General features: G+C 55.1%; 44 protein-coding genes, 2 tRNA genes and 1 pseudogene (1 of these 47 running past the window's edge). 21 read left to right on the forward strand and 26 right to left on the reverse strand.

All coding sequences use genetic code 11. The features are described 5' to 3' along the window. The coding region (locus B3075_RS08335; RefSeq protein ID WP_290492072.1) for a hypothetical protein at positions 1-193 on the reverse strand (193 nt) is incomplete at its 3' end. Positions 194-263: 70 nt separating this feature from the next. Between B3075_RS08335 and B3075_RS08340 the strand changes: the two genes are divergently transcribed. The 3 genes from B3075_RS08340 (at position 264) to B3075_RS08350 (ending at position 3,345) form a co-directional block, all read left to right on the forward strand. After that, the gene (locus tag B3075_RS08340) at positions 264-1,091 is read left to right on the forward strand and encodes a Cof-type HAD-IIB family hydrolase (RefSeq protein ID WP_290489293.1); all 828 of its coding nucleotides are present in this window, start codon (positions 264-266) and stop codon (positions 1,089-1,091) included. 489 nt (positions 1,092-1,580) lie between these two features. Continuing rightward, a complete protein-coding gene (locus B3075_RS08345; protein WP_012420587.1) occupies positions 1,581-1,961 on the forward strand; it encodes an NADH-quinone oxidoreductase subunit A in 381 nt (126 codons plus the stop codon). Positions 1,962-2,184: 223 nt separating this feature from the next. Continuing rightward, positions 2,185-3,345 carry an MFS transporter gene (locus B3075_RS08350; protein WP_290489295.1) on the forward strand — a complete coding sequence of 387 codons (1,161 nt, stop codon included), beginning with the start codon at positions 2,185-2,187 and terminating at the stop codon, positions 3,343-3,345. Here B3075_RS08350 and B3075_RS10400 read toward each other — a convergent pair. The 4 genes and pseudogenes from B3075_RS10400 to B3075_RS08375 all read right to left on the reverse strand — a co-directional run bounded on the left by B3075_RS10400 (position 3,329) and on the right by B3075_RS08375 (position 9,121). After that, positions 3,329-4,841 (reverse strand): annotated as a pseudogene (locus B3075_RS10400) (recombinase family protein). The gene B3075_RS08350 and the pseudogene B3075_RS10400 sit on opposite strands and share 17 nt — an antisense overlap. Then, positions 4,838-5,197, reverse strand: coding sequence for a helix-turn-helix domain-containing protein (locus B3075_RS08365; protein ID WP_290489299.1), 360 nt, complete (start codon positions 5,195-5,197; stop codon positions 4,838-4,840). The pseudogene B3075_RS10400 and the gene B3075_RS08365 overlap by 4 nt, the downstream one beginning before the upstream one ends. A 406-nt stretch (positions 5,198-5,603) precedes the next feature. Continuing rightward, positions 5,604-7,103: a hypothetical protein gene (locus B3075_RS08370; protein ID WP_290489300.1), complete on the reverse strand. Its 1,500-nt coding sequence runs from the start codon at positions 7,101-7,103 to the stop codon at positions 5,604-5,606. Then, positions 7,073-9,121, reverse strand: coding sequence for an N-6 DNA methylase (locus B3075_RS08375; protein WP_290489302.1), 2,049 nt, complete (start codon positions 9,119-9,121; stop codon positions 7,073-7,075). Before B3075_RS08375 ends, B3075_RS08370 begins: the two co-directional genes overlap by 31 nt. A gap of 815 nt (positions 9,122-9,936) precedes the next feature. Between B3075_RS08375 and B3075_RS08380 the strand changes: the two genes are divergently transcribed. After that, on the forward strand, positions 9,937-10,131 hold the full coding sequence (locus tag B3075_RS08380; protein WP_290489304.1) for a hypothetical protein: 195 nt from the start codon (positions 9,937-9,939) through the stop codon (positions 10,129-10,131). 91 nt (positions 10,132-10,222) lie between these two features. Here the strand turns inward: B3075_RS08380 and B3075_RS08385 are convergent, their stop codons facing one another. The 3 genes from B3075_RS08385 to B3075_RS08395 all read right to left on the reverse strand — a co-directional run bounded on the left by B3075_RS08385 (position 10,223) and on the right by B3075_RS08395 (position 11,584). After that, positions 10,223-10,471 (reverse strand): DUF6061 family protein, encoded by a 249-nt coding sequence (locus tag B3075_RS08385; protein ID WP_290489305.1) that lies wholly within the window; start codon positions 10,469-10,471, stop codon positions 10,223-10,225. 169 nt (positions 10,472-10,640) lie between these two features. Further along, positions 10,641-10,725: transfer RNA gene (locus B3075_RS08390), tRNA-Leu, on the reverse strand. Positions 10,726-11,203: 478 nt separating this feature from the next. After that, positions 11,204-11,584: a hypothetical protein gene (locus B3075_RS08395; RefSeq protein WP_290489307.1), complete on the reverse strand. Its 381-nt coding sequence runs from the start codon at positions 11,582-11,584 to the stop codon at positions 11,204-11,206. 86 nt (positions 11,585-11,670) lie between these two features. On the opposite strand from B3075_RS08395, the gene B3075_RS08400 reads away from it, so the two are divergent. The 7 genes from B3075_RS08400 (at position 11,671) to B3075_RS08430 (ending at position 20,669) form a co-directional block, all read left to right on the forward strand. Then, positions 11,671-13,812 (forward strand): excinuclease ABC subunit UvrB, encoded by a 2,142-nt coding sequence (locus B3075_RS08400; RefSeq protein WP_290489309.1) that lies wholly within the window; start codon positions 11,671-11,673, stop codon positions 13,810-13,812. A 353-nt stretch (positions 13,813-14,165) separates the two neighbouring features. After that, a complete protein-coding gene (locus B3075_RS08405) occupies positions 14,166-15,731 on the forward strand; it encodes a hypothetical protein (protein WP_290489311.1) in 1,566 nt (521 codons plus the stop codon). Between the two features lie 68 nt (positions 15,732-15,799). After that, positions 15,800-16,009, forward strand: a complete 210-nt coding sequence (rpmI, locus tag B3075_RS08410) for a 50S ribosomal protein L35 (protein ID WP_012420592.1) — start codon at positions 15,800-15,802, stop codon at positions 16,007-16,009. A gap of 149 nt (positions 16,010-16,158) precedes the next feature. Then, positions 16,159-16,542, forward strand: a complete 384-nt coding sequence (gene rplT / locus B3075_RS08415; protein ID WP_022198715.1) for a 50S ribosomal protein L20 — start codon at positions 16,159-16,161, stop codon at positions 16,540-16,542. Positions 16,543-16,754: 212 nt separating this feature from the next. Next, positions 16,755-18,200, forward strand: coding sequence for an RIP metalloprotease RseP (gene rseP / locus B3075_RS08420; protein WP_290489313.1), 1,446 nt, complete (start codon positions 16,755-16,757; stop codon positions 18,198-18,200). A gap of 32 nt (positions 18,201-18,232) precedes the next feature. Continuing rightward, positions 18,233-19,618, forward strand: a complete 1,386-nt coding sequence (locus tag B3075_RS08425; RefSeq protein WP_290489314.1) for a DUF6056 family protein — start codon at positions 18,233-18,235, stop codon at positions 19,616-19,618. A gap of 304 nt (positions 19,619-19,922) precedes the next feature. Continuing rightward, positions 19,923-20,669, forward strand: coding sequence for a PEP-CTERM sorting domain-containing protein (locus tag B3075_RS08430; RefSeq protein ID WP_290488119.1), 747 nt, complete (start codon positions 19,923-19,925; stop codon positions 20,667-20,669). Positions 20,670-20,883: 214 nt separating this feature from the next. Here the strand turns inward: B3075_RS08430 and B3075_RS08435 are convergent, their stop codons facing one another. The 4 genes from B3075_RS08435 to B3075_RS08450 all read right to left on the reverse strand — a co-directional run bounded on the left by B3075_RS08435 (position 20,884) and on the right by B3075_RS08450 (position 29,340). Beyond that, positions 20,884-24,030, reverse strand: a complete 3,147-nt coding sequence (locus B3075_RS08435; RefSeq protein ID WP_290488118.1) for a UvrD-helicase domain-containing protein — start codon at positions 24,028-24,030, stop codon at positions 20,884-20,886. 19 nt (positions 24,031-24,049) lie between these two features. Then, complete coding sequence (locus B3075_RS08440) at positions 24,050-26,923, reverse strand: PD-(D/E)XK nuclease family protein (RefSeq protein WP_290488117.1); 2,874 nt, start codon at positions 26,921-26,923, stop codon at positions 24,050-24,052. A gap of 222 nt (positions 26,924-27,145) precedes the next feature. Continuing rightward, a complete protein-coding gene (locus tag B3075_RS08445; protein WP_290488116.1) occupies positions 27,146-28,063 on the reverse strand; it encodes a DMT family transporter in 918 nt (305 codons plus the stop codon). Between the two features lie 173 nt (positions 28,064-28,236). Next, positions 28,237-29,340 carry a tyrosine-type recombinase/integrase gene (locus B3075_RS08450; protein ID WP_290488115.1) on the reverse strand — a complete coding sequence of 368 codons (1,104 nt, stop codon included), beginning with the start codon at positions 29,338-29,340 and terminating at the stop codon, positions 28,237-28,239. Positions 29,341-29,525: 185 nt separating this feature from the next. On the opposite strand from B3075_RS08450, the gene B3075_RS08455 reads away from it, so the two are divergent. The 3 genes from B3075_RS08455 to B3075_RS08465 are packed head-to-tail and all read left to right on the forward strand — an operon-like array spanning position 29,526 to position 35,396. Next, the gene (locus tag B3075_RS08455) at positions 29,526-32,258 is read left to right on the forward strand and encodes a class I SAM-dependent DNA methyltransferase (protein WP_290488114.1); all 2,733 of its coding nucleotides are present in this window, start codon (positions 29,526-29,528) and stop codon (positions 32,256-32,258) included. 5 nt (positions 32,259-32,263) lie between these two features. Then, a complete protein-coding gene (locus tag B3075_RS08460) occupies positions 32,264-34,210 on the forward strand; it encodes a DEAD/DEAH box helicase (protein ID WP_290488113.1) in 1,947 nt (648 codons plus the stop codon). Next, complete coding sequence (locus tag B3075_RS08465; RefSeq protein WP_290488112.1) at positions 34,203-35,396, forward strand: GIY-YIG nuclease family protein; 1,194 nt, start codon at positions 34,203-34,205, stop codon at positions 35,394-35,396. Before B3075_RS08460 ends, B3075_RS08465 begins: the two co-directional genes overlap by 8 nt. 107 nt (positions 35,397-35,503) lie before the next feature. Here the strand turns inward: B3075_RS08465 and B3075_RS08470 are convergent, their stop codons facing one another. Beyond that, entirely contained in the window at positions 35,504-41,854 is a 6,351-nt protein-coding gene (locus B3075_RS08470) for an alpha-2-macroglobulin family protein (protein WP_290488111.1), read from the reverse strand. Between the two features lie 140 nt (positions 41,855-41,994). Further along, positions 41,995-43,182 (reverse strand): iron-containing alcohol dehydrogenase, encoded by a 1,188-nt coding sequence (locus B3075_RS08475; protein ID WP_290488110.1) that lies wholly within the window; start codon positions 43,180-43,182, stop codon positions 41,995-41,997. Between the two features lie 485 nt (positions 43,183-43,667). Here B3075_RS08475 and B3075_RS08480 point away from each other — a divergent pair. Together B3075_RS08480 and B3075_RS08485 are read left to right on the forward strand one after the other, a co-directional pair. Further along, positions 43,668-43,742: transfer RNA gene (locus tag B3075_RS08480), tRNA-Arg, on the forward strand. A 357-nt stretch (positions 43,743-44,099) separates the two neighbouring features. Beyond that, on the forward strand, positions 44,100-44,627 hold the full coding sequence (locus tag B3075_RS08485; RefSeq protein WP_343125185.1) for a methylated-DNA--[protein]-cysteine S-methyltransferase: 528 nt from the start codon (positions 44,100-44,102) through the stop codon (positions 44,625-44,627). A gap of 40 nt (positions 44,628-44,667) precedes the next feature. Here B3075_RS08485 and B3075_RS08490 read toward each other — a convergent pair whose 3' ends face one another. From B3075_RS08490 to B3075_RS08500, 3 genes are all read right to left on the reverse strand, one after another. Then, positions 44,668-45,111 carry a hypothetical protein gene (locus B3075_RS08490; protein WP_290488108.1) on the reverse strand — a complete coding sequence of 148 codons (444 nt, stop codon included), beginning with the start codon at positions 45,109-45,111 and terminating at the stop codon, positions 44,668-44,670. Positions 45,112-45,231: 120 nt separating this feature from the next. Then, entirely contained in the window at positions 45,232-45,753 is a 522-nt protein-coding gene (locus B3075_RS08495; RefSeq protein ID WP_290488107.1) for a hypothetical protein, read from the reverse strand. An 80-nt stretch (positions 45,754-45,833) separates the two neighbouring features. Beyond that, complete coding sequence (locus tag B3075_RS08500; protein ID WP_143246913.1) at positions 45,834-46,742, reverse strand: hypothetical protein; 909 nt, start codon at positions 46,740-46,742, stop codon at positions 45,834-45,836. 124 nt (positions 46,743-46,866) lie between these two features. On the opposite strand from B3075_RS08500, the gene tsaB reads away from it, so the two are divergent. After that, complete coding sequence (tsaB, locus tag B3075_RS08505) at positions 46,867-47,535, forward strand: tRNA (adenosine(37)-N6)-threonylcarbamoyltransferase complex dimerization subunit type 1 TsaB (RefSeq protein WP_290488106.1); 669 nt, start codon at positions 46,867-46,869, stop codon at positions 47,533-47,535. Positions 47,536-47,607: 72 nt separating this feature from the next. Further along, positions 47,608-48,750, forward strand: a complete 1,143-nt coding sequence (locus tag B3075_RS08510) for a citrate/2-methylcitrate synthase (protein WP_094135857.1) — start codon at positions 47,608-47,610, stop codon at positions 48,748-48,750. 455 nt (positions 48,751-49,205) lie between these two features. On the opposite strand, the gene B3075_RS08515 is transcribed toward B3075_RS08510, so the two are convergent. Then, on the reverse strand, positions 49,206-49,670 hold the full coding sequence (locus B3075_RS08515; RefSeq protein ID WP_290488105.1) for a tRNA (cytidine(34)-2'-O)-methyltransferase: 465 nt from the start codon (positions 49,668-49,670) through the stop codon (positions 49,206-49,208). A gap of 80 nt (positions 49,671-49,750) precedes the next feature. Here B3075_RS08515 and B3075_RS08520 point away from each other — a divergent pair, with 80 nt between their 5' ends. After that, positions 49,751-50,314, forward strand: coding sequence for a ribonuclease H-like domain-containing protein (locus B3075_RS08520; RefSeq protein ID WP_022198735.1), 564 nt, complete (start codon positions 49,751-49,753; stop codon positions 50,312-50,314). A 182-nt stretch (positions 50,315-50,496) separates the two neighbouring features. On the opposite strand, the gene smpB is transcribed toward B3075_RS08520, so the two are convergent. The 3 genes from smpB to B3075_RS08535 form a co-directional block, all read right to left on the reverse strand. Beyond that, a complete protein-coding gene (smpB, locus tag B3075_RS08525) occupies positions 50,497-50,955 on the reverse strand; it encodes an SsrA-binding protein SmpB (RefSeq protein WP_012420611.1) in 459 nt (152 codons plus the stop codon). 114 nt (positions 50,956-51,069) lie between these two features. Next, complete coding sequence (locus tag B3075_RS08530) at positions 51,070-51,291, reverse strand: DNA-directed RNA polymerase subunit omega (RefSeq protein WP_094135859.1); 222 nt, start codon at positions 51,289-51,291, stop codon at positions 51,070-51,072. Positions 51,292-51,365: 74 nt separating this feature from the next. Further along, complete coding sequence (locus B3075_RS08535; RefSeq protein WP_179218332.1) at positions 51,366-51,932, reverse strand: pseudouridine synthase; 567 nt, start codon at positions 51,930-51,932, stop codon at positions 51,366-51,368. A 93-nt stretch (positions 51,933-52,025) separates the two neighbouring features. Between B3075_RS08535 and B3075_RS08540 the strand changes: the two genes are divergently transcribed. Together B3075_RS08540 and B3075_RS08545 are read left to right on the forward strand one after the other, a co-directional pair. Continuing rightward, on the forward strand, positions 52,026-52,814 hold the full coding sequence (locus tag B3075_RS08540; protein WP_256943524.1) for a hypothetical protein: 789 nt from the start codon (positions 52,026-52,028) through the stop codon (positions 52,812-52,814). 103 nt (positions 52,815-52,917) lie between these two features. Beyond that, positions 52,918-53,373 (forward strand): nucleoside-diphosphate kinase, encoded by a 456-nt coding sequence (locus tag B3075_RS08545; RefSeq protein WP_094135860.1) that lies wholly within the window; start codon positions 52,918-52,920, stop codon positions 53,371-53,373. 146 nt (positions 53,374-53,519) lie between these two features. Here B3075_RS08545 and B3075_RS08550 read toward each other — a convergent pair whose 3' ends face one another. The 5 genes from B3075_RS08550 to B3075_RS08570 all read right to left on the reverse strand — a co-directional run. Then, a complete protein-coding gene (locus tag B3075_RS08550) occupies positions 53,520-54,341 on the reverse strand; it encodes a glycosyltransferase family 2 protein (RefSeq protein ID WP_143245539.1) in 822 nt (273 codons plus the stop codon). An 8-nt stretch (positions 54,342-54,349) separates the two neighbouring features. Continuing rightward, positions 54,350-55,294 carry a glycosyltransferase family 2 protein gene (locus tag B3075_RS08555; RefSeq protein WP_094135862.1) on the reverse strand — a complete coding sequence of 315 codons (945 nt, stop codon included), beginning with the start codon at positions 55,292-55,294 and terminating at the stop codon, positions 54,350-54,352. 136 nt (positions 55,295-55,430) lie between these two features. Beyond that, entirely contained in the window at positions 55,431-56,099 is a 669-nt protein-coding gene (locus tag B3075_RS08560) for a prepilin-type N-terminal cleavage/methylation domain-containing protein (protein ID WP_094135863.1), read from the reverse strand. Positions 56,100-56,118: 19 nt separating this feature from the next. After that, a complete protein-coding gene (locus tag B3075_RS08565; protein ID WP_094135864.1) occupies positions 56,119-57,387 on the reverse strand; it encodes a type II secretion system F family protein in 1,269 nt (422 codons plus the stop codon). 70 nt (positions 57,388-57,457) lie between these two features. Then, positions 57,458-57,671: the final stretch of a GspE/PulE family protein gene (locus B3075_RS08570; RefSeq protein WP_094135865.1), read on the reverse strand. Its footprint extends 1,445 nt past the window's final position; only the last 214 of its 1,659 coding nucleotides appear in the window; the start codon falls outside the window, past its right edge — the gene reads right to left on this strand; the stop codon is at positions 57,458-57,460.

Genomic DNA, 57,671 nt, shown 5'->3' on the forward strand with positions numbered 1-57,671 from the left:
TCCGGATTTGCAATCCGGTATAATATGTTAGATATTGCAGATGTGCGGTTGATTTCAAATTATTTGCATTTGTCGTTGTTGCAATCACGGTAAAATAAAGGAAACGGAGGTTGATGGAAGAAATAGAAAGTTTCCCGTAAGACGAAGGGGAAAACTCTATCTCCGCTGTTGGCCCGCTGCTTTCTCCTTTCATAGTCCGGTCCGTGCTGTCTGAAGCCGCTCTTGCCTTGGAAGAGAGGACAAACGATGATTCTGGCAACGTTATGGATTCCGTCAAACTTATTGCGTCCGATATGGATGGGACGCTGCTTAATGGAAAGGGAGAGCTGGACCCTGCGTTTTTTTCCTTGTTTAAGGAGCTTGAGCTTCGCGGCATTCGTTTTGCGGCGGCAAGCGGACGCCAGTATGACGGGTTGCTACGAACCTTTGCCCCTGTGGCGGACCGGATGCTGTTCATTGCCGAGAATGGCGCCTATGCGGCGGAGGGGAGAGAAGAGTGGCTGCTTCTGGATATGGATCATGAAACGGTAGCCGGTTTGATTGCCGGGATCAGGCGCATTGAAGGGACCTGCATCGTCCTCGCAGGGCGGGATTCCGCATATATTGAGGACAAACAGCCGGAATTCGTCCGGGAGGCCCGCAAATATTACACACGCTGTCAAGAAGTGGGGAATCTGCTGGATGTGCAGGGGGACAGATTTCTGAAAATAGCAGTGTATGATTTTCTGGGCGCCGGGGAAAACAGTTATCCCCGGCTGAAGCATCTGGAACATGGTTTCCAGGTGGCGGTGTCCGGAGAGAAATGGATGGATATCAGCCGGAAAGAGGCCAATAAGGGGGCCGCCCTGGAATTGATTCAGCGGAAACTGGGAGTTTCTCCGGAGGAGACGATGGTGTTCGGGGATCAGATGAATGACGCCCCGATGATGCGGCAGGCGCGCTTCAGCTATGCCGTGCCGGAAATCCGTTCCATGGCTGCCCTCGAGGCGCCGTCCAATGAAGAAAACGGAGTGATGCAGATACTTGAAAAGATGTTGGAAGCCTGTTCTCCGCAGGAAAGGGCCGGGGATTGCAGAAGACCCCGTTCCTAATTGCCAGGGAGGAATGAAATCAGGGTTATGCTGATGTTCTTGTCAGATTGTTTTGAGATGCTGGTGATGGCCGTGTTCGCTTGCATAGGCGGTGTTTTTCTGGGAATGGGCTTTCTGCTGCTCAAGTTGGCGGGAATTTTTTTGGGAATATTGGCGGGGTGCATTATTTTGATGGAAGCGGCCGGGAGGTGGATGTTCCATTTGATGGGAGCATAATCCTGTTATTCGCGGCAATGAAGGGGGCGCTTCCCGTTGTCGGCTGGTGCCGCTCCGCGTTTTCACCGGAAAATGCCCGGTTTGCCTTCTGCGCGCAGGGGAAAATCTTCCCTCAGGATTCCGTTGGCGCCTCCATGAAACGGACTTGTTGCCTTTGTACTGTCTGGCAGGGCGGGAGACGGAATTTCCCCGTCTCTCCCGTCAGCATGAAAGCTGTTGCCCTTTTTAGTTTTGCTTTTCCGGAATGTCTGTGGTACATCCGTGCCAGACGTCATGAATCAGGAATTTTTTTCAGTGCTCGTGCAGGTGGCGGCCGCCTTGGGGCTGGCCGGCATGATCTTGTTGCTCAGTATCTTGATGGGCAAACGTTCTTCCGTGCGCAAACCTGCGGACATCCCCTATGAATGCGGGATGATTCCCATGGGGGAAGGTGCCCCCATGTTCTCCGTAAAATTCTATATGGTGGCCATGCTCTTTGTCATTTTTGACTTGGAAGTAGTATTCCTCTATCCCTGGGCCGTCAATTTCCGGGACTATATTATGATGAATCCGGAATCGTTCACGGCCATGTGCATTTTTATCGGCATTTTGCTGGTGGCCTACCTGTATGCGCTGGGCAAGGGCGCTCTGAACTGGCACCACGATCCCCGTTGACCGTTTTTGTTCCTTCTCCCTGACGCCGTGTTCCATGAGGAATACGGCGTTTTTTATGTGAAAGAAAAATTGCTTTGGAAAAATGGCGGGGGGTGAAATATCCGTAAATCCTGTCCTTTTCCCGGATGACTTTTTTGCATGTAACATCTTATTGTATAAAAGATGATTTCTCTTGCCAGGAAAAGGGAATAGGGGTAGCGTTTGCGCAGTCAGGAAATGCAGCATGAATGTGCCTCTTCCCAAAACCACGCAAGGTGTTTACCGACTGTCGGTCAGCGCCTTTTATTTTCTTCAGGGTTTGGTATTCGCCAGTTGGGCCTCCCGCATCCCGGATATTAAAAGCGCATTGGGGATGAACGATGCCGACCTGGGCTCCGTGCTCTTTGCCGTTCCGGTGGGGCAGATGTCCGCCATGGCGCTGTCCGGTTACCTGGTTGGCCGCTGCGGCAGCCGGAAAATACTGATGGCGGCATCCGTCTTTTATCCTGCCGTGCTTGTATGCCTGGGGATGGCGGGGTCTTTCTGGGAACTGGCGGCCGGGTTGTTTTTCTTTGGGGTAGCCGCCAATCTGACGAATATATCCGTCAATACGCAGGGAGTGGGAGTGGAACGGCTGTACCAGTGCAGCATCATGGCCCGGTTCCACGGTTTATGGAGCCTGGCGGGTTTTTTCGGAGCTTTGCTGGGAGCAGCCATGGTGGACTGGCATATTTCTGCGGAGACGCATTTCATCACCATTTTCCTGATATGCATGATTATTCTGGCCGTTTTTTCCCCCTCTCTTCTGCCGAGGGATGCCCGGCGTTCCTCCTCCCAGGGAGGCGGCATGTTCCGGAGCATGGATTCTTATGAACTGGTCATCGGACTGATCGCCTTCGGAAGCATGGTGAGCGAAGGAACCATGTTTGACTGGAGCGGCGTATACTTTGAAAGTGTGGTAAAACCTGGCCCGGGGCTGGTGCAGATGGGATACGTGGCATTCATGAGCACCATGGCCCTGGGGCGTTTTACGGCAGACCGCCTGGTGATGCGCTTCGGGCCTGTGCGGGTTCTGCGCGCCAGCGGCATCCTCATTTCCTCCGGGTTGCTGGTCTCCGTCTTGTTCCCGATGTTGTGGTCAGCCACGCTGGGCTTCCTGCTGGTGGGTTTTGGCACCTCTTCCATTGTCCCGCTCTGCTACAGCATGGCCGGGAAATCCCGGAAAATGATTCCCAGCATGGCGCTGGCTTCCGTCTCTACCATCGGCTTTCTGGGATTCCTGCTGGGGCCTCCGGTCATCGGACATATCGCCCATGCTTCTTCCCTCCGGTGGTCTTTCTCCCTGATTGCCCTGATTGGACTGGGGACGGCATTCATTGCCCCTTTCCTCAAGAAATATAGGTAATCACTGTTAATGATATGTTTATATTGTGAAATGGTGCAACAAGGCAATCCAAATCCGAACCGTTTTTGTTGCTGATAGCTTCCTGCAATTCCGCGAAGGTGATGGTTTTCGTGCCCTCCTTGTAGTTGAAGGTGATCACCATTTTATCATCGTACAGGAAAATCGCGTTGATGAAGGTGTCGATGAGCATCTTGCGGTGGCTCTGTTGCCGCACGTCCAGCTTGCGGAAGCGGTGGAGCCAGAAGGTCATAAACTCCGCGCTGACCTTGTGCTTCGCCAGCTTTTCGCAGGCAAGCCTGTTCTCAAGCTCGTCGCGGCGGTTTTCCAGCTCCTCCAGCCGCTCCTTTGTGGAGCGCGTCAGGATGCCCTGCTGGATGGCGTTGAGAAGATTGCTGATGGCAGTATCCGCCTCACGGAGCTGTTGCTCATACAGCGGCACGTTCACATTGTCCCTGTCCTGCAAGTCCATGAGCATGGACACGATGGCCTCGATTGCTTTGTCGTCCATGACCATTTTCATGGTTTCACCGACCACCAAATCCTCGATCCATTCTTTCCTGACGGGCCTCTTGTGGCACTCGGTGCGCTTCTTTTTGACGGAAACGCACTTGTAATAGTGATGCACCTTTCCCGTGCGGCTTGTGCCGCTCTCGCCGCAGAGATAGGCCCCGCAGTAGCCGCAGAACAGTTTGGTGGTCAGCAGATAATCGTCCTCGGCCTTGTGACGCGCCGGGGCCTTTTTGTTCTTCGCCAGCTTCTCCTGCACCCGGTCAAAGAGGTCTTGCGGTACGATGGCGGGGGATCACATCGCGGTATCGGAACTCCCCGATATAGCGCCGGTTGTGGAGTGTATGCCCCACGCTATTGAATGTCATTTTCTGCCCCCGCGTGTTGGTAAGCCCCTGCTCGTTCAGCCAATTCATAATGGAGGAAATGGTTTCTCCGCCGTCATATCGCTTGAAGGCTTCCAGCACGAACGGCGCGGTCAGCGGGTCGATCTGGAAGTGCTGCTCCGCGTCGATCACATAACCTATGGGCATCATGCCGCCGTTGAATTTGCACTTGAGGGCGTTATCCGTCATGCCGCGAATGACCTTTTCGGAGAGGTCAGCGGAGTAGTATTCCGCATAGCCTTCGAGGACGGATTCGAGAATGATGCCCTCCGCGCCCTCTGAAATAATCTCAGTGGCGGATACGACCTTCACGCCGTTCTTTTTGAGCGTGGCCTTGTACCGGGCGCTGTCATAGCGGTTTCGTGCGAACCTGTCCAGCTTCCAGACGATCACTATATCAAACAGCCGCTTGCCGCTGTCCTTGATCATGCTCTGGAACTCCGGGCGGTTATCGGTCTTTGCAGAATACGCGCGGTCGATGTAATGCCGCAATACCGTGATGCCGTTTTTCTCGGCAAAGGCGGCACATTCCCGAAGCTGTCCTTCGATGCTTTCCTCTCGCTGGCTGTCGGAGGAATAGCGGGCGTAGATGACGGCTTTCATTTCTTTTCCACCTCCGAGAGCATCTGCACAAGCGTTGCCTTCAATCGTTCGTTCATAGCCGTGCCGGGGTCGAAGCACATTTCCACGAACCGCGCCATTTCGGGATTGTTCAGGCCGAACTTCACGCAGTTGTTGTAGATCATGCCGTGGGGGTCGTCCGCCCTGCCGAAAATGTAGTCCAGCGATACGTCAAAGTAGTCGGCGTATTTCAGAAAAACCTCTGGGGAGGGCGTGGAATCGTCGATTTCATACCGGGCGAGAGAGGATTGGGAAACGTCAAATTCCTTTGCCAGCTTTGCCTGCGAGAGCCTGACGCTTTCACGCAAACCTCGCAGCCGTTCACCGATGATTTTCAAGGCTGCGTCACCTCCTTTTCTGTTTCAAGAAAACCCGGAAACAGAGAACATGTCAATGACACATTCACATAACGCCGCGATTCTCTGACGCGCCGCAGGCGAAGAAAGCTCCGCAGGAGCGCAGCCGATTTTGCAAAAATCGTTCAAAGGGGCTTGGGGACAAATTTCCCCAACAAGCGAAAAGTGGCTCCAAGCCACCTTGCTTGCCAAGTGTGAAGCCAACAGGGTTCGCACGGCGGCAAGAGCAGCAAAGAGGGCCCTCTTTGCCCTGCTTGCCACATTAGTTCACCATGTTAGATTTCGTTCGCGGGAGCAGAGAAAGGCAATCCGGCGGTGTTCCTTATAGAAACCGTTGGACTGCCTTTTGCAACGCTAAATGGAGTTAAAATCAGCTTAGCAACCGCAGTCACTTCTTTGCATAGATAACATCCCTGTCCATGATTTGCAATGCTTCCTGCTCCAGAAGATAGGCTTGATATCGCTTCTCATTTGCCTCCAGTGCAAGATCATTTATCTTTTTCTGAACCGTGTGGTTTTTGAGCAAAGGAATCGCTATCTGACGAACATGATTGTCGTCAATTTCGTCAACAACCGAGCCGTATGTAAACCGGGTAATAAGCACTTTCCCGTAATCCGATGCAAGAAAGATATTCAAATAGCCGGCTATATCCTTGTTTGCAGGAATGACGCGGATGATATGGTCAGATGGAATATAGTGCTCCCAGTGTTTAGGGACAATCGCAATTTTTCCTATCGTACCACTTCTTGTAATCAGTGTCGTGCCTTCGTGTACTTCCGACTTCTTCAACATCTTATCGTGCTTTGCGGTGGAGAGGTACTTTTTTGAAGAAGGGTCAAGTTCGCTTAATTGTTTGCCCCCAATTAGCACCCGTCCATACCCCTCGTCAACATATACGCGCTTGAAGCGGCCCGGCAGGATAACCTCTCGGCTGATGCGGGAATCGCCGACCGTTGTCACTTCCTCGGCATGCTGCCTCAGATGTTCAACGATGGCGTTAACAATCGGCACATGGTAGGAAGCGTCAAGTCGTCCGGACATCTTGCTCAGCTTTACGCTGAAGGTGTCCACCGGGGCGGCTTTTTTGTAGAGGCCAACATCAAAAGCGTCGATATCAGGCAGCTTCAGCTCGCCGATTAACAATGCGGTGGCTTGGTCGATCAGATCGTTGGATTCATCACGCAGCTCATAAGAACGCACAATCAGATCGTGGATTTTCTTTTTGAGCATCGTCGGCGCATCGGGAATAGGAACTGTGGCAAGATGCTCCGGCTCAATGTGAGTGATTACGGCTCCATAACTATTGGTAAGCAGTATCTTGTTGCCTATTTTACTTTTAAGGAAGGCGTATATATAACCAGCCTCATCCGGCTTTCTGCAATCAATTCTCAACAGATCGTGACTAAAAATCTTGCTTGCGAGCGTCCGTGACACAAAGGAGACTTTTCCGATTGTTCCAGAACATGTCATCAGAATTTGATTTTCTTTTACACGCAGATTGCCGATATTCGTTTTCGTTTTCGCCGAAATGTATCCATCGGGAGTTGGCTTAATATCGACAATACTGGATGGCTGATAAATGGGCATATCGGATTTTTCTACCCATATACGCTTAAACCGCCCACAAACATACGACGATACCATTCCATCTGTGCCGCCGATGAAGCTCTGAGGGTATTTCCCTTTTGAGATCAACATTCGTGCCTGTTTTGCCTCAACATCAAATACACTCGCTTCAAGTCTTTTCCCGCGGGCAACAACGTCCGAAAGCGCAACTGCACACCACTTGACCGGGCTCTCGTTGACAACGACTTCCGGCTCAATGCTGTTTTTCTCTTTGAAAGCGAGATTTGAAGTTACCATCCCAATCCCTCCTGCTTTTTCCACTCAGCGAATATCGCCGGGAGATCGGGAGTCTGATCATCCTCAACTTTTACCTTTTGCTCATGTGACACAGTGCGTTGCCCGTCTCCCGTTTCTCCAAGCACAAGCACACTGTTTGTATCCGGCACAAGGATTTCGTTGCCCTCCTTGTCACGCTTGAATAGGGGATTGCCTCGCTTGTCATGCCCGACCTTTTCGATCATCGCCATAAAGATGTTGTAGTCAGCCATTTTGCCGCTCTTTTCTTCCGCATCTCTCTGCTCCTGCGTTTTCTTTTGCAGGATCAGAACGGAGGTCTGCGTCCCGTTGCGAGGCTGGAATGTATCAGCGTTCAAGTCGATGCTGGCAACGATTCTGTGATTTTGTATCATCCATTCGCGGATATAGCCCAAGCCGGGAGAACCGAGAATCGAATCAGGCAGCACGATACCCATACGCCCGCCCGGTGCGAGAAATTGAGTGCAGCGCTCAATGAACAAAATTTCCGGCGGCACGGAGGATTGCAGGCGCGAGGTTTTCTTCCAAACGCCCGTTTCTTTGTCGCAATCCCAAATATGCGCAAGCTCAAATTGCTCAAGGATGTTCTTGTCCTTGATCGGTATTTTGCTCCCAAAGGGTGGGTTGGTGACGATTACATTGAAGTAGCCAATCGAACTATGGTTACGGAGCGTATTTTTATTTATACCAAGGGCTTCGGCAAGGCGTGAGCGGAAGTCATCAGACCACTCGTGCGGAGGAAGCAGGGAATTTGTTTGCAGGATATTCCCGCTGCCATCGTTATTCATGACCATATTCATCTTTGTGGCCTTTACCAGGTCGGGATTGATGTCAAAGCCGAAATAGTTAGAGGATGCCATCTCGGAGATCCTGTCCTGAAAAGCCCGGAGAGTATCCGAATCCCAGTTTTCCCGCTTGATGCCGAGAGAAGTTGAAAACTGCTGCTCAAGCTGGTCAATTACATGTGTCATTGCCATGACGAGGAAACCGCCCGTACCGCAGGAACTGTCCAATACATGCTCGTCAACTTGTGGATTTACCATCTCAACCACCATTTTCATAACATTGCGAGGCGTGAAAAACTCACCGCGATCACCGCGGAGATTAGCCCCTACGATTTCCTCGTAGGCTTTGCCCTTGATGTCAATTTTGGTATTGAGCAGGCTGTATCGCTGCAACTCGCTGACGATATATGCGAGGCTCCTCGGGCTGAGTTTAATTTCGTCATTGGCATCGAAAATTTTTCCATGACGTTTCTTAACTCGCTGAAAGATTTTTCCGATTCTCTTTTGAACGGTCAACTGTCCGTCGGGGTTAGAACGCTCCTCCGATGTCGTATAAAACTCAAGCGGATTCGGAATATTACGCTCATCCTCAATTTTGCAGAAAATCACCTTGAGCAGTTCAAAGAACGCAGGTTGCTTTTGCATGCCATCATTCACATAAATGTGATTATGGCAAGTCTTGAAAACGAATAAAAGATTGTCGTCATAAGCGTTTTTTAAGCTCGTTCTGCTGGGACGGTTGACCTCATCCAAATTACCGTCTGCGGCGGGAATATCGTTGTACTCCATGAATGTAATATTTCCGGCGGCATCAACAGCTTTGCGGAAAACATACTTTTGGACACTGTTGGTCCACATGCCCCACTCACAGTTTGGGCAAACAGACATATATGATTTTAGCTGCGCAATGCCGTCCTTGGCATTACGAGCGTCAACCGTCTCTTTTTTGCATTCGATTATCAACTTGATTGTACCCTGCGTTTGGTCTGCACCTTTTTCCCAGATTACAATGTCTGCGCGAGGTTTGTTTGAACCAACCTGCAAGGTATATTCGATTCTAATTTGCTCCGGCAGATACTTATGCTCGTTCACGAGTCGTTTCTCGATAGTTTGCCGAACATACTCTTCCGGGGTATCGTTACGGAATTTGTCGTCAATATAGTCACATATTTTTCCGTCCGGGATTACGATGATCTTCTGTTCACTTGGCATCGTTACTTCTCCTTTGCTTATTGGCATGATGCCAATTTCATTTTTTCCCGAATGCTTTTGAGCGCATCCGGATTTTCATCAATGTACCTTGCTATATCTGCCGGCAACTCATTTCTGCCTTTTGCCGCCAAGTCAAAAAATCTCTCTCTGGTTTAATTGCTTGCTTGCAGTATTTCCATTGCCTTTAACTGAAGCGGATATGGTGGTGGGTTAGTTCTCCCGGCGAGAATATCATAAAAGTATGGCTTCCGGATACCCAGTTCTGTGTAGAATTTATGCTGCGTTATCCCGGAGTCTTTTATCAGCTGGCGAAGATACTCTCCAAAGCTCTGCTCGTTTTCAACCATTCTTTTTGCCTCCCAATAGGTATGCTTGTATACATACTAACATACTTTTTTGCATCGGTCAACAAGATATTGCAAAGACCATAGCTCGCGCCGAGGGATTTATTATATTTTGGGGGCGGGCAGGCATAAGCTGTGCTTGCCCGCCTTGTCTGCCAAAAAGCGCGGCTGCCGGCTGCTGCGCTACCGCCCTTGCCAATTTGCAAGCCACAGAATAATTTCGGTAGCCGCTGCCCAAATTACGCTGTCAGCCGCTCCATTCCCGTGGTATTGACGTGCAGCCCCATCGCTGCTATAATAAAAGCACAATTGCAGACACAGGACACCATGCAGACGCAGACGGGCCGAAAGGCTTGACAGGCGGCTGCGTTTTCATTTTCAGATAGGAAAGGGGAAGGATGCGAAGGGAAAAAGCACAGACGGCAAAAGACGCTCAAGACGCCATTCCTCCGCCGCACAGGAGAAAGCTGCGGCAAAATACTTTTTCGGAGGTGCAACTTGAGCAGGCGGAAAAAGCTCACCAACAACAGCGGCATCCCGCAGCATGAGATCGAGAACATCGCCCGAATTCTGCTGCCGGATATCCTCGCCTTTTACGAGAGTGAGGAAGGGCAGCGGGAATTTGCCGAATGGAAGGCGGCACGGGACGGGGCAAAAACGGACAAGGACAGCGACGGCGAGAACGTCGCCTAACGATAGATATAAGACAAATCCAAGGGATATATACTCCTAAAACAGCATGGCAAAGGGGATGGCGGACCGTCATTCCCTTTTGTGCGTTTATTCAGTTTTCGTAGGGCTTATACTCCGTGACGGCGTTCAGATACGCCTCAACGTCGCCGTCCAGAATAAGGTCTGCATAAGCCAGCGGGTCGTTGTAGATGAGGTAGTCCAGCTCCGACCGCTCATAAAGATTATCCGCCACTTCGTTTTCCACGGCGGTGCAGTCGATGGAGATCATGCTGCCGTCCTGAAACCGCAGCTCCACACAGCCAGTGTCCATGTTGAATTCACAGCTTTTAATGGTTTTCATAATTGTCCTCCTTATCCTTTACCAGCTTTGGTTTTCTCGGCCCTCTGGGTTTGGATTCGGGACGCTTTACCACGCCGTTTCTGAAATGCGTATCCTCGAATTTCTCGAAGAAAACAAATAATCCGAACCCATCTCCGATTAAGAAGATTTGGTTCGGATTATATTGGTTTGGTGCGCCTGGCAGGACTCGAACCTGTACGCCTTTCGGCACCAGATCCTAAGTCTGGCGCGTCTACCAATTTCGCCACAGGCGCAACGAACGGGCGGACGCACTCTGCCATACCAGGCTCTGGCGTTCAAGATTAAACAGGAGTTTTTACCTTTGATGCGCTTGTGGAAAGCACCTGTGGTGAGAACCCATAGGAAAATTAGCTGCCCTGTTGGGTATCTGCTTTCTGGCGGCATTTTCCATTCATGGGTGGATGTCTGGTTCCCCAAAGGCACATTTACTCCGGATTAGAAGGAGAAGGTATTGAGTACGTCCTGGTTTGTCTGCCGGTAAAGGATGGAAAATCCTTGGTAGCTGATTCTGTGAAGGAAGTTCTGGAGAAAGGAAAGTTTTATCCCAAGCTGGTGTTGGCCGCCGGTGATGGTTCCGGGGCGCAGTGTTTCGCGTACGAGGAGTGCGATACTGATGCCAAACAACGAGGCGTGAAATTAAGAAGATTCTTGAGCCAGCTAAAGCAGTCCTGAACCGGTTTTTGTCCTGTCCGGATGTTTTCCCGGGCAGGTTTATCCCATGATTTGTGCCGGAAAAGGAAATAGTTTCACGAACAGAAAGTCCAGCATCCCCAGGCACAGGGCGATGCAGACGGCTTTTTTAGGGGACAGGAGAGGCGTTATTTTCAGCCAGGCGACGATGCCGGCGTGAACCGCCAGGGAGATGCCCACAGACCACCAGAAGAACGGAATGCCCGTCATGGCGAAGAGGGCCGCCAGCGGGTAGGTGAACGCCAGAAAGAGTTTCATGACAGCTTCCCATTCATGCCCGCGCACCATCATCAGCTGCTTGGACAGAAGGGAGACATACAGGCAGGAAGGGACCACGACGCACAGGATGAGGGAAACAAGCCCTTTTTTTGCATACCGTTCTTCCTGTGTGGGAATGTACATGCCGCATATACTGGGTCAGGAGGGGGAAATTGTCAAACATTGTCCTAGCCCGGCGGGATGGGGGCATTATACTGACGGCATCGCGTATGTCGTCTTTTGAGTTGAATTCCTCCTTCAAGCCTTCCGGGGATCAGGAGCAGGCCATCGGCAAGCTGCTCAAGTCTCTGGAGGCGGGAAACAAGCACCAGGGGCTCCTGGGAGTGACCGGAAGCGGCAAAACATTCACCATGGCGAATTTGATTGCCCGGATGAACAGGCCCACGCTGGTGATTTCCCATAACAAGACGCTTGCCGCGCAGCTTCATTCGGAGCTGAAGAGCTTCTTTCCGAATAACGCGGTGGATTACTACGTTTCCTATTTCGATTATTACCAGCCGGAGGCGTATATCGCCAGCTCCGACACCTATATTGAGAAGGATTCCGCCATTAATGATGAGTTGGACCGCCTGAGCCTGAATGCCATGAATTCCCTGATGACGCGGCGGGACGTGATTGTGGTGGCGTCCGTTTCCTGCATTTACGGCCTGTCCACTCCGGAGGATTACAGGAACCTGACACTGCGCATGCGCGAGGGGGACGTCATGGACCGGGACGTATTTCTGAAGCATCTGGTGGAACGCCTGTTCGAGCGGCAGGATTTTGATTTTACCCGCGGCACGTTCCGCGTGCGCGGAGAGGTGGTGGAGGTGTTTCCCGCCTATTCGGAAGGTGAGGCAATCCGCGTGGAGTTTTTCGGCGACGAGGTGGAGCGGGTTTCTTTGATTGACTCCGCCACCGGGCGCGTGAGGGAGCGGCTGGGGAGCTACACGTTTTTTCCGGCCAAACAGTATGTGGCCGCTCCGGAGAAACGGGCGGCGGCGTTGAAGGCTATCCGGGAGGAGCTGGAGGACCGCATAGGCTGGTTTGAGAAGCATGGGCGCCTTCTGGAAGCGCAGCGGTTGAAATTGCGCACGGATTATGATTTGGAGCTGATAGAAGAGTTGGGCTTCTGCAAGGGGATTGAGAATTATTCCCGCCATTTGTCCGGCCGCCTGCCCGGAAGTGCGCCGTCCACCCTGCTGGATTTCTTTCCCAAGGATTCATTGACCCTGATTGATGAAAGTCATGTGGCGGTGCCGCAGCTGGGCGGCATGTACGAGGGGGACCGGAGCCGCAAAAATATTCTGGTGGAGCATGGTTTCCGTCTGCCCAGCGCCCTGGATAACAGGCCCTTGAAATTCCATGAGTTTATGGAAAGGCAGAACCAGATAGTGTATGCTTCCGCTACGCCGGGGCCGTTTGAACTGGTGAATTGCCGTGCGGATAATAAGACGTATATTCCCGTGCGCCGTGCCGCCAGATCCGGAGAGAAGGCTCCGGAAGGGTTCAAAGGAATCCTGTTTACCTCCCCCAAAGACATTCGCGTCACTCCCAGCCCATCCACGGAACCGGTGGAAAAATTTGACCCTACCAGGCGTTCCACTCCTCTGATTGTAGAGCAGATTATCCGGCCTACCGGGCTGCTGGAGCCGAAGATTACCATCCGCCCGTTGAAAGGGCAGATTGACGAGACGATTGCCATGTGCAATGAACGCGTCGCCAAAAATGAACGCGTGCTGGTTACGACGCTGACCAAGAAGACGGCGGAAGATTTGACGGAGTACCTGAGAGGGGTAGGGTTGAAGGTGTCCTATATTCACGCGGATGTGGATGCGATTGAGCGCGTGGAAATTTTGCGTGCTTTGAGAGCCAGGAAGATAGATGTTCTGGTAGGCATTAACCTGCTCAGGGAAGGGCTGGATTTGCCGGAAGTTTCCCTGGTGTGCATTCTGGATGCGGACAAGGAGGGGTTTTTGCGCAATGAGACGTCCCTGGTGCAGACGGCGGGCCGCGCCGCGCGGCATTTGAATGGAGAGTGCGTCTTGTTTGCGGATGTGATGACGGATTCCATCAAACGGCTGGTTGAGCTGACGGATTACCGCCGGGGCATTCAGGAGAGATACAACCGGGAACACGGCATTGTTCCCCAGACGGTGAGCCGTTCCGAACAGGGGCAGTTGAAGTTGTATGCCGAGGATGATGAAGAGTCTTTCCGCGTAGCGGAGGATGAAGCCGGGTATGGGCTGGAAGAACGCATCGCCAGGCTGGAGGCGGAAATGAAGGAGGCTGCTTCCCATTTGGAATTTGAACGCGCCGCCTTGATTCGGGATGAAATCAGAAGAATGCGCGGTGACGGCAAAAAAGCATGAAGGAGGAGTGTTTGTCTGAATTCAATTTCCGGCAATACGACTGTTCCATGCTTCTTTCCTGCTCTTCGCATCCCTGTTTTTTGGGGACGATGTGATGTTCGAGTGATCGCTTAATTGCTGAAAGAGATGTGAGGGTGTGACGCTAACGCAGATTAGAAATCCGTTGTCAAGGTAAAATGTTCTAAAAGGGCCATTTACGCATATTCAAGCGTGCATGAAAATGTTGCTGCTTATCCCTGGATCAGAAGTATTTTTCTCATTATAAACGCTTTTAGCATATGAACAGGCGTTGCGGATAACAACGGATTTCTAATCCGTTAGCAAATAGACGGCATTTTGCCCCCCTGTTTGCCATGTTCTCCGTTTCGTTTGCCCTGATCATCATCTGCTCTCTGTTTGTTTTATGGAAAATGCCCGTAAAAGAACACGCCGTCCCTTGGCGATGGATTGTTCTTTTTGCCGTTCCTGGCGCCCTGGTTCTTTTCCCTTTATCTTATGTGTTCAGCGTGGAAGGATTCTGCTTTAACGACGCGAGGGCAATTTTAAGGAATGCGGGTGTATTCTGTCTTATGTTTGCGGCGCTGTGTCTGTCTCTTCAAGCTTTGAACAGCATTTTGTGGTATGGCGCAGAGCATCAGTCAAACTGGAATCAACGACAGAAGTGGGGCGTTGCGGGGCTGATTGCGCTCGTACTGGCGCTCGTCTGGATGCGCACAGGGACAGCAACTTGCTGGGACTTTGAACATTGTCAATATCCGCAGATCCTCAGCGGACATTATGGCGTCACCCACACGTTGACCCACACATTGTTTTGCGAAGGAATTTTAGGAATCTGGCATCATATTCATGCAATCGTTCTAGTCCAGTTATTGCTCTTTCTGTTTGTTTTGCTGATGATGCTTTCCTGGGGGATCCGTGAAAAAATTCCCGCATGCATCGTGTTTGCTGCGATTCTGTTCAGCATTTACCAATTCAATCTGGTGACGACCGTCATTAAGGATACGCCCTATGCCATTTCCGTGATGACTTTGACTCTTGGCCTTTGCATGGAGATGCTGGAGACGGGAAAATCGTCCCTGTGGATGATTGCTCTGGGTCTGGCGGGAATGGGGTGTTTTCGCTACGACGGAAGCGTTCCGTTTTTCCTTACCATTGCTGTGCTTGCGTGCTGCATGCTGCGTCAGAAAGAGGTGCGTTGTCGCCTGTGGATTCCTTTATCGGCTGCTCTGGCATGCTGGCTGTTTGCCTCCGCCGTACTTCCTGAAGCGTTGCATGCGGATCAACAGAGAACAGGCACAAGGTATGCCAAAATGGCGCATGTCATTTGCGATGTCGTTGCGGAAGGGGGGCATGTGAGCGAGCAGGATATGGGACTTATTGAACGGGAAATCATGCCCAGGGAAATGATTCTGGAACGTTATCATCATTTTCATGATTCCCTGCACCCTGTTGTGTCGACTGCGCGCGGCGAGAAATATCTTTGGAGCGGTCTGTTCCCTTCCTTGGAAATTGGGGCCAGATATTCGTTCAATACAACCCTGACGGATAAAGGGGAAATGATCACCCGCTTGTTTTTCTCCGTCGCTGTCGATAACCCTCTGAAAGCGGCAAAGATCCTCCTTTTGAACAGCCAGATGGTATGGAACATGTCTCCCAATGCCTGCGTGAGACGGTCTCCCCAGCTGTGTCTGTATTATGGCTGTTTCATCACTTTGCTTCTTGTCTGCATGTTCCGGCGCTGGAAATATCTGATCCCTTTCGTCCCTTTTTATGGGACCGTTCTTGTGATTGGAGCGGTTGCCACCACTTACGAGATCCGCTACCTGTTGCCTGTCATCATGACGCTCCCCATTTTGTTTCTTTATGCAATCGCCTGCATCAGAAGGCGACGGACAATATGCGACGCAGATACCGTCTGATGTAGTCTGACGGAAAAAATCATAAAAATACTTGCGTATTTGGAAAAAGCCTGTAATCTCCTTCCACCATGACCCGCAAAGGTGGTATCAATAAAACCCGCAAGGCAGTCGCCAAGCGTTTCAAGGTTACCGGCACGGGCAAGGTACTGCGCCGTAAACAGGGCAAGCGCCACATCCTCCAGAAGAAGTCCAGCAAGCGCAAGCGCCAGCTTGGCAAGGTGGCTCTGGTGGACGAGACGCAAGTCTGGGCAGTCAAGCAGAACCTGCCTTTCGCCTAAACCGCGGAAACGCTCGACTAATGCCGAGCTTTCCCCCCGCTGAACGGGGGGCCTTCATGCAGCCTTCTTCCGATGAGAAGATAAGAACAGGCGAGACTGCAGGGAGGTGAGGAAGAACAGTCTGTTCAAGATAGAAATAGAAATAAGCTATGCCACGTGCCACTAATGGACCGGCCTCTCGCAAGCGCCGTAAGCGCATTCTCTTGCGCGCCAAGGGTTTCCGCGGTTTCCGCAGCAAACTCTTCCGCTACGCCAAGGATGCTGTTTACAAGGCTTGGCAGTATGAATACCGTGACCGCAAGCGTCGGAAGGGACAATTCCGCCGTCTTTGGATTGCCCGTATTTCCGCTGCCGTCCGCGACCGCGGTCTGACCTATTCCCGCTTTATGGAAGGCTTGAAAGCCGCCAATATTGATTTGGACCGCAAGGTTCTTGCCGATTTGGCCGTCTCTGACGAAAAGGCTTTTGACGCCATCTTTGCTCAAGCGAAGAAAGCCATTGAAGCCAAGGATGGCGCCGCTCTCCGCGCCTGAATGTGCGGGAGCATCCATCTGTTCAGTAAACGTTAACCGACAGCCTCCGGAAATAATTTTCCGGAGGCTGTTTTCATGTCCGGACATAACGGTGCCGGTCGCCGGCATCTTTTGAAATCCGTTCGGAATATCAGCATTCACTTTGTCATTAGGACATCTTTGAAGCTTGTTCACAGGAGCGTTCTGTGGCAACCTGAACAGCAAAAACTACCATGGACAGCATTCTTTCCGTTCTTACCACCATCGCCATTATTTTCGGCGTGGTGATGTTGTTTAACTTCATGATTTTTATTCATGAGCTTGGTCATTTTTTCGCTGCCCGCTGGCGCGGTCTGTATGTGGACAGGTTTCAAATCTGGTTTGGCCGTCCCATCTGGAAAAAAACGGTGAACGGTGTACAGTGGGGGCTGGGCTGGATTCCGGCCGGCGGCTTTGTTTCCCTGCCACAGATGGCTCCTATGGAAGCCATTGAAGGGCATGCGGAGCTTCCCAGGAATTTGAAGCCGGTCACTCCCCTGGACAAGATTATCGTGGCCGCCGCCGGGCCTGCCGCTTCTTTTCTGCTGGCTGTGTTGTTTGCCGTGGCCGTCTGGATGGTGGGCAAGCCGGATGTGGAGATGGGCGTGACTACGGTCGGTTTCGTTGCGCCGGACAGTCCTGCGGCGCAGGCCGGCATTCTGCCCGGGGACAAGATTGTGAAGGTGGATGGCCATCCTGTGGACAAGTGGGCGGGCAATATGGAAGGCGTGCGGGAATTGATCATGCTGGGCGAGCATGACCGTGTGGTTTTTACGGTGCAGAGGCCCGGACATGAAGGAGAAATGGAAATTTCCTGCGGATTCCGGATTCCGGAAACGTCCTGGTGGCAGCGCTCCGGCATGCGCCAGGTGGGATTGATGCAGGCCATGCCCTGCGTGATTGGGGAAGTGCTTCCCAATTCTCCTGCCGCTCTGGCCGGATTGAACCCGGGCGATAAGATTACGGCCGCCAACGGAGAACGCCTCTGGAACCCTGCCGCGCTGGACGCTCTGCTGAAGAAGAATGAACCGCTCCTGCTGGATGTGACGGACAGGGATGGGGGGACAAGGCAGGTGAATATCCAGGGGAAGCTACCTGAGAATTGGCACAATAGTGCGGACGGCTCTCTGCTCAGGGGAGCGCAGCCTATTCTGGGCGTGAGCTGGGACCTGAGCTCCGTGGGACGTGACGTCACCGTCCATCCTTCTCCGTGGGCGCAGATCAAGCAAAGTTTGAAATGGATGGGGGATACCCTGGCGAAGGTGGTGGCCCCCGGCAGCAGCGTGGGCGTGGAGCACCTTTCCGGACCAGTGGGAATTGCCAATCAGTTTTACAAGATGTTCTCCCTGGATGAAGGGTGGAAGCTGGCCCTGTGGTTTTCCGTGGTGTTGAACGTGAACCTGGCGATTCTGAATATTCTGCCTCTTCCGGTGGTGGATGGCGGCCATGTGGTCATGAATGCCGTTGAATTGATTTTTCGGCGCCCCCTGAATGCAAAAGTCTTGGAATTCGTCCAGTTCGGCTTTGTGTTCCTGCTGATGGGGTTCTTCCTGTTCGTGACATTCAAGGACGTGGGGGATTTCTTTGGCAAGAAGCCGGACAAGCTGCCCACTCCGGTATTCAAGGCCGTTGCGGATTAGTTGCGGACGGCATTTTTATTCCGGCTTGTTCCATGAAGCAGTCACTGGCGGCGCGTTTCCTGTTCCGGGTGGTGGTGCTGGCGTTTCTTGTGTATGCCATGCTGCTTACCTGGTGGACTCCTTTCACCGGGGACAGCTTGATGCATTCCGTGTTCGGGGCGGACCACCGCCTTGCCTTTCTGCCTGTGCTGGAGCGGTGCTGGTGGTCATACATGCACTGGAATCCCCGGCTGGGGGAATTCCTTGCTATTTTTACGGCTACGGCGGGAAAATGGCTTTTTCTGGCCGTCAATCCTTTCATGCTTCTTTCCCTGGCGTTGATGATGTTTTTCCTGGCGCAGGGAAGAAGGGTAAATTCCGGAAACTGGCGGGATGTGCTGCTGTTTGCCGCAGGGGCGCTTCTTTTGCTTACGTCTTCATCCAGGCCGGGCATCACGATGTTCTGGCTGTCCGGAGGGACCAATTACGCATGGTCGGCCGCCATCTGGCTGGGTTTCCTGTGCCTGTACCGCTCCTTATGGGCAGGAACTTCCCGGATTCGGGACACTCCTTTTTCCTGGTTCTGGATAGGCGTCACGGCATTTGCCGCCGGCATGACGAATGAGAACCAGATTCCCGCTTCCCTGGGAATGCTGTTCGTGTACTGGTTTTACGCTCGCAGCCGGGGAATGGTGCTCCCCCGCTGGTTCTTCATTGGCTGGGGATTCCATGCGTTGGGAGGGGCCTTTCTTCTGCTGGCTCCAGGAAATGCCGCCCGACTTCATTCGGAAACGGCGGGCGGCGCTGCCGTCCTTCATTCCTGGGGAGAGCGTTTCGGCGCTATTCCGGAACTGGTAAACGCCTTTTATGAATTCATGCTGATTCCTAAAATGTTGCTGGCCGTTGCCGCCGCCGCTCTGATCCTGCTGACTGTGAAAGCGGGGATGAAAATCTGGCGGGGGGAGGCCGGGCGGCGCATGTGCGCCTCCCTGCTGTTTATTCTGGTGGCTCATGCCATGGCAATCAGCTTTTTTGTACGTGTGATTCCGGCATGGCACGCCATGTTTTCCGCTACGGTGTTGATGATGACGGGCATTCTGGGGTTGTACGGAGTATGGATGGAGGCTGTGCAAAGGCGCTGGATTCCATTCTGCGTACTGCTGGCGGCGGCTGGCGCGGCCCTGTGGATATGCTCCGGATATCTGAAGGCTTTTCCCCGTATCCACCGCCAGTGCGAGGAACGGAACATGTTCATCCGCCGTGAATTGGAACAAGGCAAGAAAAACATTACGGTTCCTCCTTATGATTCCGTGCCGTTGGCTCCTTATGTTTCCGTGATGTGGCGCATGAGCAGCGAGAATCCGGATGAATTTATCAATCGTTCCATGGCTCGGTATTTGGGGATTGAAAGCATCCGGGTGGCTGTTCCAGAACCTTGACGGCTTATTTTTTTGCCGTTTTACTGATCCATTTCCGGGCGGCCTTTTTTATTTAGCTGCCGGCTAATGTCCGCGGATCAACAATCCGGTGAGTGCCGGGTTGTCTCAATAAAAATCCATTTTATTCTCATTAAACATGTTATATATTTCTATCATCTTGATGGAAGATGACTGATGCCATAAAAAATAAATGTAGTATATGATTAAGTTTTCATGATTTCCATTGACACCGGATTGTTGAACCGGTTTACTCTCTTTTGTCATGAAGAAATCCTTATTTTCTTTAGCTTTGATCGCGGGTACCATGCTTGCAGTACAGGCGGCGACGGTACAGATTGATTTCGGACGCAGTGACGCCACGACGGAAGGCGCTCTCAATATGAATTATGATAACGCCACCGCCTCTTTGGGCAGCATGCCGGGAAGCGTTTCTTTGGCGTGGAGCACGGCCGGAGGATATGTATCGGAAAACGGTTATACCACCACCAAGACGGCTGAGGAAGAAGCCGATTGGAAAAATCCTTTCAACGGCAGCATGCCTTTCAGTCTGGGGGACTCCTTTCGTGACGGTCTTTTAACGCAAACGGCCGATGGTTCCGGTTATTTCACCGTAACGTTCAGTGGTCTTGCCGCCGGGGAATATGCCTTGTCCATCTTTGGAGGTTTCACAGGCAAGGACGTGTTTGCCGGTCAGACCTGGACGATTGGAAACGCCGATGCTTCCAATGCCGTGTGGACAAGCTTCGGTACAGACGCCAGCGGGAACTGGGCCGAAATTTCTTCCGTGACGGGAGATAATTCCGGCGTTCTGACTCCGGGAAATGCTGGAACTTCCAGCGCTACCGCCAATAAAGGGCTTTATTCCTCGGTGGAGAACATTGTCGTGGGGGAAGATGGAACGCTTACCCTTACGATTCAGGGGAATGGTTCCAGCTCTTACGGCCGGACGGCCCTCAATTATCTTGCCCTGACGCAGGTTCCGGAACCCGCTACGGCAGCATTGAGCCTGCTGGGCGCTGCTGCTCTGTTCCTGCGCCGCCGCAGGGCCTGACCCGGAAAGCAACAAAGCCTTGTTATCAACGCCGCTCCGTAATTCACACGGAGCGGTTTTTTATTTGGCGTTTTTCCTCTTCCTGTCTGTGCGGCAGGGCATTTCTATTCCAGCCTGTTTTCCGGGTGCCCCTTTTTCCCATACCGGAGATGAGCCGGAATTGGAATGAAGCGCGGGAAAATACAGGGAAACGGATTTGTCCGGAAAGAAAGGCTTATTGGATGGGAACGGTTTCCTTTAAGCAAGTGGAAACAATGATGCGCGTTATGCGTTCCAGCGGTATTCCGGTGATTCTGGACACAATGCGGGCATAAGCATTCAATTGGTTTGAGTGGCGCTCGCGCAGTTGTTCCGGGGATTCGGCATGATCCGTCTTGAAGTCCACGATGACGGCGGCTTTGTCATCAAGAATCAGCCTGTCAATGATGCCGGAAATCCAGTTGTTCCCGTCAATGGCTTCAATACGCTGTTCCTTCATGATGCGCGCTGTTTCCGGAGGCGTGAAAAGTTCCCGGATGGATGGGATGCCCATGCACTCCGTTACGATGCGTTCCGCCTCCGTAGCAGGGTGGAGAGCCCACTCCGGCTTGTTTTCATCATCCCAGCGGGTAATCCGTTCAAACACGGCGTGGACGGCGGAACCAAGCGCGGCGGCCTTCCCTGCGCCCGCGTGTTTTTCTCCCTGGAGCGGGGAGGCTTCCTCCGACAGGCCGGAAGGGGATATCCGTTCTCTGGCCAACGGTTTTTGCGCCGGCCATTTCAGCGCGCTTTCCTCCGCGCGTTTGTGTATGATTTCCGGGAATTCCGCGTACCACCCTTCAAGACCGCGGGAGTACAGGCATGACGCTCCGGATTCCGGAAGTATGTTTTCCGTTCCCCGGTTGAGGGACCGGATAGAGGAACGGACCACTTTCCACATGGAATCTGCCGTCTCTTCTCCCTTGTCTTCCCGGTACGGGAGGATAACGTAGGTAGCCCGCTTGGCCCGGGTAAGCGCCACATACAGCTTGCAGAATCCGTCAAATTGCTGCCGGGCGCGCCATTCCCGGTAAAGTTCCTGGAATTGCGGAATTTCTTGATAGATTTCTTTGGGCGGTTTGATGATGATTCCTTCTATTCCACCATCCCTGTTTTTTTTGACGAAGTGAGTCAAATGCGTGGCGTTTGCGAAAGGAGTATCCCTGCCGATCTGGGGCAGGATGACGATGTCAAATCCCAGCCCTTTGGATTTGTGGATGGTCATGATGCGGACAATTCCCGCGGCGGGATCTTCCCGCCGGGTCAGGTCCTCCATGCGCCTGATCCATTCATCCAGGGAAACTCCCTGTTCGTCCACCTGTTCCGCCTCATTCTGCCAGACGGCCAGTCGGTCGCGGTGGAAGTCCGTCAGTTCCGTCCCTCCCCGGAGCAGGCGCCGTTCCAGTTCCTCCATGACGGCGGCGTAGCCCTCCCGTTCCAGCAGGAGGCGCCATTCTTTCCACTCCATGCTTTCCGGGCATCCCGGCGTGATGAGGGGGCGGAGCGGGGAATGAGTAAGCAGGCCGACGACAAAGGGATCTCCCGGCATCAGCAGCCAGCGGAAGAAGTACAGCAGGTTTTTCCCCAGCGGAGAGTCCACGCCTACCGGAACGTCGTCACACACTTCTGCGGGGATGCCGTGATCCGTCAGCCATTCCTTGATGACAAGAGCCTGGTTCTTCGTACTGACCAGTATCGCTGTTTCCAGGCCGCGGCGCAGGGCCCCTGTACGCTCCAGAATATCAGCCGCTGCCTGGCATACCAGGTCATTGGCGGAGACGTTTTCCGCCTTGGGCGCCTGCCAGATTTGGGAGGCGCCGGGGCGGCCTTCCAGATGGGGGGCACACCGGTGCTCCGGATATTCCCCCCATTGTTCCAGGGCGGCGGGTTCGCACCCGGGCGCTGTCCGGGCATAGTCGCAAATATCGTTGACCAGATCCAGCACAGGCTGGACGGAGCGGTAGGAAGTGGACATGCCGCGTTGTTCCAGTTGAAGCTGTGAAGAAACGGAGCGGAACAGCTCCGGGTCTCCGCCGCGCCACTGGTACACGCTCTGCTTGATATCCCCCACCACGAAAATGCTGCCTTCATTTCCGGCCTTGGATTCCGCCAGGTCATCCAGGAAAGGCTTGATGACGCGCCATTGGGGCTGGGACGTATCCTGAAATTCATCCAGCATCCAATGGTCGTAACGGCAGTACATGCGGTATTGCAGGTCCCGTTTGAGTTCCGGCGTAATGGTGCCCCCTCCCAGCATGCGCGTAACGTCGTGGAACAGGAACCTCCCCTTGTTGCGGACCAGGGAGGAGTATTTGTCCTCAAACAGGAGCATCAGTCCGTGCGTGGCGCGGGTGCGGCGCAGTACCTGCAGCGTCTCCATGCGTAGCCAGCTCTGGATGAGTTTTTCCAATAGCGGAGACCAGTATTCAGCAAATTTGGCACGAGCCTTTTCCGGGGAGATGTCCGTCTTGGAACCGCTCTTTCCTCGGAACCAGACTTTACCCAGAAACGTGTAGGTGTTGAAACTTTTCAGATAACTGATGAAGTCTTCCCGCGTATTCGCTTCTCTTTTTTTCTCCGGTATGGGGGTGGCTTTGGCCTGTTCCAACAGGTCGTGCAGGACGGAGTCAAATTGTTCCAGGGGGACGAGAGGCGCCAGCTCCTCCTGCGTGAAGCCCAGCGTGACGGGGTTTCCCCACATCCCGGCATCCGGCACATCCAGAAAAAGTTCGTGATAGGTGTCCAGGCGGCGCATCATGGAATTCTCCGCGTCCGCGGCTTCCGCGTCAGAATCCGCCCCGGAAAGGAAAGCGTCCTCAAAGTCCTTCCTTCGCTCCCTGTTTACGGAGCATTCCCGGTACAGGGAGAGCAGGGCTTCACGGCGCGCCAGTTTCTCCGCCGTGGGGTCAATCATGCTGAAGCCGCTGACTCCCAGTTCAAAGGCGCTGGCGGAGGCAATCTGGGCAAACAGGCTGTCAATGGTGCAGAGGTTGAGCCGCGCCAAATTCTGCACCAGAATGTGCAGTAAATGGAGGAAGCGTTCCCGATGCAGGTTTTCCTCCTTCCATGCCTCCGGAGCGCCGGGCCAGAGGCCGGGCTCCCCATCCGTTCCCTTAATGACCGCCCAGAGCCGTTCTTTCAGCCGCGCCGCGCCTGCTTCGTCCGCGGCCCCCGCGGCCAGGTCTGTCAGAATGCGGTCCTTGAACTCTCCCGCCGCTTTGCGGGTGAATGTAATGGCGATGAGGCGTTCGGGGTGGTTGCCGCCGTTCAGCGCCAGCAATCCCAGGAAACGCAGGGAGAGCTGGTAGGTTTTTCCCGTTCCGGCGGAAGCGGAGATCAACATGTTGGTCAGGAGCGGCATCTTAGAAAGGCAGGTGGGGGGTGAGGCGGAGGCCCAGCAGATCCTGCAGGCTTTCCCTCCGGGAAGTCATCAGGTCCTTGAATACGTCATAAGAGGGCGGTGTCCAGCCCAGTTCCTCCGCGGTGATGAGCCCGCGGCCTTCATGAAGAAGCTTCATCAGCTCCACCGTCCAGGAACGGGCGCTGTCCAGCGCGCATTCCTCATACCCGGGCATGGTGTCGTGGAGGGAGTCCCAGGAGGAGATTCCGATGTCCATGGGATTGGCGGGAAGGGCGTAATAAGCCGCAGAGGGATGGCCCCCGTAGGTTTCCGAGGCCCACAGCACATAAACGGGCAGCTGCAGGTCTTTCCAGCGCGCGTGCGCCAGCTTCCCGTTTTTCTGGCGTTTGGTGTAGGGATGCAGGGACGGGGAAAGAAGGGACAGGGCGTCCGGCCGTCCGAGCGGTTCCAGATGTTTTTTCTCACAGGAGGAGGCCGCTCCCGTTTTGTAGTCAATGACCCGTATGCGACCGTCCGCGTGGCGGTCAATGCGGTCAATGCGGAATTTCATGGGGAATCCGTCCAGTGCCCAGTTCTCTACCTGGCGCTCAAAGGCAATGCAGGACCATCCTTCCTGAAGGGCCTGCAAGTGCTGAACGGCGTAAACGGAAAGCCTCTGTTCCATGGAGCGTTTTTGCAGCAGCAGGGGCATGAGGGGGGAGGGGCCGTATTGTTTCCGGAAGGTGTGTTCCAGTATTTCCGTGATGGCGTCCTGAAGGGAGGCTGCGTTCATGCCGTCTTTCAGGACGGCGTGCTCCCGGCAGAAGCATTCCAGCACGTCGTGCAGCATGGTGCCCAGTTCGTTGACGGCCATGTCCTCTTTGTCCGGCAGGAATTCTTCCTCGTTCATATGCAACGCCTCCCGCATCCAGAAGCGCATGGGGCAGGCCAGGAACCTTTTGAGGACGGAGGGGGAGAAGGGAAGTCCTCTTTCCTTCCACGGGTTTTTGTAGCCAGGCGCCATCGCACCGATGTCCGCAGCGGTCTTCCAGCCTTCCGCGGGTTGAAGATGCCAGTTCCCGCGCTGGTAGGGCAAGGGCGCGGGCGCATCGCTGATTTCCTGGAAAAGCAGTTCTACGCGGCGCGGCAGCTCCGCCTCCGTGCAGCGCATGAGCAGGGAGGAAGGTGTCAGAGGATCGTTCCTGCTGTTGGTCCGGGAAAGAAGGATGGTGAGGCCGCCTTCCCGTTCGCGGGAATGGAGCAGGGCGGTCAGCAGAAAACTGTCCCGGGCTTTTTTCCGGTTAAAGGAATCAATGCCCAGGATTTCCCGCAGTTCCTCCGGCATAAATTGGTCGGAAACGCCCCCTTCCGGTACGGTCCCTTCGTTTAGTCCCGTCAGAATGAGGTGTTTTTCCGGGCGGAAATGGACTTCCATCCAGCCCAGGGAATCCAGAGCCGCATGAGCTTTTCTCCTGTTTTTGACGCGCAGCGGCTGGAGGCATTTCATCAGGAGCAGGAGGGCCGCCCCCGGGCTGGAGAACTCGGTGGAGCGCTGTTGCAGCCGCATGAGTCCGGAAAGGCAGGAATGGAACATTTCCATGGCTTCCGTCTCCGGGCCATAAATTGTTGCCAGGGCCGGAAACCATTCCATCAGCCGTTCCCCCAGCATTCCCGGTTCCGCCATCCGGTTCCGCCATTCCAGAATGGCCTGGATGGCAGGAAAGGCGCCGGGATAAGCCTCTTTCAGCCTGGAAAGCAGGTATTCTTCCGTTTCCGGAAGGTATTTCTGCTGGATTTTGTCCAGCGCGGCGCAGCAACTCTGCTGGTTCCTTATTCCCAGGGAGGCGCAGAGCAGGGCGGAGCGCGCCAGGAAATAGACGGGGCGCGCCGTCCCTTTTTCTTCCAGCGCCCGCCGGAGGTTGCGGAGCAGGTCCATGACGCCGCTTCCGGCAAAAGGCTTCCCTTCCGGATTGTGGAGGCCCCAGCCGTATTGGCGCAGGGCTGCGTCCAGGGCAACGTTCATGTCAGGATCGCAAACGCCCAGGGCGATGTCCGGAGCTTCTCCTTCCGCTGTGCGGGCGATGATGCGGCATGTTTCTTCAGCGAGCCGCGCCGGATTGGCCGCCATTCTGATTTGGCCGTCGCGGATTTGGATGGGGCGCCGGGACCACTCTTCCGGCAGAGGGCATCCCCAGCAATCAAAGGTGGCGGCTTCTTCCTCCGGCGCGTGGATCCATATCTGGACGGGTACGCCATTGCTTTCCGCATGCCGGAGGGCATGGCGCAGGGGGGCCGGAACCTCCGCTGCGCAAGCCAGAATAATGTTCCCTCCTGTTTCCCTGAGAGAGTTCAGCAGCCGGGGCGGGGCTTCCGCCTTCATGGCGGTTCTGTTTTCAAGCTTCCAGCTTTCCAGTTGTTGCGTGCATTGTTCTTCCAGCCTTTCCATGTCCGTCCATCGTTCGTCTCTGCCCGAACTGGCATGGTGGGCCATGATGCAGGAAACGCCCTGGTTCGCCATGGCGTGCCTCAGGTTTTGCAGGCTGCCGGCCATTTCCACCATGCTGGAAAAATCCTCCGGCATGGTGTGTGGAAACAGGCGGGGGTAAAGGCGGTGGGGAGAGTCCCCCAGGGCCAGGAGCCACCCGGCCAGTTCTTCCAGAGCGGATGCCGTTTCTTCCTTTTCTTCCATCCGGGGGAACTGGTCTGCCGGAATGACCTGGGGCGCGAAGATTGCCTGTGTACGGGAAATGGAGGCGAGGAATTCCCTCAGCTGCCTCCCGGATTCCCGTGTGGGAACCAGCACCAGATGCCGGTGGAGGTCATTTCCCAGGGAAAGCAGGCGTTCCGCCACGGCCCGGCAGACCGGTTTGTCCCAGGATAGAAAGAAGCGGTTCATGGCAGGTAAGCAGGATTCCCCGGCAAGGGGGAAAGCGGAGGACTACATGGGAATGCTATATCAGAATGACTGGATTTCCCACTTATTTTTTCATGATTAACGGGGCGGCGCATGGCGCGCCGTGAGGTGAACGGATTTTGGCCGCATGTTGGCGGAGAAGGGAGGAACCTTTTTGCCTTTCTGGCAGGGGCGTGGCGGCGGAAATCCGGAGGAATGGCGTGTTTATTGTTCCTGGACGGCCCTTTTTCCCCCGGTTCCGGTGACCAGAAGCACGCCTGTAAAGACCAGCAGAACGGAGAGGACTTTCATCCATCCGAAGTGGTCCATGCCCCACATCACCGCCACGGATGAGGCGATTACCGGCTGGCAGTAATTGTACATGCTGACGGCGGTGGGTTTCAGCCGCTGCTGGGCGAAAGACAGGCAGATATAGCTGACAAAGGTAGCCAGAGCCACCACGTAGGCAATGCCCAGCCATGTTTGTGCGGGCAGGGCGGAATAATGGATGGAACCAACTTCCCGGAAGGTGAAGGGAAGGCAGGCGGCTGCGGCATAAGTAAACATCCATTTCAGCAGGGTGACGGGCGAGTATCTGCCAATCAGGTTCTTAAAGAAGACAAAGTAAACGGCTACGCTGCACTGGGAAGCCAGGCAGAGAATGTCTCCCAGCAGGTTGTTGTCTCCCGGGAGGGCCGCCGCACGCCCTCCGCTGCCGGAAACCAGCAGAATGGCTCCAATGGCGCTGGCGCAGACCCCGATGATTTTTTTCCCCGTAATCATTTCCCGGAGGACGAAGGCTGCCAGAATCATGGTCAGTACCGGCGTAATGGTGGTGATGATGGCCGCATCCGCCGGGGAAGTGAACCCTACGCCTACCGTGAAGGCCATCTGGTTGAAAATGATGCCGAACAGGGAGGCATAAAACAGGGGCAGGCGGTGCTTTCTTTCTATAGGTTCCCCTGGCACGAAAGCGGAGGCCAGCCAGAACAGGATAGCCGCTCCCAGCAGGCGGAATGTGGCGAGAGAAGCGGAACTTACTTCTCCCTGCTGCATGACCAGTTTACTGACGGGAGACATGAGGCCCCAGATGACGGCCGCCGCTCCCATCGCGATATGTCCTTTCAGCATTTCTGACGGCATGGTGCGGCCCGCTGCGCGGCGGGTCGCACATTCTCCGCTTCCGCAAGCGGATTGCAAGAGTTTTATGGGTGTTCCCGGCAAAGATAAAAAACGGAAAATGGTCTTTCTGTCCGTCAGATAATTCTGCGCCTGGAATGAATATGGGAGTCAACGCGGCAGGCATGGTTCCTGCTTCAGGCGATGCCGGGAACTGTTCCCGCTTTTTCCGGGGAGCCGGATGAAGAAGTGCCGATGAAGAGAGCGTTGTGGTTTAATTGCCAGAAGGTTGCGGATTCCCGGCGTGAAATCCCCTCCATATTGAGATAACGCGTGCGGAGCAGAGACAGGCTGGAGTGCCCCATGTCCATTTGCAGGGAGGAAAAATCCCTGAATTGCCTGGCGTGGTAGCTGGCGAAGGTGTGGCGGAGCACGTCCGCCTGCCATGGCCTGCCGGTCAGGGCGGAGAAACGCGCCCTGACCTGTCGCCATTTTTGTTTCCAGTTGGCGGGGGTGACGGGCATGTCTGCGGGCCTCCTGACGCGTTTCAGGATGCTGGACAGCGCGGGCTGGAGGCTGACATGGCGCGCCCCGCCCGTTTTGGAGTGTTGCGGCGGGATGGAGATTACCTTGTCTTCCAGGCAGACGTGCTTCCAGCGGAGCCGCTCCACTTCCGCCGGGCGGATTCCCGCAAACAGCATGATGCCTGCCGCCGCCAGACATTCCCCGTGGTGCATGTCCCCGGCCAGGCGCAGCAGCAGGGAGCATGCCTGCACGGGCAGGGCGGCAATGCGGCGTTCCTTGATGACGGGGATATCCACCCCCGCCGTTGGGTTGCGTTCCGCCCAGCCGCGGCGTATGGCGTGGGAGCAGACCGCGCTGAGGGCCGCCCGGCCATTCAGAAAGCGGCGCGGCGTGCGGAAGCTGCCGTTAAGCCATTCCCGGCAACTGGCGGCATCCAGCCCGCGAACCTGCCGCCGGGCCAGATCCGGTCTGTCCCGGAGCAGTTTGCCCGTCAGAGTGCGCAGCCCTTTTAAGCTGACTGGGCGCAGGCGGTCTTTTTTACTCTCCAGCATATCCTGCGCCGCCTGGGCTACGCTGACGCTTTGTTCCATTTCTTCCAGGTTTTTTGCCCCCAGCAGGATAATGCGGCGCGCTCTTTTCAGGGTTCCTCTGCCTCCGCGCAGGCTTCTCGCGGCTTCCAGCGCCTGCATGCCCAGCATGAAAACTTCCGCCGGGCTGACCTTTCCGCCCGTCAGCAGGGCGCAAACCTGTTCCCATGGTTCCTGATGATGTTCCATACGGGATGAAATAATGGATGTTGGCGTAACATGTGCATCAAGCTCGAAATGTTGAAAATGAAAGGAAAAAAGAATGAGAGGAATGAACAATATTGCTGCTATTTTGTTGGATGGCTTCTGTATATAATTTATAATAAATGCATACGGAAATAAGGTAGCATGTTACGCCAACATACTCTGAACGGGTGTTGACTCCTCTTCAGATAGAACAGGCCGTTGCGGAAGCATGGGAAACGTGGAAGCATGCGGACGGAGATTCCCTGATTTTTGACTTTCTCCTGGCCTATGGGCTTCCCAAATCCAGCGTCAGCCGCCTGAAAAGCGGCGCCTTAAATGTGGCCGCCCGTCCGGGGGAACTGCTGTGGAAAAAAAAGCTTTTTTACAAAAGGGCAGAGCCGGGGCTGCTGATGAGCGCGGTTGACTCCTGCCGCCGGGATCCGGAGGTATTGAAGTACGCTCCCCGGTTCATCATTGTCTGTGATGGCGGCTCCTGGGCCGCGGCGGACATGAAAACGGGGGAAGCCTTGGAATTCCCCCTGAAGGAGCTGCCCCGGCATTATGACTTTTTTCTCCCCTGGGCGGGGCTGGAGAAGACGGTCATCACGCTGGAGAATCCGGCCGACGTTCGCGCCGCGGAGAAGATGGGGAAAATATTTGACTCCCTGAAAAAAGATAACCCGGGGCTGGACAGCCACGCCATGAATGTGTTTATGGCGCGCCTGCTGTTCTGCTTTTTCGCGGAAGACAGCGGCATTTTTGAGGAAGAACGGCTTTTTACGGATTTCATTGAACGCGCTACGGCTTCGGATGGATCCGACCTGCGGGAACAGCTGGAACAAGCGTTTGCCGTCATGAATCTTCCGCCGGGCAGCCCGGAACGCGCCACCGCCACGGTTTCCGCGGCGCGTTTCCCTTACGTCAACGGCGGCCTGTTCCAGGGGGTGCACGCCGTGCCGCGCTTTTCCTCCCGTTCCCGGAAAGCGCTCATTGACGCGGGGAATCTGGATTGGTCAGACATCAATACGGATATTTTCGGCAACATGTTCCAGGCCTGCGTGGCGCCGGACAAACGCTCCTGCCTGGGGGAGCATTACACTTCCGTTCCCAACATCATGAAGGTGCTGCGCCCTTTGTTCCTGGAAGAGCTGGAAAACGCCGCCCGGCAGGCCCGGGGCCATGAAGCCCGGGCCAGGAAGTTTATTGAGAGGCTCAGCAACATCCGTTTTTTTGACCCCGCCTGCGGCTCCGGCAACTTCCTGATTGTGGCGTTCAAAGAAGTGCGCCGGTTGGAAATGGAGGTGCTGGAAAGCGTGCCCGCTTTGCTGCCCATGCCCTCCGTTTCCATCAGCCAGTTTTACGGCATTGAAATAGATGACTTTGCCCATGAGATCGCCATGCTTTCCCTCTGGCTGGCGGAACACCAGATGAATCAGGAGTTTTTTGAACGCCTGGGCAAACGGGTGCCAACCCTTCCGCTCCGCCCCAATGAGCACATCGTGCTGGGCAACGCCCTGCGCCTGGACTGGGAAACCGTGTGCCCGAAGACGGCTCCCGCTCAGGCTGCGCCCCTTTGGACGGTGGAGCCCCTGCTTCAGCGCGCCGCGCCGGAAGCCAGAGAGCCGGAGATTTATATCTTCGGCAACCCGCCGTATCTGGGTGGTAAAAAGGAGAATGAAGAGCAAAAACAGGAACAGGAAAATATATTTTCCAAATACGGCAATAATTATCGAGATTTGGATTATGTTTCCTGCTGGTTGATGCTGGCTGCCGAGTATATGCAGCATTCTTCCGCCAGATCGGGGTTTGTGTGTACCAATTCCATCACTCAGGGTACACAGGTGCCGAATTTATGGAAGCCCATCTTGGGATTGGGTGTGGAAATTGGTTTTGCTTATGCATCGTTCAAATGGAGCAACAACGCGAAATATCAGGCAGGGGTTTCTTGTGTGATCCTCGGCCTTTCCCACAGGGATGAATGTCTTGATAAAACGTTTTACCAAGAGAATAAAAAAATGAGCGTTTCTAATATTACGCCTTATTTGACCATCGGGAAAACGGTTTTTGTGGAACAGAGCAATAAATGCCTGAATAAAAATTTTCCTGCTATTCTGATAGGAAATGCTCCGGTAGATGGTGGCCATCTGATTTTGACGGAGGAGGAAAAAGAGGAGTTGGCGGAATTACATCCTGAATCCATATGCCTTATGAAAAAATATATGGGATCTGATGAATTAATTAAAGGTAAAAAAAGATATTGTTTATGGATAGAAAATGATCAATATCAATATGCTTTGAGTATTGATCAAATACGTCAGAGAATAAATGCCGTGAAGTCCTTTCGTTTGCAAAGTAAAAAGAATGCGACAAAAAGACAGGCGTTAACTCCTCATCTATTTATGCAACGGACTTACAAACCTACAGATTCTATTATTATTCCTTTAGTATCTTCAGAGAGAAGAGAATATTTGCCAATAGGATATACAAATAAGGATACTATAATTTCAAATCTTGCCTTTTCTATATATAATGCGACTCCATATATATTCGGAATTTTAGTATCTAAAATGCACATGATATGGATGCGTACTATAGGAAGTAAAATGGGAACAAGTTATCGTTATTCCGCCACGCTTTGCTACAACACGTTTCCATTGAGGGAACTGACGGAGGGAGAAGAGGCGCGGGTGACGGAAGCGGCGCTGGGGGTGCTGGACGCGCGGGAGGCGCATCCGGAAAAGACGCCGGCGGAGTTGTATGATTCGGACAGGATGCCGGAGAACCTGAGGCAGGCGCATGACCGGCTGGATGCGGAGGTGGACCGGCTTTACCGGGTGAAGGGCTTTAAGGATGACGGGGAACGGCTGGAATGCCTGTTTGAGCTGTACCGGGAAATGACGCAGGGGCAACAAACGGAATAAGAAACATGAACGTGATGCAGGTCAACTACGGGGCCACGGGGGCCAGCACGGCGGTGGACGCGCTGGGGATGCGCGATATGCAGGCGCGCGCGTACGCCAAAAGGCGTGAGCGGTATCTGCTGCTAAAGGCGCCGCCGGCATCCGGCAAGAGCCGCGCGCTGATGTATCTGGCTCTGGATAAGCTGGAACGGCAGGGGCTGCGCAAGGTGATTGTGGCTGTGCCGGAACGGACGATTGGCGGTTCTTTCGCGCCCGTCCGGCTGACGGAAAGCGGATTTTTCGCGGATTGGACGCCGGACTTGCGCTACAACCTGTGCACGCCCGGAGCGGATGCCGGCAAGGTGGCCCGTTTTGTGGAGTTTATGGAGAGCGAGGCCCGCATCCTGATTTGCACGCATGCCACGCTACGCTTCGCGTTTGAAAAGCTGGCTACGGAAGCGTTCAGCGGCTGCCTGCTGGGGATAGATGAATTTCACCATGTGTCCGCGGACCGTGAAAGCAGCCGGCTGGGCGCTCTTCTGCATGACGTGATGAGGGAAACGGACGCCCATGTGCTGGCCATGACGGGCTCCTACTTCCGCGGGGACAATGTGCCCATTCTGCTGCCGGAAGATGAAGCCAGGTTCAGCCGGATAGTGTATACGTATTATGACCAGCTGAACGGGTACAGGCATTTGAAATCCCTGGGGATAGGCTATCATTTTTACCAGGGCCGTTATCTGGACGCCCTGCCGGAGGTTCTGGATACGGACAGGAAGACCATCCTGCACATTCCCCATGTGAACAGCGGGGAATCCACCAAAGAAAAGTATGATGAAGTAGGCCATATTCTGGATATCATGGGCACGGTGGAGGGAGAAGACCCGGAGAATGGCCTCCTTTACGTGCGCCGCCGCGCGGACGGGCGCGTGCTGAAAGTGGCGGATTTGGTGAATGATGAGGCCGCCCACCGCAACAGGCTGGTGGCTTATCTGCGTAAAGTGAAACAGAAGGATGAACTGGATGTTATCATTGCCCTGGGCATGGCCAAGGAAGGCTTTGACTGGCCCTGGTGCGAACATGCCCTGACGGTGGGTTACCGGGGGTCTTTGACGGAGATCATCCAGATTATCGGCCGCGCCACGCGCGACTGCCCGGGCAAGACCCATGCCCAGTTCACCAATCTGGTGGCCGCCCCGGCGGCGAAGGATGAGGAAGTGACGCTGGCGGTGAATAATATGTTGAAAGCGGTGACGGCCTCCCTGCTGATGGAGCAGGTGCTAACCCCGGAATTCAAATTCCGGGCCCGTGCGGAGAGCGAGGACGAACGCAGGCCGGGGACGATTCACATCCGCGGATTCAAAGAACCGGGCACCGGGCGTGTGAGGGATATCGTGGAGAATGACCTGGCGGATTTGAAAGCCCGCATTATGCAGGATGATACGGTCAGAAAGCTGATTGCCCATCCGGATGCGGACCCCCGCATCGTCAATAAGGTGCTGGTGCCTAAAATCATTGCGGAACGCTATCCCGGATTGACGGAAGAGGAACGGGAAGAAGTGCGTCAGGCCGTGGTGACGGATTGCGCCATCAGGAGCGGGGAAATCAGGGAAGAGAAGGATTCCGTGAGCGGTCAGAGCCGGGAATTTATTAAGATGGGTGAAAAATTTGTTAATGTTAATGATTTGGATATCAACCTGATAGACGGAATTAATCCCTTCCGCGGGGCATTTGAGATTATGTCCAAGCAACTGACAGCCCCCGTTTTGCGGCTGATACGGGATGCCATTGCGGAAACGCGCATCACCCTGGGGCTGCAAGAGGCCGTTCTGCTGTGGGAATCTGTGCTGGCTTTCAACAAGGCGCGCGGCAGGGAACCTGACCCGAACGCGGAGGATGCCAATGAAGCCACTTTGGGGCAGGCTCTGGTGCTGATACGCAGGGAAAAACGGAGGAGGGCGCGGCATGGATAAGGAAGCGCTGGAAAGAAGGCTTGCTGCCATTTTTGAGGAGGCGGAGGAAGCCGGGATCCACCTGGACGGCAAGCCGGAGCGAGTCCCTGTGAGCAGGGGGGACAGGCTGGCGGAGTCTTTTGAGGAGATCTCCCGTTTTGTGGATGAATGCGGGAGGGAACCGGTCAAGGGGCTATCCATGAATGAACGCAGGCTGGCCGCCCGGCTGGAACAAATCCGTCAGGATCCCGTCAGGGCGGCCCAGCTGCGCCCCATTGACCGGCACGGGCTGCTGCCCCAGCCGCCTGCCACGGTGGAGGAGGTGTTCCATGATAAGAGCATGGAGGCTCTGCTGGAGGATGAAGACGCTGCGGATATTTTTGACGTGAGCGCTCTGCCCCGGCGGGAGCTGCCGGAATATATTGCCAAACGCGTGCCATGCCGGAATTTTGAGCTGTTCCGGGAGCTTTTTGCGCGGTGCCAGCGTGAACTGAATGAGGGTAAACGCCATACTTCACGTGTGGCCAATGGGCAGAAAAATGTGCTGGAACAGGGAAATTTTGTTCTGTTGAAAGGGATGCTGGCCTATATAGCCGATAAGGGAGAGACTACGTATAACCGCCGCAAAGAACGGAATAACCGTTTGCGCGTGATTTTTGAAAATAGAACGGAGGCCGATCTGCTGATGCGCTCCCTGTTTTGTGCCTTGTATGACGGCGGCCGCCTGGTCAGCGAGCCGGATGAAACGGAATTGAAGCTGGAAGGCCCCGTGAATGAAGATGACTGCCTTACCGGCTGCGTGTATGTGCTGAAATCCGCCAGCAGGCTCCCGGAAGTGCGGGCCATTCCTCATCTGTACAAAATAGGGGTAAGTTCCGTGCCTCTGGAAGAACGTATTGCCCATGCTCGCCATGAGGCGACGTATCTGATGGCGGATGTCATTCCCGTGAGGAAGTGGGATTGTTACAATCTGGATGCCCGCAAGGCGGAAAACCTGCTTCACCATTTCTTTGCCGCCGCCTGCCTGGATTTGGAAATCAGGGATGGGAGCGGGCGGCTGTGTCGTCCGCGGGAATGGTTTTCCGTTCCTCTGGGGATTATTGAACAGGTGATTCCTCTGTTGCTGGACGGCAGCATTATTCATTACCGGTATGATCCGGAGTCCATGACGTTGGAAAAACGGGCGGGAGACGGAAAAGGAAGGTGAGGGGGAAGGCAGACAGGCCGCTCTTCACCTGACCGGCCTGCTTCCAGAGGCGCCCGGCGGAATATCCGCCGGGGCCATCATGGAATGACGGATATTTCCAGAAGGTCTTATGGCATGGAGATGCCGATTTTGTGTTCCCGGCTGTTGCCGCGGAGTTCCGGGGCGTACATGGCCTCAATGACGGCCGGAAGGGCGCTGAAGCGTCCCGGACGTTCCGCGCGCAGGCGGTGGCTGATCTGGTACTGGCCCATGGGCAGGGAGGAAAGGAAGAGGCGTATTTCCTCATCCCCTATTTCCCTGTAGCCGGAAACGGTTCCCAGCCGGGCGTAGCCGCTGGCGGTTTCCCGGGATTCGCAGCCTGCGGGCTTGGGGTCCAGGAGCATGAGGTATTCCACGTCGTTCTTCGTTTTCACGGTCATCACCACTTCAATGATGTCGCCGCTGGCAATGACGTCCCCGTTTTTCAACAGCGTGCGCCATGTCAGGTCTCTGCCCTGGGAGACGAGCTCCCCTGCATCCGTCTGGGTGTCCTTCACGGAACCGTCTTTCACCGTTTCCTTCCGGATGCGGTAGTAGGAGCGTTCCACGGTGACGGCATTCCCCGCGGCGGGAATGGGATCTTCCAGGGAGAAGTAGCTGAGGGTGGCATTGGCATAAATGTTCCCTCTGCCCTTTTTCCTGCGGATGGTGATGACATGGTTGCCGTCCGTCAGGTCTTTCCCGCTCATGCGGAAGGCGTTGTCAAAGGTGAACAGGGTTTCTTTCGTACTGGCGATTGTTTTAACCGGAACGCCGTCGTACAGGATTTCCGCTTCCATGTCCTCCATGCCTTCCCTGGTCTGGAGAAGGTAGGCGGACAAGGCTTCCAGACAATCCGCCGTATCTTTGGTGGAGTCCCAGTAGGAACCGTTGGCGCGGTTGTCGAGCAGCCATTTTGCCAGGCGCGCCGTGACGGGATTGCCGGGGTCGCTCTTGGCCATCAGTTTCAGGTAGGCCGCCTGCGTGGCCGCGCCGCTGCCGTACCACCGCCACCAGTAGCCTTCATTGGGAAGGCGCAGCCAGGCGGTTTGCAGGGAGTCGTCCTGCTGGAGGAACTGGGAAATGATGGGCATTACCTTCTTGAAGTCGTCCATGCGGTGGGCGTCCAGCAGGATTTCCGCCAGTTGAATCTGGCTGATGACGGGAAGTTCCAGCCTGTCGCGGAACAGGTAGCGTTCCATGGGAAGGTTTTTGACGCCGCATTCCGCCAGAACGGAATAAACAAGGGTGTCCGTCGCGGAGGCCGTCAGGCGGTAATCCCCCAGCTTGCGGATGGCTTCCTTCTTTTTAGGGCCGTCCGGCAGCTGTTCCAATTTCCGGTATTCGTCTCCTTTTTCAAGAAGAGCCGTTTGGCGTTCCTGATAGTTTTTCAGCCAGCGGACGGCTTTGGAAAGCATCCCCTCCGGGACATTGACCGTGTTTGAAGCAATCTTCAGGCCGTGCGCCACATGGGCCGTCATGACGGGGTCCCCTTCGCTGGCTCCTCCGAACCATCCCCAGGAGCCGTTGGAGAGCTGTTTCTCCCGGAGGGAGGAGATTCCCCTGGCGGCCATCTTCTTCAGCGCGGCTTCATCATAAACGGGGTTGCGTTCCAGCTTCTTCATGACGCTGTCATGGAAGGCCTTGTCCCTGATGTCCCGGGGATTCAGATTGCGATGGCTTGTCAGCGCCGCTCCGGGATTCAGGCCGAGCTGCTTGAGCGTGTCCATGACGACGAGAGCGGGCAGGAAACGGTTAAGCGTTTGTTCCACGCAGCCGTAGGGGTATTCCGCCAGATAAGGCAGAGCTTCCACCATGCTGAGGGCGATGCTGGGGGAGACCTTGACGACCAGTTCGCTTTCCTCCCTGCGCCGCTGCTGCGGCAGGGAAATGGAGAGCGTCTTTTCCTGTTCTCCGGAGAGCACTGCGGCGCTTTCCGCATGGAGCTGCTTCATGCCGTGCACCAGTACGGGAAAGTTCATCTGCATGGCGTCTCCGGTAGGACCTGACGCCGCTTCCATGGCGACGGCGGCGGTTCCCTCCCTGACGGCGGAGGTCCACCAGTTGACGACCGTCTGCCCCTGGGCGGGAACGTCCACTTCCCGCGCGGCTGAATTATCCGAATCTGCGGAAAGCCCCTTCACAGCCGGAGCGTCAGCCGAGAGAAGTTCCAGGCAACCGTTTTTCAGGGAAATGGAAACGCGGGCGCGGACGTTTTTGTCCGTCCGGTTGCGGATCAGGGCGCTGAGCATCACGACATCTTTTTCCACAAAGAAGCGCGGGGCTTGTATGCTGACCATGAAGTCCTTCGTGGTCAGGAATTCCGCGGAAGCCTGTCCCACCTGCAATCCGGGGGTGATGACCCAGGCTGAGGCTTTCCATGTGGTCAGATTGTCCGGCATTTCCACAGGGACGGCAACGTTTCCTTCTTCATCCGTTTTGAGCGTGCCGCACCACTTGATGCAGTCCGCAAAATGGGTGCGCAGTTGAATATGCGGGGAACCGTTTTCCTGTACGTCCGCATTTCCCTGTTCGGCTGCATGGGAATCACTTTTTGCGCCTTCCTTGTCCGCGGCCATAGCCATGACCGGAGCGGCGGCGGGGGCTGCCGCTCCTGTAGCCAATACGCGGCCTGCGGCGGCATCAACGCCGGAATCGAGTTCTGCTTCCGCAAAGCCGTTGACGGTTCCTTTGGCCTTTCTCACCATAGGGCCGTAATTTCTGTAGAGCAGGGATTGGAAATAGGGCTGGTCCGGACCGCGGTCCTGCTGCGTTCCGGAAGCCATCATTTTTTTCAGGCTGAGGAAGCCGGTTTCGTTCAGGCTGCCCCATACGGTTTTGGCGATTTCCGTAATATTGGGGCGCGCGATGTATTCCAGAGCCTTGTCATAAATGGCCAGGGCGACGACGCCGTTTCTGACGGGGGTGCCGTCCGGCCCCTTGACCTGAATGCTGACGTTGCCTTGTTCACCGGGCCGGTATTGGGATTTGCCCGGCGTGATGGCAGGTTCCAGAATCTGCCCGGCGGGCGGAATCAGCAATTCGGCGGAAGCCGTATGAAGTTCTCCGTTTCTGACAGTGAAGGCGTTGACGCCCATATTGGGCATGTCTTCGCGGGTCAGGCGGCATTCCACAAGGGCTGTCTGCCGGTCCAGGGGAACCAGGCTGCGGGATTCGTTTTTCCAGGAGTTTCGCAGGAAGGTCCAGACGCGGGCGTCCGGATAATCAGAGGTGACGAGCAGCCTGGCCGTATCTCCCGGAGCGTATTCCTTTTTGTCCGGAGTGATGGAAAGGGGATTGATTTTAAAAGGATTCTGTTTGCACTTGCCGTAGGAAAGGAACTGGAAGGTCTCTTCTACCCTGTTGCCGTGCCCGTCCTCCAGGGTTGTGGAAAGGGCATACAGGCCGGATTCCCCGGTCTGGAAGGACAGGGAGGCTTCCCCATCTTTTCCGGTGGCGATGTTCCAGGTTTCCAGAGTTTCCCGTTTGCCGTCCGCACGGATATGCCGCAGGACGCAGGTTCCTCTGGCATGGGCAATTTTGGCGCCATCCGCTGTGGCCGCGGTAATGGATGCCTGAACCGGCGTTCCGGCGGGGGCATAGCCGCGATTCAGAGTGGTGAAGATATTGAACGGACGGAACGTGGCAATGACCTGTCCGGAAGCGGCAACTTCCCGCAGGGAGGCGTCCGTCACGCTGACGGAAACGCGGTAGGTGATGTTGCTGGAGGGGAAATCCCGGGCATCCTGCGCCGTGGATAATTCTACGGATGCTTTTCCGTCTTTGTTCAGCGGAACCGTCTTTTCCAGGACGGTCAGAGGCGCATCCGGGAAAAAGGGAATGCTGTACGGGCTGAAAGACCTGTCGTACAGCCAGCTCCATTTCCAGTAAGGCGTCCAGACATCCGCTCCCAGCGTCCGGGTAATCGTGATGGTTGCCTTTCCCCCGCTTACGGGGCCGCCCGCGTAATAATCCGCCTGAATGGCGACGGGAATGGGCTGACCCAGCCGGACTGGTTTGGCGGGAGCGTCCATTCTGACGGAGAATTCCGGCTTTTTATACTCTTCCATCCGGAAAAGGGGGGCATACAGCCGGAAATCCGGGTCTGCGGAGTCATGCAGTTTCAGCTTGGCTTCGTACTGGCCCAGCGGAGCTTCCGCGGGAATAAGCAGTTCCAGTTCAAAGCTGCCTGTGGAATCCGTCGTAACGGTTTTTGGCGGGAAAATGCTTTCATCCCCTGTTGGGGAGGCAATGGTCAGCGTCAGTTTTTTCCCTGCGCAGTCTTTTGTTCCGGGATTCGCGATGTCCGGGCGGAAGAGGACGCCTTTGAAACGGGCCGTCTGTCCGGGGCGGTACACGGGCTGGCTTTCCAGGAAAAAGCAGGAATAGGAGTCGGAGGCCTTGTTGGCCGTATCCATGAGGTAATTGCCGGATTCCCAGCCGTAGTCAGATATTCCCGCCAGCACATAACTTTCCCCCTTGGAAGCGATGCCCATGAACATGTTGTAAGAAGAGGCGCTGGAATCGCGGGGAGGTATTGTTTCCACCATGGCTCCGTCCTTGTCCGTGATCCCCTTTACCTGGCGTTTTTGGAGCGTTTTATCCTGCCGGTAGCGGAGGAACCGCAGGCTGCCTCCTTCCACGGGCATGCCTGTTCCGGCGTCCGCCAGGAACCAGAGATTGCCTTCCGGAACGGAACGGCGTACCAGCACCATGTCCGACAGAGTAAGAAAGCGATGGAACCGGTAGCCGTTTTCGAGGGTGACAGTAAGCAGATACCAGCCTGGCTTGCGGGTGGGAACGGGAATATGGGCGATGTGGTTCAGGTGCCGGTCCCCGGGAGTCAGGGCTATTTCCTCCCCCTTGATTTCCTCCCCAAGATAGCGGGCATAGGATGAGTCATGCAGCAGGTTGGAGAGCAGGTTTCCCAGATTGGAATACCCGTTTCTGTAAGCTTTTTCCAGCGTTTTGGAGGTCTGGATCTTGTCCATGCGCTCCTCCTGCCACCGCTTCATATCTACGGGACGGACCGCTACGCAAGCCCGGGAGGCATTGCGGTAGGAGAAGGAGACGGTCACCGGTTCTCCTGCCAGCAGCGTTCTTTTATCCGTATCAAATGTCCCGTTGGGTTCCGTGATGGAGGCGATGCGTTTCTTCAGGTTGTCCGCCACGTTCAGAAATTCCTTCCTGTCTTTCTTGTCCCAGGATTGCGCGTTCCAGTTCTGAAGGGCTTTTCCTAATAACTGCGCGGCGGCGGGCCTCTGGTTGCGGGCCAGGAACTCGTCCGCTGCCAGATGGGCGGCGTTGACGTAATCATCCGGATCCGGAGTTATCCGGACGGCGGAAGCAATCCGGATGAAATCATAATCCGGGGGAAGGGTGGCGAGCAGGAATTTACCGTTGCCCGTCCGGTCGGTTTTAACGACGGTCTGGTTCGTTTTTAATTCAGCCGGGTTGACGCCCGCCACCATTCCCGCGTTGCCGGGACCGTACACGAATTCCTGGTCCGGCGCCGTATTGGCATAAGAGAACAGCCGGCGGCACCAGGATGCGGTGAAATAATTGACCTGGTTGGCCAGTTCCGGATTCGCCTGAATGGCGGCGTCCAACAGCCAGCGCATGCGTTCTCCGTCGTTTTCAGCCGTCTCCCAGGAGGAAGAGGCATGATAAAAGACGACTTCCGGTTTCCCCGTTTTGGCATTGACCTCGACGGGCACGGTGGCGACGTTCCGGAACGGGGAGGCTTCCTCCCTGGCGACGTACCCCGGCAGTTCCTCCAGGCTGGTGAGGTTTCCCAGGGCGGCGTAAGCCTGGAAGGGGGTAGGGGAACTGTAGCGGCTGCCTTTCACCAGCAACGCCTGCGCCGTGATGAAGCGCAGTTGCCCCAGAAGTTTCATGTTGTTGTCCTTTTCCGCCAGCCGCATGGCTTTGACAAGGCACCGCAGGGCTTCCACGCGGTCCCTTGCTTCTCCGGAATATTCCCCATCCCATGGTCCGGCGCCGCGGATATAGGCGCCGTCCACCAGTTTGAACGTATGGCAGGCGTTCTGGTACAGGAGCGCGGCGTCCATCAGGAAATGGGGGTTGCCGCCGTGACGCTTCATCTGTTCCTGCAGAATGGAATCCAGATTGATGGAATCATCCAAGGCATTGAGACGGGTAAGAGCCTGGCAGTAAAGAAGCATATCTGTCCCGCTGTATTGGTCGTCATATTCATGGAGTTGTTTCAGGGCCTGTTCCGCCGCTTTTTTGAACAGCCTTTTACCCAGAAGCTTTTCAATGTTTTCAACAGCTTGCTTCCTTTGCTGCGGGGAAACAGGGGAACTTTTAACTTCCGCAGGGGCATGTTGTTGCGGAGGGGTGGAGGCGTCCGCCGGAGACGGCATTCCTGAGGCCAGCAATCCTGCCGCCAGAAAAAGAGCGGAAAAGAATCTGTTCATTCCGCCAGACTACTTCCAAGTAAAATCGTTGGCAAGTTGCAAGTAGGCTGCGGGAAAAGGGAGAGTGTCTTAATGCTGTTAACAACACCGGGAGCGCTGGAAGGCCGGGAACTTCATGAATGGACGTTTTACCCCTTTCGTCATGCGTGTTGCAGATTACTGCAACCCAGTTTGTAGATGGCCTGGATGTCCCGGACATCCAGCTTTTCCAGGCTTCCGACGGAGCCGCGCACACTGATGGCCTGTTCCGCCATCAGGGGGAAATCCCCGGGAAGGATGTCCAGCTCCTCCATAGTCGTCGGAAGCCCTAATTCCCGGTAAAAACGTTCCAGACGGGAAATACCTTCCCGGATGATGGCCTCCGGTTCCCGGAAAGAACCTTCCACACCCATCACATTCACGGCGAATTGCACGAATATTTCCTGATGTTTGGGGGAAACATACTTCATCCACGCCGGGGTGACGACGGCCAGGCCTGCGCCGTGGTCCACATGGTACAGTGCGCTCAATTCGTGTTCCATGGCGTGGCAGCCCCAGTCCTGTTCGCGGCCTACGCCCAACAGGTTGTTGTGGGCGATGTTGCCGGAAAACGCAATCTCCGCCCAGGCGTTGTAATCATTCAGGTCCCCGTTCAGGATGCGGGCGTTTTTCATGATGGTGCGCAGGGTGGCTTCACAAAGGCTGTCGGAAAGGTCCGTATGCAGGGTTCTGGTGAAATAGCGCTCAAAAATGTGGCTCATCATGTCGCTGACGCCGTTGGCCATCTGGCGGCGCGGGAGCGTGAAGAACAATTCCGGATTGATAATGCTGAATACGGGGCGCAGTTTGGGGGAACCGTACCCCAGTTTTCTTCTGGTCTCTTCATTGGTGATGACCGTATTCGGGCTGCTCTCGCTGCCTGCGGCGGGAATGGTCAGCACGGTGGCGACGGGCAGAGGGTCGGACTGAGGCTGTTTTTTGGAAAGGTATAGTTCCCATACGTCCCCTTCGTAGGGCACGCCCAGTGCAATCGCTTTGGCAGAGTCAATCACGCTACCTCCTCCCACGGCCAGCACGAGGCCCAGACCGTGTTCCCGGCAGAGGCGGATGCCCTCATACACCAGGGGGAGCGTGGGGTTCGCCTGAACGCCTCCCAATTCTTCATATTCCACGCCGGCGGCTTTCAGGGACGCCGTGACGGCATCGTAAAGACCGGAACGTTTGATGCTGCCGCTACCGTAATGGAGCAGGATTTTTTTGCCTAACGGCTTGAGAAGGGTTCCCGTTTCATGGTGGGTGCCTTTTCCGAAAATAAGAGTGGTTTTGTTATCGTAAACGAAGTTGAGCATGGCGGGAATGATACGGCAACGCTACGGTCCTTCCGCTCCCTGCTCAAGATTTTTGTATGGCCTGTTCCCTTTCCAGGGGGCCGTTCTGGAGGATATGCTCCCATGCAGGGTTCCGGTTCGCCTCTGTTTTCCCGGAATTGGCTCATCTGGACGGAGCTTTCTGGGAACTGTTTTCTTTCCGTTGTTTTTGGCGATAATATTCAGCAGGAATGATTCTCTGCGGGAGTGGAGGCGCCTTCCGGCTCCGAGGGGGCAGCGGAAGACGGTTATTTCATTATTCTGGGCCGCTTCCGGCAGGCAATCAGAACAATGACCGTATCCGTCCAGGGAAGAGCGGGGAACGGAAGGAGAACAGGAAGTTGTGAAAATCCGTAAAAATTATCTTGGTGAATACTGTTCAAAATCACGATGCATGGCATACTCATTCTGCTTTTTGCTTGAGCGCGGAGGACTTCCCGTTTATTGTCGCGCACGGGCCATGTACGGTCCCCGTAGTTCAATGGATAGAACGGGTCTCTCCTAAAGACTAGATGCAGGTTCGATTCCTGCCGGGGACGCCACCCAATATTATTCAGAGCCTTGCATCAGCATTAAAAACGCGAGGATTTTGCCTCTCTTGTGCGAGGTATCGTCATGGTTGATTGAATGGGGAATGGTTCAAGGGGAGAGCAGGTATCCGGATTATCGGCGTCCGGTCGGAGAGGGCGAATAACTTGGAATTCATGTCTGATTGGAAACAAAAAGCAAATGCGGAAGAATGATTGCAGACAGCAAGAAAATGTGCTAAAGGCTGCCGGAGAAGAGCCTTTGGGACGGGACATGATGCTTTGAGGCATGAACCGGGCAGCATGGAGCAATGCTTTCCAGCCGTACCAGGGATGGATGAAAGAGCATTATGCAATGACAAGGACAAGAAGATGGAGGCAATTAACATCATCCGTTATCTGTCGCCCGTTGGAGAAATGATGATTGGCTCCCATGGCGGCAAGCTTTGCATTTGCGACTGGGCGAAGGAAAAACGCCGCGGCACGATAGACCGCCGCATTTGCCGGCGTCTCAACGCTGAATATGAAGAAGGAACTTCCGAGGTTATTGAACAGGCGGTAAGCCAGCTCCGTGAATATTTCCAGGGGGAACGCAGAGCTTTTGATATACCCATTGTATTTACGGGATCGGAATTTCAAAATTCAGTCTGGGAGGAATTGATGAACATTCCTTACGGTTCCACCATTTCCTATGCAGAGCTGGCGCGCCGCATTCATCATCCAAGGGCTGTCCGGGCTGTAGCGTCCGCTAACGCCACCAATCCCATCTCCATTTTCGTTCCCTGCCACCGCGTCATCGGCAGCAATCAGAAACTGACAGGTTACGGCGGGGGGCTTGATGCCAAACGGGAATTGCTTGCCCTGGAGGGGTGGGTAAGCGGCAGAATGCTGGTCTTGTGACCCGGTGATGTGCGGGGCAGGCAAGGACGTGTCAGGATCTTTACCATTTGAGGAGGGTATTTCCTCCCTGGGCGAATCCGGAGAGCAGGGTACCCATTGCTGAGGTTTTCTGGGCTCTCGCATTGGCGCGGCCCATGTATTGCTCCATGTTGGCGCGGTTGTACAGGGATTGGGCGTTTCTCATGGCTTCCTCCGCTTCGTCCTGAATCCGGGTTTGCAGGCGCGTCGCCAGAGCCTGTTCCCTGATGGGAACGGAACCTTCCCGGAGCAGGGAGGATTGGGCGGCGTCCAGTCGGGCTTCTCCCATTTGGCGCGCAGCGTCCTGCTGCATGCGTTTGGCATTTTCCATCCCTGTCTGTTTTTGGAGGTCCGCTTCGTTCCTGAGTGTGGCGGCATTGGCATCCGCCGCCTGTCTGGTGGCTTCCGCGCTTTTTTTCTGTGCAGACGCGGACGCCGCGCCTGCTGCCGCTGAAGTAGCGGCCAACGTTATTATTCCCAATGATGCTGGATCAAATCCCATGCGCGCATTCTGATATGAAAAACGGTTCAGGCGCAAAACGCCTGAACCGTTCGACATGAATCAGGGTTTGGCGCAGAAGGGGGATTATTCAATCACGATGCTTTCAATGTTCAGCACCGGACGTTCCGGAGTGGAATGGGGATCAATGGTTCCGGTAATGATGACGGCGTCCTGTTCTTTCAGCCCGTTCACGCCTTTGGCGGAGTGTTTGATGGGCTGCCCCTGTTCATCCACGAACTGGACGGTCATCGTATTGTTTTTCCGTATTTCCACAGGTACCGTACCGGCGGCCCAAACTCCTTTCTCCTTCATGTTGACCAGGAGATGAGCCGGGTCCCCAATGGTGAAGGAGGCAATGTTCTTTGAAAAGACGGGGTCATCTCCGATCACTGCTCCCTTGACGGTGACTTTGTTGCCCGGAGCCGCTTTTCTGGCATCTGAAACGACCAGGGCGCGTGGCAGGCCAACCATATTTTCCGCGAATCTCACGGCCATCTTCTGAGTAATGTTCTGGTCGGAAGTGAGGGCGTTTACCGTTTCCTTGGGATTGCAGCCCATCAGGGAAACTGAAGCCATCGTCAAAATAATCAAGCGTGTGGTGTGCATGGAAGCTCCTTTCTGTCGAAAGGTTGGATTCCTTTTCTCCTTCTGCCGTTCATCATTCCGTGTAAGGAAAAGAATATTTTTTACAGGAACAGCCCGGCAGCCAGCATGGCTAGGTCCCTGAGAACGTCCCACAATTTTTCCGCATTGTGGATGCAGTCCGCCAGAAAGCGGTGGAGGCTGACGGCATTGAACAGGCGCAGGAGCGCCAGGAAGAGAAGAAGATTGGCAAAATATACGAGAATCAAAGAGAAGAAGGTGCCGTTGTCCGCCAGGTCCGGCTGATCCTTGGGAATGATCCACGCCGTCCAGAACAGGTGGAAGCACCACCAGAAGCCCAGGCCGGAATAAAGAAGGGCCTGGCAGGTGACCGTAGGCCAGAAAATGTACGTTACACCCCATACCAATCCCCACAGCATGGCCCAGAGAGGCAGGAAATAGGGGGAAAGGGAGATAAAGATGTTGTTTTTATCCGTCTGGATGTAACCTCCGTCCAGATCCGCTTTGAAAGCATGGATGGAGCCGCGGCTGCAAATAACCGCCAGCGCGTGCGTCAGTTCATGCCCCAATACGTACAGGTACAGCAGGGAGGACGTGAACAGCCTGCTGCTGCCCAGCACCACCCACACGGCAGCTCCCATCAGGGCGTACCATACGGGAATGGAGAAGAGGATATTGAGGCTGCCGGAGGCATGGGCCAGCTGGTCGCACAGGGACATGGCCGTGATCAGGGCCAGCGGGAGCAGGATAAGGGTGGCTACGGCATGTCTGGTGAACCGGGTTCTGCGCGGGAGGTCCATGAAGGAAAATTCCTGGCATTCGTCCTCCCAGTATTCGGAGGAGACCTGGGCGCGGTAAGTCTTGTCCCAGGCGTCCCGGTTGCATTGCCTCATCATGTCGCCGAGGCTTGCCGCGGATCTTGGTTTCCGGGCGGTTTCTGCATACCGGCGCCAGTCCTGGCGCGGCGGTGTGTGTCTGGAGGCCTTGGGCATGCGGTGTGAGGTCTGAAGCCAGCATAAAGGGACTTGGCGAGAAATGCGAACCAAATTTGCCTCTTCCGAAAACCGGAGGAAAAAATGTTTTATGCGCGTTGGATGTTCCTGTATAATCCGCCGCATGCAAGATGTCCTGCTGGTTCTGGAAACTTCCTGTGTGCAGTCTTCCGTTGCGGCTTGGTGCGGGGAAAGACTGCTGTGCCAGACGGCATGGAGAGCGGAGCGCAATCATTCTTCCGCTATTTTCAAAGCGGTGCGGCAGGTCCTGGATGCTTTGGAAGGGCGGCGTTTGAAGGAAATCGTGGTAGGTTCCGGTCCGGGCTCTTACGGCGGAATCCGCGTCGCGCTCGCCGTGGCGGACGGTCTTTCCCTGGTGCACGGTTCCCGCGTGGCGGCTTTTTCCTCATGGAACGGGCTGGATTTGCTGCATGGGAAGGCCTGCGTAATGTCAGACGCCCGGCGTGGCGGCTGGACGTGGGGGAAGCTGGAAAACGGCGTTCTGACGGATGTGCCGGCAGTATTGTCCGCGGAGCAGGCCCGCGCCTGCGTGGCGGAGTGTTTGGAAAAAGGCGTGCCCGTTTTTTCCACGGAAACGGCGGAACATCTGGCCGCCCGGGAAATGTCGGGGATTGTTCCCGTGTGTCCTTCTGCGGGGGCGCTCGGAGCCGCGTGGATGGCCCAGACGGAGGCCCGCAGAGAAGAACTTCTGGAAAGTCCGGCGGAACCGCTGTATATAAGGGCTCCGCACATCACCCGCGCCAAACGTCCCGCATGGGCCGTGAAGGCGTAATTAAGGTTTGACTTTCTGGAAGATTGTTAGACTTTTAACCGGTAATCTTCACCACCAGTAGCATTTTTTAACATGAGCAATGACACTTTTTCCGAACGCCTCGCATATCCCAAAGGTTTAAAAGGAATCATCGCCAATGAATCCGCTTTGAGTGACGTGCGCGGCGAGGAAGGGCGTCTGTTGTATCTGGGCTATGATATTGATGATCTGGTGGAGATGTGCTGTTTTGAAGAAGTGGTTTATTTGCTTCTCAACAAGCGTCTTCCCAACCGGGAGGAATTGGAGAGCATCAAGAAGCGCCTCCGTTCCGACCGCGACCTGCCCCAGCCCATTCTGGATTTCTTTAAAACGGCCACCAAGTCCGCCCGGCCCATGTCCGCCCTCCGGACGGCTGTTTCCATGCTCGGCATGTATGACGACCGGACGAAGGACGCCGGGCAGTTGAAGGAAATAGGCCTCAGCCTCATTGCCAAGGTTCCCGTGATGGTGGCGTATTACTACCGTTTGTGCCAGGGGCTGGACCTTCCCCCCGTTCGGGAGGACCTGAGCGAGGCGGAACATTTCCTGTGGTTGCTGAAGGGGGTGGAACCGGATCAGGATGAAGCCCATATCCTGGAGGTAGCCTACATTCTGCACGCAGACCACGGCATGAATGCTTCCACCTTTGCGGCCCGCGTCTGTATCGCCACGCTTTCGGATATGTATTCCGCCATCACAGCGGCCATCGGCACGCTGAAAGGGCCGCTTCATGGCGGCGCCAATGAGGGCGTGATTGAAATGCTCAAGGAAATAGGCACGGAGGACCGGGTGGACTCTTACATTGAGGACAAGCTGGCGCGGAAGGAAAAAATCATGGGCATGGGCCACCGCGTGTACCGCGTGCTGGACCCCCGCGCCCCGCATTTGCGCCGCATGGCCATCCGCCTCGCCTCCCGGATCGGAGAACCCAAGTGGATACGCATGTCGGAACGCATCGCGAAACTTGTTCGGGAGCGCAAGGGATTGAATGCCAATGTGGATTTTTATTCCGCCACGGTTTATTACAGCATCGGGATTCCCTCCAGGCTGTTTACCGCCATTTTCTCCATTGCCCGCTGTAGCGGCTGGGTAGCCCAGGTGCTGGAACAAATGGAAGATAACACGCTGTACAGGCCGCTGACTCTTTACACGGGGCCCAAGGACCGCATTCCGGTTCCTACGATAGACATGCGGTGACAAGTTTTGAGCGGGAAAGGCGCCGGATATGGCTTCCGGCGCCTTTTCTGTAAGTGTCTCCCGCTTCTCCGTAATGTTTGTTTATTGCCTTGGGCATTTCCTTCCTTCTCTCCGTTCCGTCTGGCTGGGGAAATGATTCCCGTAGTACTGGCGGTGAGCCTTTGGGCTGCGGGATTCCGGAGATTCTATATTAGCGGTTAGTTCTAGACGTTGATGTTCTTTTGACCGGTCTTCCATATAGTGGAGCACATGGCGCTTTTGCAGAGACGCCTTTCAAGTGATTCCGGGGGGGGCTGGCGGGAGTCCCCCACAACCCGTCTGACCGGGTGGCCCGTGTTACGGTGGAGTTTTATGCCTTTCCCATAGAAGAATATTTGATGCGCAGGAAATATGCCGGAAAAGAGCCGGCAGGCATTTTCAGATCCCTTTTTCCCGTGATGGCCGCGGCGGCCTCGTCAAATGCCTGTCTGGCGCAGTCCTTCATAAAGAACAACAGCTACGGCTGTGGATAGATTCAGGCTGCGGGCTCCTTCCCCGGGCATCGGAATCGTCAGGGCGGTATCTGCGTGCTCTCTCAGCATGCTTTCCGGCAGTCCTCTGGATTCCGGTCCAAAAACCAGATAGTCCCCCGCATGAAAAACCGCATTCCAATGGGAACGTGGCGCCTTGGTGCTCAGGTACCAGAATTGCGCGCCGGGGGCTGCCGCCTGCTTCAATTCCTCCAGGCTGTCCCAGACATGCAGATCCACTTTGGCCCAATAGTCCAGCCCCGTACGGCGCACATGCTTTTCATCCAGGCTGAACCCCAAAGGTTTGATCAGATGGAGCCTGGAACCCGTTGCTAGAGCCAACCGTCCGGCGGCTCCCGTATTATGCGGAATTTCCGGATGAAACATGACGATGTGGAAACGGGGCTGCATGCGCTTATTCTCATCACAAACATGCCTCCCGTTCAAGTGGGACTTGTCCAAAAGTGGCAAATAATGTACGTTTTCACCCGATGAGAGACATCGTGTATTTTGATTTGGAAACCCGTCATTCCGCGGCGGAGGTGGGCGGCTGGCACAATACGGCCGAGATGCGCCTTTCCGTGGGCGTGACTTATTCCACGGCTTCCGGAAAATATACGATTTATTCCGAGGAAATGGTGGATGATCTCATCCGGCAGCTTTCCCAGGCCGACCTGGTGGTGGGTTACAACCACGAGCATTTCGACTATGGCGTGTTGCAGCGTTATACGATGTGGAACATGATTGATATCACGAACAACCTTGATTTGTGCAAGGACATCGAACAGCGCGGGGGAGTGCGCGTCAAGCTGGATTCCGTGGCGGCCGCCTCCATCGGTTCTTCAAAAACGGCCGTGGGCACCCAGGCTCTCAAATGGTGGGCGGAATACGTGCAGACGGGCAATACGGAGCTTTTAATGGATATAGCCCGTTATTGCTGTTTTGACGTGAAGGTGACGAGGGATGTGCACTGGTACGGTGCGGAGCACGGTTTCATCCGTTATGATGATAAAAAGGGCGGCCAGGTGGAATTGCCCGTAGATTGGAAGTTGTAATTCTGTGGGCATTTCCGGACGGCTGTGGCCGTTTTTTCCCCGGGTGCTGGAATGTGTCTGGTTTCCCGCCTTTGGCGGCGCTGCCGTTTGTCCCGGGCGGATGCCGGTTATCAAGAAATGGCAGGGGCAGAGAAAAAGCTTCCGGCAGGAGGCGGACGGCAACCGCATGGTTGCCGTTTGGCTTACCGGCGGTTGATGCGGGCCACTTCCCGCTGGGCTTCGCGCATTTCCACGCGGGCTTTCAAATCGTAGCGTTGGTCGCGGTGGGTTTTGCCCTTGCCCAGGCCAAGAGCCAGTTTCACCTTGCCGTTTTTCCAGTACAGCTTGAGAGCCACCAGGGAGCAGCCTTTCTGGGAAGTCTGCTGCTCCAGTTTGAAGATTTCCCGTTTATGGAGAAGAAGACGGCGGGGGCGGCGCGCCTGGTGCTGGAAGAATTCTCCTGCTGTCTCCCAGGGCTGGATGTCGCAGCCGTACAGGAGCATCTGGCCGTTTTCCACCCTGGCGAAGGAATCGGCAATGTTCACCTTGCCGGCGCGGATGGACTTGACTTCCGTGCCCTTGAGTTCCATGCCGCATTCGTAGGTGTCCAGAATTTCGTAATCCCGGCGGGCTTTTTTGTTGGTGGAAATGTCGGAGCTCATGGCACGAAGGGGAGAAGGAGGAAAAGGCCCCGGACTGGGAGACCGGGGCCTTGCTGGATAGAGAGGATTCCGTACGGAATTCCGGTTCGGAACGGCAATAAAGGGAATGTATTGTTATTGGTTGTCTTCCTGGAGGTCGCCGGATTCCGCATGATAGACGAGCTTGCCTTCAATGATCTCCGTCAGGGCAATGTTCGCGTTGCCCATATGGGGCGTGGTGGGTACCAGCGGAGCGCGGCCATTATTAAGCTGGGCAACGCGGCGGGAGACCACGTTGATCAGCATCTGGGGCTCGGAAATGATTTTGGAGGCTTGTTCGACGAGTTCGGCTTTCATGTAAAAAGGTCTAGGTGGATATCCTGATGCGGAAAAACATATAAGGGCGGCTTCTGCCCGGAATCAAGCCTATATTACGGCATGAGCTGCCTCCGTTCGCGGGAATCCAGCTCTTTCCATGAGCCGGGTTTCAGTCCCGACAAGGAGAAATTTCCGATTCTGGCGCGCAGAAGCCGGAGCGTGGGAAAGCCGATGGCGGCGGTCATGCGCCGCACCTGGCGGTTTTTCCCTTCCACCAGCGTCAATTCCAGCCATGAAGTGGGAATGGAGGCGCGGTAGCGGACGGGAGGGATGCGGGGCGGCACGTCAGGCTCCCTGCGCATGAGGCGTGCCCGGCAAGGCAGCGTGCAGTGCCCGCGGATGCGGAGGCCACCGAGTTCCAGCGGGCGCAGGTCCGTTTCGGAAGGAGTGCCTTCCACCTGGCTCCAATAGGTTCTGGGATGCCTGCCGGAGGGGTTCAGGAGACGGTCCGCCAAGCCCTTCTCATCGGATAGAAGAAGCAGCCCTTCCGAATCCGCATCCAGCCTTCCGACAGGATACACGCCGGGAGGAAAACCGAATTCGGCCAGTGTCCGGTGGTGGGGAGCCTCCTTCGTAAATTGGGAGAGAACACCGTAAGGTTTATTGAACGCCAGAATCATGCCGTGTGCGGCGAGGGTAGCATGAAATGCCGGCTTTGGCACGGGAATTTGAAGCGGCTTGACTTGTCTGCGTTGGGGAAGGAAAGTATCTGCATGCATGGAAAAACGGCAGGCTGCGTCCTGATGCTTGCGTGCTGCGTGCCCTCCTGGGTTCAGGCCGCGCCGGATACGGCAGAAGTGAAGGCAAAAATTGCGCGGAAAATCTGGCAAAACGAATGTGCCGGGACAATAAAGGGGCTGGTTTCCTGGAACCGGGGAGAGGCGTTTCCTTCCCTGGGCATCGGACATTTCATCTGGTTCCCAGCCGGAGTCACGGAAAGGTTTGAGGAAAGTTTCCCTTCTTTCATTCATTTCTGCCGCAGGAAGGGAGGCCGGGTTCCGGAATGGTTTTCCGGTGCGGCTCCGTGGCGGACCAGGGATGAGTTTGAAGCGGCGGATGTTCGCGGCGGTCTTCCTGAACAAATGCGCCGGTGGTTGTCCAGTCCGGCGGCCCTGCAAATGCAGGCGGATTTCATTATTGCCAGGTCTGTGGCCGCTCTGGAGCGTATCAAGAGCCAATCCCGCCGCCCGGAAGAGATGGCGGCCCGCTATTATGCCGTGGCGGCGGCGCCCAACGGCATGTACGCCCTGATTGACTACGTGAATTTCAAGGGAGAAGGAACCAATCCGGCGGAACAGTACGGGGGGAGGGGCTGGGGGCTCAGGCAGGTGCTGGAAGAAATGCGGCCTGTTTCTCCCGGACAGCCCGCGGCGGTTGAATTCGCGGAAGCGGCCAAAAGGGTGCTTCAGCGCCGCGTGGACAACAGCCCCCCGGACCGCGGAGAAGCGCGCTGGCTTGCCGGATGGCGGAACCGGTGCGATTCCTATAAGAGGAATTGGTGACGAATTCCTTTCCTGACGGAAAAGACCAGTTGCGCAATTATCCTTGACCTGACGGGGATTAAGGTGTAATTCCCTCACTTCATCCTGAAACTTCGCTAAGTTTATGCCAGACACTCAAGAAGAAACAACGCTGATTCTGCTGAAGCCCGACTGTGTGCGGAAAAACCTTTCCGGCACCATTCTGAAACGTTTTTTGTCCGAAGGGTTTCGCCTGCGCGGCATAAAGATGATTCAGCTTGACGAACCGGTTCTCCGGGAACATTACGCCCACATTCTGGACCTGGTTATCAACGGAGAACCGCTTTTCCCGAAGCTGCTTGATTTCATGACCAGTTCTCCGGTCATCGCCATCGCCCTGAAGGGGCCCGGCGTTATTGTGCGCGTGCGCGAACTGCTGGGGCCCACCAACTCCCAGAAGGCGGAGAAAGGCACAATCCGCGGCGATTACGGAACAGACAGCATGATGAACATCTGCCATGCGTCCGACAGCCGTGAATCCGCCGCTGTAGAGCTGGCAAGATTTTTCCGGGAAGAAGAATTGTTTGACGGCCTTAATTAAGCGAAGGCCGCCTTTTTCCCGTCCGGTTCATTGTAGGCCGCAGCTGTTGTCGCAGTTGCGGCCTTGGTCGTGTCGGAACTGTGCCTCCTATGGGATGATGAAGAGGGAATACAGCGGTTTTGCAGGGAAAAGCAGAAAAGAACGGATTACTTTTCCCAAGGAGTGGTGAGATAAAGGAAGGCCTTTTTCATGCGGTAGGCCTCGCGCATGAAGCCGTCCATGATATTGTTGCAGCTGTGCTTGGAAAAGGAATAGCCGTAAATGCGCTTGATGGCGGCATCCTCCCCGTGCTGCTTCTGGCGCTTTAATTCCGCGTCCATGTCCCGGCGTTCGATGTTGGGGGCGCTCAGATTGTCGCCATGCCAGCGGAAATCCGCCAGCAGCCTGTTGTAATGCACGAATTTCTTTCCGGCACGGCCCAGGCGCGCGTAATATTCCCCGTCCATGTCATAGTGGAAACGCTCGTCCAGCAGAAACCCCTCTTCAATAGTAGTGCTCCGGCGCAGGAACAATGCCGTGGAGGCCAGATAGGTTCCGTACCAGATGTGCATGTTCAGGCTGTAGGGCAGGGCTTTCATGGCGCGTTGGATATCTCCGTCCGGCCCGATGAAATTCCATGCTCCGTGCACGATATCCGCATCCGGGCGGGAATCCGCAAAGGCCTTGACCGCCGCCAGAGCTCCCGGCAGCAGCCGGTCATCCGTATTCAGCCACATTACCCATTTCCCGCGCGCTTTGCGGAAGCCGCGGTTAATGCCTTCTGACATGCCGGAATCCTTCTCCACATGCAGTTTCAGGTGAGGATAGGAATGCAGGATATCCAGGGTGCCGTCCGTGGAGCCTGCATCCTGGATGATGTGTTCAAATGTGGCTCCTTTCTGGTTATGGACGCTCTCTATGCATTCCCGCACGTAGCGGGCGTAATTATAGCTGGGCGTAATGATGCTGAAGTCCGGTTCTGTGTCCATGGGCAAGGTCAGTTAAAAGGCTTGATGGAACGTTCCTTGGCGATGTAAATAGGGCGCTTTTTAACTTCCGTATAAGTCTTGGCCAGGTACTGGCCCAGAATGCCCAGGCACAGCAGCACGATGCCGCCCATCATGCAGAAGACGCATACCAGGGAAGTCCAGCCGTAGGCGGAATGGGGCCAGATTAATTCGCGGACCGTCAAGATAATGATGGAAAGGAATGAGATGAAGGAAAGAAGCACCCCCATGATGGAGGCCAGCGCCAGGGGGGCGGTGGAAAAAGCCACAATGCCTTCAATGGAATACAGGAACAGCTTGAAGAAAGACCACTTGGTTTGTCCTGCCACACGTTCCACATTTTCATATTCAAACCATTTGGTCCGGAACCCCACCCATTCGTACAGCCCTTTGGAAAACCGGTTGTACTCCTTCAGGGAAAGCAGGGCTTCCAGTACGGGACGGGTCATCAGCTTGTAGTCCCGGGCTCCATCTACGATGCGGGTATCCGATATCTGGTGAATGGTCTTGTAAAAGGCACGGGCGAAAAAGGACCGCAACGGCGGTTCCCCCTGCCGGGTGACGCGTCGCGTCCCCGCACAGTCGTACCCTTCCTCTTCAATGGCTTTCACCATATCCGGGAGCAGGGAGGGAGGATCCTGGAGATCCACATCCATGACGGCGGCATAATCCCCTGTGGCCGCTTCCAGGCCCGCATAGATGGCGGCTTCCTTTCCGAAATTGCGGGAGAAGGAAATGAATTTTACCTCAGGGGAATATTCCGCCAGTTTCTTAATTATTTCAAGGGAACGGTCCGTGGAACCGTCGTCCACGAAGATAAGTTCCGGGGAATAGCCCTCCAGGCGTTCCTTGAAAACCCGGTCTACTTCTTGCTTGAACACCGGAATGGCTTCTTCTTCATTCAGGCAGGGAATGATCAGGGAAATGCGTTTCATATCAGTGCCCGAATCATACTTGAGAGGCTGTACGGATACCAGAAAATAGTCCTAGCATGCACAAAGCCTTCCTCCGCCTTTTGGCGGAGGAAGGCTGCCGGAGAAGGAAGCCGTGAGCGGCAAAATACCGGTAAAGTCAGAATTTCGGCAGGTTGCCGATGTCATCTTCGTTTTCAGGGGCGTGCGGGTCTTTCAAATCACTATCCCCGTCTTTTCCAAAAGACCAGAAATCATAATCCGGATTCAGGCCGTTGCCCATTTTCAGGTTTCTGGCCTTGTCAGTTCTGGTGGGGATGGACTGTTCGCTGCCCAGGCGGTAACGGTAGGGAGAACCCCATGGATCCGCCAGAATATAAAGGGTAACCGGTCTGCCGTCCTTGCCTTTCACATGGACCTCCCGGACAGTCGGATTGCTTTTGGGCTGCGTAGAGGGATTCAGCTCGTCATTGTAAATGGTTGTATCCCTGGCAGGGACACCCTCATTCTTATGGTCGCCGAACAGGGCCATGTAAACTACATTGGAGCTGTATTCCTCCCCGTCGGCCACGGCTACGCCGTGATTGTTGAAGGGAGCTTCCGTGCCGTAGGGATAGCGGTCATGGTCGCTGTGGTAGCTCTCCAGCCCCATTTCAATTTTGCGGACAATGGATTCCGTAGCCTGTTCATTCTTTCTGGTTTCCAGCCAGGTGTAAATGGAGATGGTCAGCGTGGCCAGCACCACGATGATCACCATCACCACCAGGATTTCCATGAGGGTGAACCCCTTTGCCTCCCGGAGCCTGCAGTATGCGGAGTGATTTTTCATCTGCTTCTGCTTGAGCGGGTTACCCCATCTTTTCAATAACCTGCAGGAGGGGCAGGAACATGGCGAACACAATGCCGCCCACGACCACGGCCAGGAATACGATCATGATGGGTTCCAGCATGGAGGTCATGGCTCCCACGGCATTGTCCACTTCATCGTCATACACATCCGCGATTTTCAGGAGCATGTCCGGCAGTTGGCCTGTTTCTTCCCCCACGTCCACCATGGAGATCACCATGGGCGGGAAAAGCTTGGAGGAGGACATGGGCGTCACTACGGATTCGCCTTCTTTGACGGAGTCATGGATGAGGCCGATGGCGTCTCCCACGATCATGTTGCCGGCGGTGTCCTTCGTGATGGTAAGCGCCTGGAGGATGGGAACGCCGGAAGTCACCAGCGTGCCGAAGGTTCGGGCAAAGCGGGCGATGGCGCTTTTGCTCTGGACATTGCCGATGACCGGCATTGTCAGCAGTGCGGAGTCAATCTTGCGGCGTCCGTTGGGCGTCTTGCTCATGGCCGTGAAGACAGCGTACAGGATGGCGACTACAGCGGCCAGAATGACGGCATTGGGTACGAAGAAGGGAGCGGCCATGAACCAGTCGCTGATGCCGAACACAAACTCGGAAATACCGGGAAGCTCCTGATTCTGCTCTGCGAACATCGCCTTGAATTTGGGCACGATGACCAGCATCAGGAAGATCACAATGCCTACGGCGATGAACAGGACGATGGAGGGGTACACCATGGCGGAGATCACCTTGCTTTTCAGTTTTTGAGCCTTTTCCTGGTATTCCGCCAGACGGTTCAGCACGACTTCCAGCACGCCGCCCAGTTCCCCTGCCTTAACCATGTTGACAAACAGACGGTCAAAAATTCTGGGGTGTTGGGCCAGGGCTTCCGAGAAGGTGGAGCCGCCTTGAACGGAATCTCCCAGAGCTTCGATGGTTACGCGCAGGTTGGGGTTTGCCTCCTGTTTGGCCAGCACGTTCAGACTCTGGAGCAGGGGAAGCCCTGCGTCAATCAGCGTAGCAAGCTGGCGGGTGAAAATCATCAGAGCCTTGGCTTTGATTTTGCCTCCCAGCTTGCCCTTTTGCTTCTTGGCCCCCTTGGCCTTTTTCTTGGCGGCAGGCGTCTGCTGAATTTTGCCCTTGCCCGCTTCTACGATCTGGGTGGGGTACAGGCCATGCGCCCGGATGGCTTCCATGGCCTCCGCTTCGGAATTGGCCTCCAGGGCGCCTGTTTTCTGGTCGCCTTTATGGTCAAGTGCTGTATATTGATATTTAGGCATATATATTATGTTTTAAGTGTTTTTTCTTGGTGGTTGAAATAAGGGGGGAAGCAATGGCGCCGGTTGTCCATTAAGTATATTTCAGCACTTCTTCAATAGTAGTGTTGCCGTCATAAATATTTCTCAGCCCGTCTTCCCGCAGCGTGGACATACCCATTTCAATGGCTTTCTGTTTTAGCACCACGGAAGGAGCGCGATCCGTAATCATGTCACGCAGGGTGTCGTTAATATCCAGAAGCTCATAAATTCCCTTGCGGCCCCTGTAGCCGGAATTGGAGCATTTA

This window comes from Akkermansia sp. UBA7090 (genome assembly GCF_002493465.1).
GTDB classification, from domain to species: Bacteria; Verrucomicrobiota; Verrucomicrobiia; order Verrucomicrobiales; family Akkermansiaceae; genus Akkermansia; species Akkermansia muciniphila_A.

Bases quoted from the DNA above. Each gene is read 5' to 3' on its own strand.
- B3075_RS08340 (WP_290489293.1), top strand. From the start codon at position 264: ATGGATTCCGTCAAACTTATTGCGTCCGATATGGATGGGACGCTGCTT.
- B3075_RS08345 (WP_012420587.1), top strand. From the start codon at position 1,581: ATGAATCAGGAATTTTTTTCAGTGCTCGTGCAGGTGGCGGCCGCCTTG.
- B3075_RS08350 (WP_290489295.1), top strand. From the start codon at position 2,185: ATGAATGTGCCTCTTCCCAAAACCACGCAAGGTGTTTACCGACTGTCG.
- B3075_RS08375 (WP_290489302.1), bottom strand. From the start codon at position 9,121: ATGCCAATAAGCAAAGGAGAAGTAACGATGCCAAGTGAACAGAAGATC.
- B3075_RS08385 (WP_290489305.1), bottom strand. From the start codon at position 10,471: ATGAAAACCATTAAAAGCTGTGAATTCAACATGGACACTGGCTGTGTG.
- B3075_RS08395 (WP_290489307.1), bottom strand. From the start codon at position 11,584: ATGTACATTCCCACACAGGAAGAACGGTATGCAAAAAAAGGGCTTGTT.
- B3075_RS08400 (WP_290489309.1), top strand. From the start codon at position 11,671: ATGTCGTCTTTTGAGTTGAATTCCTCCTTCAAGCCTTCCGGGGATCAG.
- B3075_RS08405 (WP_290489311.1), top strand. From the start codon at position 14,166: ATGTTCTCCGTTTCGTTTGCCCTGATCATCATCTGCTCTCTGTTTGTT.
- rpmI (WP_012420592.1), top strand. From the start codon at position 15,800: ATGACCCGCAAAGGTGGTATCAATAAAACCCGCAAGGCAGTCGCCAAG.
- rplT (WP_022198715.1), top strand. From the start codon at position 16,159: ATGCCACGTGCCACTAATGGACCGGCCTCTCGCAAGCGCCGTAAGCGC.
- rseP (WP_290489313.1), top strand. From the start codon at position 16,755: ATGGACAGCATTCTTTCCGTTCTTACCACCATCGCCATTATTTTCGGC.
- B3075_RS08425 (WP_290489314.1), top strand. From the start codon at position 18,233: ATGAAGCAGTCACTGGCGGCGCGTTTCCTGTTCCGGGTGGTGGTGCTG.
- B3075_RS08430 (WP_290488119.1), top strand. From the start codon at position 19,923: ATGCTTGCAGTACAGGCGGCGACGGTACAGATTGATTTCGGACGCAGT.
- B3075_RS08435 (WP_290488118.1), bottom strand. From the start codon at position 24,030: ATGTTGATCTCCGCTTCCGCCGGAACGGGAAAAACCTACCAGCTCTCC.
- B3075_RS08440 (WP_290488117.1), bottom strand. From the start codon at position 26,923: ATGAACCGCTTCTTTCTATCCTGGGACAAACCGGTCTGCCGGGCCGTG.
- B3075_RS08445 (WP_290488116.1), bottom strand. From the start codon at position 28,063: ATGCCGTCAGAAATGCTGAAAGGACATATCGCGATGGGAGCGGCGGCC.
- B3075_RS08450 (WP_290488115.1), bottom strand. From the start codon at position 29,340: ATGGAACATCATCAGGAACCATGGGAACAGGTTTGCGCCCTGCTGACG.
- B3075_RS08460 (WP_290488113.1), top strand. From the start codon at position 32,264: ATGAACGTGATGCAGGTCAACTACGGGGCCACGGGGGCCAGCACGGCG.
- B3075_RS08465 (WP_290488112.1), top strand. From the start codon at position 34,203: ATGGATAAGGAAGCGCTGGAAAGAAGGCTTGCTGCCATTTTTGAGGAG.
- B3075_RS08470 (WP_290488111.1), bottom strand. From the start codon at position 41,854: ATGAACAGATTCTTTTCCGCTCTTTTTCTGGCGGCAGGATTGCTGGCC.
- B3075_RS08475 (WP_290488110.1), bottom strand. From the start codon at position 43,182: ATGCTCAACTTCGTTTACGATAACAAAACCACTCTTATTTTCGGAAAA.
- B3075_RS08485 (WP_343125185.1), top strand. From the start codon at position 44,100: ATGGAGGCAATTAACATCATCCGTTATCTGTCGCCCGTTGGAGAAATG.
- B3075_RS08495 (WP_290488107.1), bottom strand. From the start codon at position 45,753: ATGCACACCACACGCTTGATTATTTTGACGATGGCTTCAGTTTCCCTG.
- B3075_RS08500 (WP_143246913.1), bottom strand. From the start codon at position 46,742: ATGCCCAAGGCCTCCAGACACACACCGCCGCGCCAGGACTGGCGCCGG.
- tsaB (WP_290488106.1), top strand. From the start codon at position 46,867: ATGCAAGATGTCCTGCTGGTTCTGGAAACTTCCTGTGTGCAGTCTTCC.
- B3075_RS08510 (WP_094135857.1), top strand. From the start codon at position 47,608: ATGAGCAATGACACTTTTTCCGAACGCCTCGCATATCCCAAAGGTTTA.
- B3075_RS08515 (WP_290488105.1), bottom strand. From the start codon at position 49,670: ATGCAGCCCCGTTTCCACATCGTCATGTTTCATCCGGAAATTCCGCAT.
- B3075_RS08520 (WP_022198735.1), top strand. From the start codon at position 49,751: ATGAGAGACATCGTGTATTTTGATTTGGAAACCCGTCATTCCGCGGCG.
- smpB (WP_012420611.1), bottom strand. From the start codon at position 50,955: ATGAGCTCCGACATTTCCACCAACAAAAAAGCCCGCCGGGATTACGAA.
- B3075_RS08530 (WP_094135859.1), bottom strand. From the start codon at position 51,291: ATGAAAGCCGAACTCGTCGAACAAGCCTCCAAAATCATTTCCGAGCCC.
- B3075_RS08535 (WP_179218332.1), bottom strand. From the start codon at position 51,932: ATGATTCTGGCGTTCAATAAACCTTACGGTGTTCTCTCCCAATTTACG.
- B3075_RS08540 (WP_256943524.1), top strand. From the start codon at position 52,026: ATGCATGGAAAAACGGCAGGCTGCGTCCTGATGCTTGCGTGCTGCGTG.
- B3075_RS08545 (WP_094135860.1), top strand. From the start codon at position 52,918: ATGCCAGACACTCAAGAAGAAACAACGCTGATTCTGCTGAAGCCCGAC.
- B3075_RS08550 (WP_143245539.1), bottom strand. From the start codon at position 54,341: ATGGACACAGAACCGGACTTCAGCATCATTACGCCCAGCTATAATTAC.
- B3075_RS08555 (WP_094135862.1), bottom strand. From the start codon at position 55,294: ATGAAACGCATTTCCCTGATCATTCCCTGCCTGAATGAAGAAGAAGCC.
- B3075_RS08560 (WP_094135863.1), bottom strand. From the start codon at position 56,099: ATGAAAAATCACTCCGCATACTGCAGGCTCCGGGAGGCAAAGGGGTTC.
- B3075_RS08565 (WP_094135864.1), bottom strand. From the start codon at position 57,387: ATGCCTAAATATCAATATACAGCACTTGACCATAAAGGCGACCAGAAA.